This window comes from Pantoea sp. SGAir0184 (assembly GCF_043544755.1).
Window position 1 is genome coordinate 3,882,561 of the sequence record NZ_CP028050.1, and the last position, 57,671, is coordinate 3,940,231.

A 57,671-nucleotide genomic window follows, 5' to 3' on the forward strand; every position below is an offset into this window, starting at 1 on the left:
GATTATGCTTCTGGTTATAACTCACCACGTCACGCAGCGTGAAGCCGTCGTGCGCGGTGATCAGATTAATGCTGGCGTGCGGCAGACGCGCCGCGCGCTGAAATACATCGCTGGAGCCGGCAAAGCGGCGGGCAAAATCACCGTTACTCAACTCACCGTGCAGCCAGTAGCGGCGCGCCGTATCGCGAAAGTGGTCGTTCCATTCGGCGAAGCCGGGCGGAAAGTTGCCCACCTGATAGCCGCCGGGCCCGATATCCCAGGGTTCAGCGATCAGCTTCACCTGCGACAGCACCGGACAGGCCTGCATGGCCACAAACAGCGGTGCATCCTGGCGATAATCCGGCGTGCGCCCGAGCACGCTGGCCAGATCGAAACGAAAGCCGTCAACGTGGCAGGTTTGCACCCAGTAACGCAGCGCGCCCAGCGCCCAGTCAAGCACCTGCGGATCGCTGAGGTTCAGCGTATTACCGCAGCCGGTCCAGTTGTGATATTCACCGTTATCGCCCAGCCAGTAATAGCTGGCGTTGTCGACGCCGCGCAGCGACAGTGTCGGGCCAATCTCTTCCAGCTCGGCGCTGTGGTTGAACACCACGTCCAGAATCACTTCAATGCCCGCCGCGTGCAGCGCTTTTACCGCCTGCTGAAACTCCTGCAGCGGCGTCTGGCCCGCTTCACCCGCCGCGTAATGCGGATGCAGCGCCCACAGCGCAAACGGGTTATAGCCCCAGTAGTTGCTCAGGCCGAGCCGTTGCAGGCGCGGTTCGCTGGCAAACGCGGCTATCGGCAGCAACTCCAGCGCGGTGATACCCAGCCGGCGCAGATAGCTCACCATAGCAGGATGCCCCAGCGCCGCATATGTCCCGCGTAGCCTTTCCGGAATTTCCGGATGCTGCTGCGTCAGGCCGCGTACGTGTGCCTCGTAAATCACCGTCTTGCCCCACGGCGTGCGCGGCGCACAATCGTCCTGCCAGTCAAAATCGTCGGCGATCACCAGCGATTTGGGCGCAACGCCAGCGCTGTCGGCATCATCCTGCTGCCACTCTCCACCCAGTAGGCGCGCGTCGTCTGGCACCGCGCCGCATACCGCTTTGGCACAGGGATCGACCAGCAGTTTGGCCGGATTGAAACGATGACCGCGCTCTGGCTGCCACGGCCCATGCACGCGGTAGCCATAGCGCTGGCCCGGCTTTAGCGCCGGAACATAGCCATGCCAGATGTCACCGCTGCGCGCCGGCAGAGGAAAACGCTGCTCACTCCCCTGTTCATCAAACAGGCACAGCTCCACCCGCTCCGCGTGGCGCGAGAACAGCGTAAAGTTGACGCCGCGCCCGTCATAATGGGCACCCGGCGGTACCGGCTGGCCCGGCTGGAGCATCAATCGCCCTCCCGCACCAGCCACAGCGTGGCGAGCGGCGGCAGCGTCAGGCTTAGCGACTGCGCGCGCCCGTGGCTGGCGATGTCATCGGTATGCACGATACCGTGATTACGCAGATCGCTGCCGTGATAATCATGCTGATCGGTGTTCAGCACTTCGCGCCAGCCGCCACGCTGATTCACGCCGAAGCGATAGTTGTGACGCGGCACCGGCGTAAAGTTACTGGCGACAATCAGTTCGTTGCCCTCGCGGTCGCGGCGCACAAACACAAAGACCGAGTTTTCGTGATCGTCGACCACCAGCCACTCGAAGCCGCTGGCATCAAAATCGAGCTGATAGAGCGGCGAAAAGTGGCGATAGCTGTGGTTCAGGTCACGTACCAGTCGCTGCACGCCGTGGTGCCAGTTATCCAGCCCCTCCAGCAGATGCCAGTCGAGGCTGGTGTCGTGGTTCCACTCGCGTCCCTGAGCGAATTCATTGCCCATAAACTGCAGTTTTTTGCCGGGAAAGCCCCACATCCAGCCGTAATAGGCACGCAGGTTGGCGAATTTCTGCCAGGTATCACCCGGCATGCGGTCGAGTATCGACTTTTTGCCGTGGACCACTTCGTCATGCGACAGCGGCAGCACAAAGTTTTCCGTGTAGTTGTACAGCATGCCGAAGGTCATCAGCTGATGATGGTAGCGGCGATGCACCGGATCGAGCTTCATATAGTCGAGGGTGTCGTGCATCCAGCCGAGGTTCCATTTGAACCAGAAGCCCAGGCCGCCATCTTCGGATGGCCGCGTCACGCCCGGATAATCGGTAGACTCTTCCGCCACGCTGATGCTGCCGGGTGCGGCGCGGCCCAGCGTGCGGTTGGTATGGCGCAGGAAGGCGATGGCTTCAAGATTTTCACGGCCGCCAAACTGGTTAGGTACCCACTCACCCTCTTTGCGGCTGTAGTCGCGATAGATCATCGACGCCACCGCATCGACGCGCAGGCCATCAATGCCGAAGCGCTCCATCCAGTACAGCGCATTGCCGGAGAGATAGTTGCTGACCTCGCGCCGGCCAAAGTTGTAGATCAGCGTATTCCAGTCCTGATGGTAGCCTTCGCGCGGATCGCTGTGCTCGTACAGCTCGGTACCGTCGAATTTGGCGAGGCCAAAATCGTCACTGGGGAAGTGGCCCGGCACCCAGTCGAGCAGCACGTTGAGGCCCGCTTCGTGCGCGGCGGCGATGAAATGCCGAAACTCATCGCGCGTGCCGAAGCGGCGCGTAGGCGCGTACATGCCGAGTGGCTGATAGCCCCAGCTGCCGTCGAACGGATGCTCGTTGATCGGTAACAGTTCGATATGGGTAAACCCCATCTCTTTGACATAGGGCACCAGCTGTTCGGCCAGCTCTTTGTAACTCAGCCAGAAATTGTTGTCGGTGTGGCGACGCCACGAACCGAGATGCACCTCGTAAATGGAGATCGGCTGGTCAAAGCCGTTGGCGATTTTGCGCTGTGGCTGCATCTCCAGCTTCGGCGGCAGGCCGCAGATCATCGAGGCGGTCTGCGGGCGCATTTGCGCCTCGAAGGCGAACGGATCGGCTTTGATGCGCATCTGACCGTGCGCATCAATGATCTCGAATTTATACAGCTGACCGTTAACCGCGCCGGGGACAAACAGCTCCCAGATGCCGAGTTCGCGGCGGAAACGCATCGGATGGCGGCGACCATCCCAGAAGTTAAACTCGCCCACCACCGAAACGCGCTGCGCGTTCGGGGCCCAGACGGCGAAGCGCGTGCCGGCGACGCCATCAATGGTGGTGCCGTGCGCGCCGAGCGTTTCATACGGCCGCAGGTGCGTGCCTTCGGCCAGAAGCCAGGCATCCATCTCCGCCAGCAACGGGCCAAAGCGGTAGGCATCGTCGATCAGGTTTTGCTGCCCGTGCCAGTTGACTGCCAGCTGGTAGCGAAACAGGTTTTTACGGCGCGGGATCACGCCGCTGAAGAAGCCGCGCGAATCAAGACATTTAAGCTGGGCGCATTTGCGGCCGGTGTTGGTTTCAATCACCCAGACTTCGGATGCATCCGGTAACAGCGCACGCACTTCGAGACCTTGTGTGGTCTGGTGCATCCCCAGTACTGAGAAGGGGTCGGCATAATTCCCGGCGAAAAGGGCATTGATCGCATGGCGATCGGGAAGCTCTGACATGACTTTCTTCCTATGATTTTTTGCGCAGGCGACCGGAGAGACAGGATTGTCGCTATAGGTGCGCTGCTTTTCATGAGCCATACATACAGCAGCAAGGAAGGACACCCTCCGTGGGAAAGATCCTGGCCGTGTACAACAACTATTCCATTCGCAAAGTAAAAACAGTTAACAACCGGCACATCACTGTTAAATCATAGCTTGGGGTTGGCAGAAGCCAGGGTGGAACGCAAAAAATTGTTATCGGGCGAGCAAAAAGGGGAAGCTGATCACTTGTCGGGCGCAATTTGGGTTAAGTTTTGCACTCCCGTGGAAAGAAAAAAGGCCGGGAAACCCCGGCCTGTCTGGATTCGCGCTGCGCTTAGTCGATCAGCAAACGCAGCATGCGACGCAGCGGTTCGGCAGCGCCCCACAGTAACTGATCGCCGACGGTGAAGGCCGACAGATACTCCGGCCCCATGTTCAGCTTACGCAGACGGCCCACCGGCGTGGTCAGCGTACCGGTCACCGCAGCAGGCGTCAGTTCACGCATGGTGATGTCGCGATCGTTCGGCACCACTTTCACCCACTCGTTGTGCGCGGCCAGCAGCTGTTCGATTTCGTTCAGCGGCACATCTTTCTTCAGCTTCAACGTGAACGCCTGGCTGTGGCAGCGCAGCGCGCCGACGCGCACGCACAGGCCATCGACCGGAATGGTGTGACGGGTCGAGAGAATTTTGTTGGTCTCCGCCTGGCCTTTCCACTCTTCGCGGCTCTGGCCGTTGTCCAGCTGCTTGTCGATCCACGGGATCAGGCTGCCGGCCAGCGGTACGCCGAAGTTGTCGGTCGGCAGCGTGCCGGAACGGGTAAAGTCAGTCACGCTGCGCTCAATGTCGAGAATGGCGGAGGCCGGATTTTGCAGCGAAGTCGCAACGTGGTCGTGCAGCATGCCCATCTGGGTCAGCAGTTCGCGCATATGGCGCGCGCCGCCGCCGGAGGCCGCCTGATACGTCGCGACGGAGGCCCACTCGACCAGATCGTTAGCGAACAGTCCGCCCAGCGACATCAGCATCAGGCTGACGGTGCAGTTACCGCCGACAAAGGTTTTGATGCCACTGTCGAGGCCCTGACGAATCACCTGATGGTTGACCGGATCAAGAATAATGATGGCGTCATCTTTCATGCGCAGCGTGGAGGCCGCATCAATCCAGTAGCCCTGCCAGCCGCTCTCGCGCAGCTTCGGGTAGACTTCACTGGTATAATCGCCGCCCTGGCAGGTAATGATGATATCCAGCGCCTTCAGCGCCTCAATATCAAACGCATCCTGCAGCGCACCGGTCGACTTACCGCCAAACGTCGGCGCAGCCTGACCCAGTTGCGAAGTGGAGAAGAAGACCGGATTGATCACATCGAAATCGCGTTCTTCGCTCATACGTGACATCAGCACAGAGCCGACCATGCCACGCCAACCAACAAAACCTACATTCTTCATTTTCTGTCCGTCTCAGGAACTCGGGCCGGGGCCTGGGTGGTGCGAAAAAAGACCAGCGCCAGCAATGCGCCAGTCTGCGTAATAATCAGGTTTACCTATGACCCACAACTCTACAAAATGCAGCACTTCTGGCAAGTGAATTAATTCGATTGCGCTAACTTTTTCAGCAGTACAACTTATAACGGCTGTGGCCGACCTGAAGGGATGGTTTACCTCTGATGACTGAAATGATATCCGCGACCATATTGTTGCTGTTGATTATGGACCCGCTGGGCAACCTGCCGATTTTCATGTCGGTGCTGAAGCACCTGGAGCCGAAGCGCCGCCGCGTGGTGCTGATGCGCGAGATGCTGATCGCCTTGATTCTGATGCTGCTGTTCCTGTTCGCCGGTGAACGCATCCTGGCGTTTCTTAATCTGCGCACCGAAACGGTATCGATTTCCGGCGGCATCATTCTGTTTCTGATCGCCATTCGCATGATTTTCCCGTCCGGCGAGACCAGCACCAGCGGCCTGCCCGCCGGCGAAGAGCCGTTCCTGGTGCCGCTGGCGATCCCGCTGGTCGCCGGGCCCTCGCTGCTCGCCACCCTGATGCTGCTGTCACACCAGTATCCCAACCAGATGACGCACCTGGTCGGCGCCCTGCTGATTGCCTGGGGCGTCACGGTGGTGATTCTGCTGATGTCCGGCCTGTTCCTGCGCCTGCTGGGGGATAAAGGCGTCAACGCGCTGGAGCGATTAATGGGTTTAATCCTGATTATGCTGGCGACGCAGATGTTCCTGGACGGAATTCGGGTTTACCTGAAGCTATAATGTTTCGCGTTTGCGGTCGCCATGAATGGCGACCCTACAAGATTATTGCGCGTTTTTACAGAGGGCGCATTTATGGGGGAACCCTTGACCGTTGAGCGTTTACGGTCGCCATGAATGGCGCCCCTTATATCCCGATCATTCTCCTCCGGGTATGATGATCCCCGACTGATCATCGGGAAGTTGCTGGTGAGATGGGGGCGCCCCCTACAAAGTTATCGCACGTTTTGCAGAGGGCGCATTTATTGCCCCTCTGCAAGGTTATCGCGTGTTTTTTGTAGGGTGCGCATTTATGCGCACCGGCATCAACAGGACGATGGTGCGTAACCGATCGCCATTGATGACCACCGGTACGCATGCCCCGTTATTTCTGCTTCTTCTCAATCGTTTTACCCGACCAGTAACCCGCCAGCAGCGAACCGGAGAGGTTGTGCCACACCGAGAACAGTGCGCCGGGCAGTGCGGCCAGCGGTGAGAAGTACAGTTTGCCCAGCGTGGCCGCCAGTCCGGAATTCTGCATACCGACTTCCAGCGCCAGCGTGCGGCAGGTGGATTCGTCAAAGCCAAACAGCTTGCCACCCCAGTAGCCGCCGAGCAGCCCAATGGCGTTGTGCAGGATTACCGCCGCGATCACCATCAGCCCTACCGAGCCGATAAAGCCCTGGCTACCGGCGACCACCGCGCTAATGATCAGCAGAATACACACCATCGAAAACGCCGGCAGATACGGCTCAACGCGGCGCACCACGCTGTTCATGGAGTGGTGAATAATCAGGCCAAGCCCAATCGGGATCACCACGATTTTGACGATGCTGAGCAGCATGCCCACCACATCAACCTGAATGTGGGTATCTACGTAGAAGCGCGTCAGCAGCGGCGTCGCGAACACACCCACCAGCGCCGAAACCGACGAGATGGTCACCGACAGCGCCACGTCGCCCTTCGCCAGATAAATCATCACGTTCGAGGCTGTCCCGCTGGCCACGCTGCCGACCAGAATCATCCCGGCGGCCAGATCCGGTGGCATCTGGAACAGTTTCGCCAGCGCCCAGGCAGCCAGCGGCATTACCAGATAGTGCAGGAACGTGCCGGCAATCACCGGCGCCGGACGCACCAGCACGCGTTTAAAATCGTCAATGTTGAGCGTCACGCCCATGCCGAACATGATCAGCATCAGCAGGTAGGTTACCCACGGCCCGATGCCGAGGAAGGTGGACGGCGAATAATAGGCTGCAACGGACAGCAGTACGGCCCAGAGCGGAAACAGGCGGGTGAGTTTGGCGAGCATGAAGAAATGTCCTTAGCGTTTTACTTAATTGGTTTTTTGCCACAGATGAAAAGGCGCGCGGGGAACGACCGCAGCGACCTGCGCCGGATCATAACATTTCATTATCATAAGCGTGGCCGACGACAGAAAATGCCTATCGGCTGCTAAAGATCGCCGGGCAGACACGGGCATTCCGCTGGCATTTGTCCGAAATAGCGTCAGGCTGAACGGCAGAGATAAAAAAAGCCGGACATTGTCCGGCTTCGGGTGACTTACGCGTCAATTAAGATTCGAACAGATTCTTATGCAGCGCGCGCACCACCTCTTCCGCGTCCGGCGTTGGCACCAGGAAGCACAGGTTGTAGCTGCTTGCGCCGTAGCAAATCATGCGCAGGTTAAACGGCTCCAGCGCGCCGAACACCTCTTTGCCGACGCCGCAGGCTTTTGACAGGTTGTTGCCGATGATCGCCACCAGCGCCAGATTCTCTTCCACTTCTACCCGGCACAGGGAAGAGAGCTCGGTCAGCAGCGCCTGGGTCAGCAGACTGTCGGCGGTGCTGGTTGAACCGGTGGTATCCAGCGTCAGCGCCACGCTCACTTCCGAGGTGGTAACCAGATCAACCGAAATACTGTGGCGCGCCAGGATAGCAAACACTTCCGCCAAAAAGCCGTGCGCGTGCAGCATGTTCAGGCTGTGCAGCGTCAGCAGCGTCTGTTTGCGCCGCAGTGCCAGCGCGCGGAACAGCGGCGGATTTTTAGTCTCGTTGCAGACGCGCGTGCCGCCCGCCGCCGGATCTTTGCTGGAGCCGACAAACACCGGAATATCACTGCGCACCGCCGGCAGCAGCGTCGCCGGATGCAGCACTTTCGCGCCGAAGATTGCCATCTCCGCCGCTTCTTCAAAGGTGATCTCTTCGATGCGTTTCGCCTGCGGCACCACACGCGGGTCAGTGGTGTAGATGCCCGCCACGTCGGTCCAGATATCCACACGCGTCGCCTGCAGCGCTTCGCCGAGCAGCGCAGCGGTGTAATCGCTGCCGCCACGGCCCAGCGTGGTGGTGCGGCCTTTGCCTTCGCTGCCAATGAAGCCCTGCGTGATCACCAGCGCTTCTGCGGTGCGCGGCTGCAGCTGAGCCGCTGCCAGCGTTTTCAGCTCGGCCACATCCGGCTCGGCGCGGCCGAAACGGTCGCTGGTGCGCATCACTTTGCGTACGTCAAACCACTCGGCATTCACCTGGCGCTCGCGCAGAATCTCCACAAACAGCAGGCTCGACATCAGTTCGCCGTGGCTCACCAGCTCATCGGTCAGCGCGGTCGAACGGGCTAAGGCCGCCGCTTCCGCCAGCATGATGATGTTCTCCAGCATGCGATCAATCTCCTGACGGATGACGTCCGGCGACTGCAGGCGATCGATGATGGCGTATTGAATGGTGCGGATTTGATCCAGCAGATAAGCGCGCTGCTCGAGTTCCTGGCCTTCAGCCAGCGAAACCAGCAGGTTAGTCACGCCCGCCGAGGCAGAGAGCACCACCAGACGGGTATTGGCATCAGACAGCACGACGTCCGCGCTGCGGTTCATGGCATCGAAATCGGCAACGCTGGTGCCGCCAAATTTTGCCACGATCAACGATTGAGACATGTAACAAAACCTCGTGTCAGGTTATCTCCTCCCATTCGCGGAAGAGAAGATCGGGTAACAGCCTTGGCACAAGAGAAGAGCAGAATTGGACAGACAAGATCAGGAGATGAGTCACCAAAAGCACTTCACCTTGCGAAACGTCCGACTGCGGACGCTTCTGGTGACAACCCAGAGGATTCAGCCCCTGCAGCCGACAGCACAACACTCCGCGTGTTGCACCACCTCGGCGTCGCACCCCCTGATGTGTTCTCGCTGGATACGGATCCTCAAACACACTGCCTGGGCGACGCGCCTCTTCTGGCTTGCACCCGGAGGTGCAAGTCGCGCGCACAAAATACTGATTAATTGTTCCGCTGTCCAGCCTTGCGGCGCCGGGAAAATTCATTTTTACACTTATGCAGCGCATTGCTAAACAAACCCTGAAGCCGCCAGCCGCCTAAAGTAGTCAGCGGTGCGAAAAAACCGGTGTTTTGCTGATGCCGCGCAGAGTAATGCGCGGCGAACCGGCCGACAATCGCCGCCGGATTTACCTGAAACGCTGCGGCTGGCGTCACAAATTTTTTCCTTTCAGTTGCAACTGTGGTCATACTGAAACGCGTGCAAGCCGTAACAAATGCTCAGCATGCCGGGCCAGACAGGATGCGCCCGGATGGAATGACGGTTCTTATATCAACAAGAGTGTTGCCATGAAAAATATCAATCCGACACAAACCGCAGCCTGGAAAGCGCTGCAGCAGCATTTTGATCAGATGAAATCGGTAGAGATTGCCGACCTGTTTGCGCAGGATGCCGATCGTTTTGCGAAATTCTCTGCCACCTTTGATGATCAGATGCTGGTGGATTTCTCAAAAAACCGCATCACCCAGGAAACCCTCGACAAACTCCAGGCGCTGGCGAAAGAGACCGATCTGGCGGGCGCCATCAAATCCATGTTCTCCGGTGAGAAGATTAACCGCACCGAAGATCGCGCCGTGCTGCACGTGGCCCTGCGCAACCGCAGCAATACGCCGATCCTCGTGGATGGCAAAGATGTAATGCCGGAAGTGAACGCGGTGCTGGCGAAGATGAAAGCCTTCTCAGAGCGCATCATCAGCGGCGAGTGGAAAGGCTACACCGGCAAGCCGATTACTGACGTGGTGAACATCGGTATCGGCGGTTCAGACCTCGGCCCATTCATGGTGACCGAAGCGCTGCGTCCGTATAAAAACCACCTCAACATGCACTTTGTTTCCAACGTTGATGGCACGCACATTGCCGAAACGCTGAAACCGCTTAGCCCGGAAACCACGCTGTTCCTCGTGGCGTCAAAAACCTTTACCACGCAGGAAACCATGACCAACGCCCACAGCGCGCGCGACTGGTTCCTGAACACCGCCGGCGATCAGCAGCACGTGGCGAAGCACTTTGCCGCGCTCTCGACCAATGCGAAAGCGGTCGGCGAATTTGGTATCGACACCGCCAACATGTTCGAGTTCTGGGACTGGGTCGGCGGCCGCTACTCACTGTGGTCCGCAATTGGCCTGTCGATCATCCTGTCCATCGGCTTCGAAAACTTCGAACAGCTGCTGAGCGGCGCGCACGCCATGGACCAGCACTTCGCGAACACGCCAGCGGAGCAAAACCTGCCGGTGCTGCTGGCGCTGATCGGTATCTGGTACAACAACTTCTTCGGTGCCGAAACCGAAGCGATTCTGCCGTACGACCAGTACATGCACCGTTTTGCCGCTTACTTCCAGCAGGGCAACATGGAGTCCAACGGTAAGTACGTCGACCGCGACGGCAACCCGGTGGATTACCAGACCGGTCCGATCATCTGGGGTGAACCCGGCACCAACGGGCAGCACGCGTTTTATCAGCTGATCCATCAGGGCACCAAGCTGATTCCATGCGACTTCATTGCGCCGGCGCAGACCCACAACGCGCTGGCCGATCACCACCAGAAGCTGCTGTCCAACTTCTTTGCTCAGACCGAAGCGCTGGCGTTTGGTAAAGCCCGCGAGGTGGTAGAGAAAGAGTTTACCGATGCCGGTAAATCGGCGGAGTCCGTCGCGCATATCGTGCCGTTCAAGGTGTTTGAAGGTAACCGCCCGACCAACTCGATTCTGCTGCGTGAAATTACTCCGTTCAGCCTCGGCGCGCTGATTGCGCTGTACGAGCACAAGATCTTCACTCAGGGCGCGATTCTCAACATCTTTACCTTCGATCAGTGGGGCGTTGAGCTGGGCAAACAGCTGGCTAACCGCATTTTGCCGGAGCTGGAAAACGATGCGCAGATTAACAGCCACGATAGCTCCACCAATGGCTTAATTAATCGCTATAAATCCTGGCGTTAATTTCACCCCCAGGCTCATCAGGCGGCAGCACATGCCGCCTTTTTTTGTTCCGATCAACTGCCCCGCAGCAAATAAGCGGATTTTGCTGCCACGCTGCGGTTAGATAATTCTTAAAATGCCCTAAGGAAAATCGGAAGATGCCATCATACGTGGTGGGCTTATCTGGTAAAAAATGGATCTGATTTGTCCACCTCACCCACCTAAGCAACTGATTAAATTTACCTTTCTATTTTAACCCTTTCAGGAAAATCTGATTATTCCTATTCCGTGCCATTTTTTAATGCAAAAGTGAAAAATGCTGCTGTGCTATAACGTCCTGCGCAAATATTCCAGCCAGCGAAAAAAGCGCAATTAAAAAAAGCAGCTAACGCCAATTCGCCTTATTTATCACCAGAAATGTCCTGCTTAATCCCCCTCTTTTTCTGGCGCTGAACTCTGGTAATTTGTTGCCCTATACTGAACGCGCCTTCAAGGCTGCCCTGAATACTTCCCCGCTGTCGCCCGGCGGCCCGGGAAACATTATTGCGCGCTGACCACGGTTAGCCAGCTGCATGCGGCCCAGCGGCCATCGGACGGCAGCGTACGGTATGACGGGTAATATCCTTCATTCACGTTTTATCAAGATGCAGGAAACGTTGTTATGAAAAAACTGATGGTTGCCGGTGCAGCCTTACTTTACGTTGCCGTTTCTTCCGCTGCGATTGCCGCACCGGAAGAAGCCGGTGCTGCAGCAGGCGCGCAGGCGGGAGCAATCTCGACCGGTGCGACCACCGCTGTGGGTATCGGCGCACTCGGTGCGTTAGTGGGTCTCGGCGTTGCCGCTGCTGGCGGTGGCGACGGTGCAAATACCGGTACAACAACCACTACCACAACGAGCACCACTCGTTGATGTAGCACCTTTAAACATAACCACACAGTCGTGTGGTTATTTTTTGTTTTTTTGCCTCTATTGAGACAGGGATACACAGTGCGCCGACTCTCTTTGCTGCTTCTTTGCCTGTTGCTGCAGGCTTGCACACAAACGCAAAAAGGCCTCGAACAGACCGTAATGCTCGCCATCAGCGGTCCGGACGATATCACCGTCAGCGATGAACAAATCGCTACTCTGCCCTATGCCAGCCTGTATGCGCGCGTCGACAACGGTCCGCGCATCTTTGTGGTGCTGGGCTACCTGGAAAACGGCCAGCAGAAATGGGTAACCCAGGATAAAGCCATGCTGGTGATGCAGCATGGCCGCCTGGTGAAAACCCTCGGTCTGCGCGACAACCTGCAGGCCGTCAGCAACCTGGCGCAGGATCCGCTGGCCGATGCGCTGCGGCTGCAAAATGGCGCGCAGTGGACGCGCGTCGTGCAGTGGCGCGAGCAGGGCAACGTGCGCGCCGCCACCGCCCACTCCACCTTTCAGCGCGGCGACGATGAAGTGCTGAACCTCGCCGGCGAGCGGGTGCCCTGCCGCGTCTGGCATGAAACGGTAGAGATGGAAAGCCCCGGCGTCAGCTGGCAGAACACCTTCTGGATCGATAACCGCGACGGTACGGTGCTGCAGGCGCAGCAGATGCTGGCAGCTGACCAGTTCCCGATTGCAACCACTCTTCTGAAGCCGGCGAAATCATGAAAAAAATCAATTCTTTGCTGGCGGCATTCGCCCTCACGGCGGCCAGCCACGCGCTGGCGGATAGCCAGGTGACGGTACACCCTGCGCACGATCAGCGCAGTTTCCAGATCGATCATGCCAGCACGCTGAGCGAACTGGTAACGAACCCGGCGCTGCACAGCTGGTGGCCGGGCACGGTGATTGCCGAACGCGGTGCGACCACCATGGCGCAGCAGCAGCACGCTCAGCTACTGGCGGATCTGCGCGCCTGGCAGGCCGACAGCGGTACTTCACTGGCCGCAACCATCGGCAGCGTAATCCAGCAGCTCAGCGCACTGCAGGTTACCGGGCGCCAGTTTACTTCGCTCGATCCCGACTGGGTGCGGCTGCGTCCGGAAGCCAACCGTAAACTGCAGGGCAGCTACGACCTGTACATCGTGGCAGCGCCGACGCAGGTACGGGTGATGGGCGCACTCAGCCATCCCGGCAGTGAGAGCTGGCAACCAGGACGCACGGTGCGTGACTACCTCGCGCCGCATGCGCGTTTATCGGGTGCCGAACGCAGCGTGGCCACGGTGATTGCGCCGTCAGGTGAGACGCAACAGGTGCCGATCGCTTACTGGAATCAGCGGCATGTTGAAGTTGAGCCTGGCAGCACCATCTGGCTGGGCTTTTCCACATGGAGCCTGCCCTGGGGCCAGCCTGATTTGAATGCGCGCATGCTTTCCGTTCTGACTCACCGGATGCCAGACTGATGAAAAAACAATTACTCCTCAGCCTGTTGGCTGCTTCTGTCGCCGCCGCATGCCAGGTGCAGGCGGAAACCTGGCCGGAACCGGTCGGTCCTTCACAATCTGATTTTGGCGGCGTGGGCCTGATGCAAACGCCGACCGCGCGCATGGCAAAAGAGGGCGAATTTAGCCTGAACTTCCGCGATAACGATCAATATCGTTACTATTCTGCGTCATTGCAGCTGTTCCCGTGGCTGGAAACCACGGTGCGCTATACCGACGTACGCACCCGCCGCTACAGTGCGGTGGAAGGCTTCAGCGGCAACCAGAGCTATAAAGACAAAGCCTTCGACCTGAAGCTGCGCCTGTGGCAGGAGAGCTTCTGGCTGCCGGAAGTGGCGGTCGGTTCGCGCGATTTGGGCGGTACCGGCCTGTTCGACAGTGAATATCTGGTGGCGAGTAAAGCCTGGGGACCGTTTGATTTCAGTCTCGGGCTGGGCTGGGGCTATCTCGGCAACAGCGGCACCATCAAAAACCCGTTCTGCTCCTACAGCGATAGCTTCTGCAGCCGCACCGGCGGCGGTTCGGCGGGTTCCATTAACGGCTCGCAGATGTTCCACGGTCCGGCGGCACTGTTTGGTGGCATCGAATACCAGACGCCGTGGCAGCCGCTGCGTCTCAAGCTGGAGTATGAAGGCAACGATTATCAGGACGATTTTGCCGGCAGGCTGGAGCAGCGCAGTAAGGTCAACGTTGGCGCAATCTATCGCCTTACCGACTGGGCGGATATCAACGCCAGCTACGAGCGCGGCAATACCTTTATGTTTGGCGTGACCGTGCGCACCAACTTTAATTCGTTACACCAGTCGCACCTTGATAGCGCAAAACCGGCTTATCAGCCACAGCCGCAGGGCGATCTGCTGCAGCCGACGGTGGTCGCTAATCAGCTTACCGATCTGAAATACAATGCCGGACTGGATGGTCCGCGCATCCAGACCAAAGGCCGCACGCTATACGTTTCCGGTGAGCAGACCAAATATCGCGACACGCGCGAAGGCGTTGACCGCGCTAACCGCATCATCATGAACAATCTGCCGGCTGGCATTGATACGATTGAAGTCACCGAGTCGCGCTTTAACATGCCGCAGGTCACCACCCGCACCGATGTGGCCAGCCTGAATAACGAACTGCGCGGCTATCCGCTCGGCCACGAGCAGCCGCTGCAGCAGACGCGTGAAGAACCGATCAATCCGGGCACCACCGAACAGGGCTATTTCATCCGTAAGGATCGCCTCAACTACAGCCTGTCGCCGGTGCTGAACCAGTCGGTCGGCGGCCCGGAAAGCTTCTACATGTATCAGCTCGGCGTAATGGGCAATGTCGATTACTGGCTGACCGATCACTGGCTGATTGGCGGCAGCCTGTTTGGCAACATCGCCAACAACTATGACAAGTTCAACTACAACGGCGCGCCAGCCGACTCGACGCTGCCGCGCGTGCGCACCCACATTCGCGACTACGTGGAGAACAACGTTTACGTGAATGATCTGCAGGCCAACTACATGCGCTATCTCGGCAATGGCTTTTACGGCCAGGTGTACGGTGGCTATCTGGAAACCATGTACGGCGGCGTGGGCGGCGAGCTGTTGTATCGCCCGGTGGACAGCAACTGGGCTTTCGGTCTCGATGCGAACTACGTGAAGCAGCGTGACTGGGACAACATGATGCAGTTCACCGATTACAAGGCGCCGACCGGGCACCTTACCGCTTACTGGCGTCCGTGGTTCATGCAGGATGTGCTGGTGAAAGCCAGCGTCGGTGAATATCTGGCGAAGGACAAAGGGGTCACGCTGGATGTGTCGAAGCGCTTTGACAGCGGCGTGATGGTCGGCTTCTACGCCACCAAAACCAACGTGTCAGCCGAAGCGTATGGCGAAGGGGATTTCACCAAAGGTTTCTATATTTCGATTCCGATGGATCTGTTTACCGTCACGCCAACCCGTGGCCGTGCGCAGGTGAACTGGGTGCCGCTGACGCGTGACGGCGGTCAGATGCTGGGCCGCAAATACCAGCTGTACGATCTGACCGCCGATCGCGATGCGCGTTTTAATTAAATTGCAGCGCGGGGTTAAACCCGCGCCATTTAACGGTGCGCATTAATGCGCACCCTACGTGAACCATGTAGGGTCGCCATTGATGGCGACCGCCTGCCAGCATTTCATTGCGCGCGCTCTGCGCCGGCAATTCATCAATCCGCGTCGTAGCCTAAATTCGGTGCCAGCCAGCGTTCTACATCGCTGACGCTCATGCCTTTACGCGCCGCGTAATCTTCCACCTGGTCGCGCTGAATCTGCGCCACGGCGAAATATTTACTCTCCGGATGACTAAAATACCAGCCGGACACCGCGGCACCGGGCCACATGGCAAAGGATTCGGTCAGCTTCATGCCGGTGTGATGTTCCACATCCAGCAGCTGCCAGATTTGTGCCTTCTCGGTGTGTTCCGGACAGGCCGGATAGCCCGGCGCCGGACGAATGCCCTGGTAATTTTCGCGAATCAGCTCGTCGTTGCTGAGATTTTCATGGGCGGCATAGCCCCAGATCACCTTACGCACGCGCTCATGCAGGTATTCGGCAAACGCCTCCGCCAGGCGATCCGCCACCGCTTTCACCATGATTTTGTTGTAATCATCGTGCTGCTGGTCGAACGCCGCCGCCAGCGCATCCTCCTCCAGCCCGCCGGTGACGGCAAACGCGCCGAGATAATCCGCTTTACCACTGGATTTCGGTGCCACGAAGTCCGCCAGACAGTAGTTGGCGAAGTCGGTTTTTTCCGTTTGCTGACGTAAATGATGGCTGACGCACAGCACCTCGCGCCGGGTCTCGTCACGGTAGATTTCAATGTCGTCGCCAACCCGGTTCGCCGGGAAAATACCGACCACGCCGCGCGGCCTGAGCGTACCCTGCGCGCTGAGGTTATCCAGCATCGCATTGGCATCGGCAAACAGCCGCGTGGCTTCTTCGCCCACCACCTCATCTTCCAGGATGCGCGGATATTTGCCGGCCAGCGACCAGGTCATAAAAAACGGCGTCCAGTCAATGTAGTTGCGCAGCGTATCGATACTGGCCTCCACTACGCTGACGCCGGTACGATGCGCCACCGGTGGCGTGTAACGTTGCCAGTCAATGACGTAATGATTATCGCGCGCGGCCTGCAGCGTGACCGGCGGCGTGCGCGGCTTTTTACGCGCGTGCTGAATCCGCACGGTTTCGTACTCCTTACGCGTGCGCGCCACAAACGCCTCTTTCAGCGTGGGCGACAGCAGCGAAGAGACCACGCCGACGGTGCGCGAGGCGTTCTGCACATAGACCGTCGGGCCGCTGTAATTCTGCTCAATCTTCACCGCCGTGTGCGCTTTCGAGGTGGTGGCCCCGCCAATCAGCAGCGGCAGCGTAAAGCCCTGGCGCTCCATCTCTTTCGCCACGTTCACCATCTCGTCGAGCGACGGGGTAATCAGGCCGGAAAGTCCGATGATGTCGGCGTTTTCCTCACGCGCGGTTTTCAGGATTTTGTCGCCCGGCACCATCACGCCCAGGTCGATGATTTCGTAGTTGTTACACTGCAGCACCACGCCAACAATGTTTTTGCCGATGTCGTGCACGTCGCCTTTTACCGTCGCCAGCACGATTTTACCGTTGCTGCGGCCCGCCTCTTTGCTCGCCTGGATAAAGGGTTCGAGGTAGGCCACCGCCTGCTTCATCACGCGCGCCGATTTCACCACCTGCGGCAGGAACATTTTGCCCTCGCCAAACAGATCGCCGACCACATTCATGCCGGACATCAGCGGCCCTTCAATGACCTCAATCGGCCGTGCCGCCGCCTGGCGCGCCTCTTCGGTATCCTGCTCGATAAACTCCGTGATGCCTTTCACCAGCGAATATTCCAGCCGCTTCACCACGTCCCAGCTGCGCCATTCGGCCTGCTGCTTGTCCTGCTCGCCGTCACCCTTGCTGCCGCGATATTTTTCCGCCAGCGCCAGGAGCCGCTCGGTACCATCGTCGCGCCGGTTGAGGATCACGTCCTCAACCGCATCGCGCAACTCCGCCGGCAGATCGTCATAAATCGCCAGCTGACCGGCGTTGACGATGCCCATGTCCATGCCGTTGCGGATGGCGTAGTAGAGGAACACCGCGTGAATCGCCTCACGCACCGGTTCGTTACCGCGGAACGAGAACGACACGTTGGAGACGCCGCCGGAGATCATCGCATGCGGCAGTTCGCGTTTGATGTCTTCACAGGCACCGATAAAATCCATCGCGTAGTTGTTGTGCTCTTCGATGCCGGTAGCCACGGCAAAGATATTGGGGTCGAAAATAATGTCTTCCGGCGGGAAACCAACCTCTTCAGTGAGGATGTGGTAGGCGCGGCGGCAGATCTCAATTTTGCGCGCGCGGGTGTCCGCCTGGCCCACTTCGTCGAACGCCATCACCACCACGGCCGCACCGTAGCGCCGCACTTTGCGCGCGTGCGCAATAAACGGCCCGACGCCCTCTTTCATCGAGATGGAGTTGACGATGCCTTTGCCCTGAATACACTGCAGGCCTTTTTCGATCACCTCCCATTTCGAGGAGTCGATCATGATCGGCACACGCGCAATATCCGGCTCACCGGCAATCAGGTTGAGAAAGCGCACCATGGCCGCTTCCGCGTCCAGCATGCCTTCATCCATATTGATATCAATAATCTGCGCGCCGTTTTCCACCTGCTGGCGCGCCACGTCCAGCGCTTCGTTGTACTTCTCTTCTTTAATCAGGCGTTTAAATTTGGCCGAGCCGGTCACGTTAGTGCGCTCACCCACGTTGACGAACAGTGAATCGGCCTGAATATTGAGCGGTTCGAGGCCAGACAAACGGCAGGCGACGGCTATTTCCGGTAGCGGCCGCGGTGGCACGCCCTCGACCGCTGCCGCCATCGCCGCAATGTGCTGCGGCGTGGTGCCACAGCAGCCACCGATAATGTTGAGGAAACCGGCGCGCGCCCACTCGCCAATCTGCGCCGCCATCGTCGCCGCATCAAGGTCATATTCGCCGAAGGCATTTGGCAGACCGGCGTTGGGGTGGGCGCTGACATAGCCTTCGGCAATGCGCGACAGCTCCTGCACATACTGGCGCAGTTCGTCCGGACCAAGCGCGCAGTTGAGGCCGAACGACAGCGGCTCCGCGTGGCGCAGTGAGTTGTAGAATCCTTCCGTGGTCTGGCCGGAGAGCGTGCGGCCTGACGCATCAGTAATGGTGCCGGAGATCATCAGCGGCAGCGTCACGCCCATCGCTTCCATCTCGCTCTGTACCGCATAGATCGCCGCTTTGGCATTCAGAGTATCGAACACCGTTTCGATCATGATGATGTCAGCACCGCCGCTAATCAGCGCATGGGTCGATTCGCGGTAGGCGTCCACCAGCTGATTGAAGGTGATGTTACGAAACGCGGGATCGTTGACGTCAGGCGAGATCGAGCAGGTGCGGTTGGTCGGGCCGAGCACGCCAGCAACGTAGCGCGGGCGGTCGGGCGTTTTTGCCGTCCACGCGTCGGCGCAGGCGCGCGCCAGTTTCGCCGCTTCGAAGTTGATCTCCGCCGACAGCGCGGCCATTTCATAGTCGGCCATGGCAATCGGGGTGGCGTTGAAGGTGTTGGTTTCGAGAATATCCGCGCCAGCCGCCAGGTAAGCATCGTGGATTTCGCGAATGACGTCCGGCTTACTCAGCACCAGCAGGTCATTATTGCCTTTCACATCGCACGACCAGTCAGCGAAGCGGCTGCCGCGAAAATCCTGCTCATCCAGTTTGTAACTCTGGATCATGGTGCCCATGCCACCGTCCAGAATCATGATGCGTTGTGCCAGCTGCTGCTGTAGCGTTGCGGTTTTATTGCTCACTCTTGCCCCATCCACGTCATTACGCTGGCTAAATGCCAGCCAGTCATACTGGCACAACTTTCAAATGAGCAAAAGTCACCCGTTTGCGGCCACCGGCGGCAAAATGACCAGCAGATCCGACCAGTCAGCCAGCGTTTGCATTCATACCATTAAAAACGAAAATGGTTTCCATACCTGCAATGACTGTGGAGATGTTATGGCAACCCCTGCGCCCGCGAAACGCGGCAAAAAACCCCGTACGGCTCCGGCGGCCAGTGCCCCTGCCGGCGGCCAGGTACAATCTCTGACGCGCGGGCTGCGTTTGCTGGAGCTGATTGCCGAATCACACGGTAGCGTGGCGCTGACCGAGCTGGCGCAACAGGCCGGGCTTCCCAACTCCACCACTCATCGCCTGCTGACCACCATGCAGCAGCAGGGATTTGTGCATCAGGTGGGCGACCTCGGTTTATGGACCATTGGCGCTCATGCCTTTGTGGTCGGCAGCAGTTTTCTGCAGAGCCGCAATCTGCTGGCGATTGTGCACCCGATTCTGCGCCGGCTGATGGAAGAAGCCGGCGAAACCGTGAATCTGGCGGTACTGGATCTCAGTGATTATCAGGCGGTGATTATTGACCAGGTACAGTGCACCCAGCTGATGCGCATGTCAGCGCCGATTGGCGGCAAGTTGCCGATGCATGCGTCCGGTGCCGGCAAAGCGTTTCTCGCTCACCTCAGCGATGATCAGGTCACCGCCCTGCTGCATCAGAAGGGATTACATCACTACACGCCGAAAACCCTGATGTCGCCGCATAGCCTGAAGGAGAATCTGGCGCTGATCCGTAAGATGGGTTTTTCGCACGACGACGAGGAGCACGCGCTCGGCCTGCGCTGTGTGGCGGCACCGATTTATGATGAACACGGCGAACCGTTTGCCGCCATCTCCATCTCCGGCCCGCTGGCGCGTATGACCGACGACCGCATTACTGAACTCGGGGCGCTGGTGATCCGCGCGGCGAAGCAGGTAACGCTGAGCTATGCCGGCCTCTAGGCGGCCACTGACGCGTAGCGCGCGCTGAAACGCTGTCCGGCGCGCCACGCCATCACCTCTTCAATATGCCCGGCACGGATCCGCGCCTGCAGTGCGCGCCACCAGCCGGGATCGAACAACTGCGGATGCAGCGCCTGCAGCAGTTTTCCGGTCGCCGGCTCACTGCACAGCGCGTAGCGGAAGGTTTCCGGAAACACATCATCCGGCCCGACGCTGTACCACGGCTCGGCCTGCAGCTCATCCTCTTCGTAACGCGCCGCCGGAACATCGCGGAACACCAGCTCGGTCATCGGACGGATTTCATCATAGTCGTAAAACACCACGCGGCCATGGCGCGTCATGCCGAAGTTTTTAAACAGCATATCGCCGGGGAAGATATTGGCCGCCGCCAGCTGACAAATCGCATCGCCGTACTCCTCAATGGCGTGCTGGCGCTGTTCCGGGGTCGCCTGCATCAGCCACAGGTTAAGCGGCTGCATGCGACGCTCCAGCCATAAGTGGCGGATGATCACTACGTCATCGCGCAGCTCGATTTTTTCCGGAATCTCGCGCTCAAACTCCGCCATCAGCGCCGCCGGAATGCGCGCGCGCGGGATGGCGAAATGCTCAAACTCCTGGGTGTCAGCCATGCGCCCGACGCGGTCATGCTCTTTGACCAGCCGGTAACAGGCGCGCACCTGCGCATCCGTCACCTCTTTTTGCGGCGCGAAGCGATCTTTAATCACCTTAAATACCCGATCAAAACCGGGCAGCGTAAATACCAGCATCACCATACCGCGCACGCCGGGTGCGATGGTGAATGCTTCCTGACTGTGCGCCAGGTAATCTAAATATTCGCGATAGCATTCGGTTTTACCGTGTTTCTGGCAACCAATCGCCATGTAACGCTCGGCAAGGGTTTTGCCCGGCAAAATTGGCTGCAGCCAGGCCACCAGCGCAGCGGGCACCGGTGCGTACACCATAAAGTAGGCGCGAGCGAAGCCAAACACGATGCTGGCGTCATTGCTGTCGGTGAGACAGGTATCAATCCACAACCGGCCGGCGTCATCGCGCTGGATCGGCAGCAGAAACGGTACGATCTCGCCCGCGCTCAGCTGCAGCCGCGCCACAATCCAGGCGGTTTTGTTGCGATAAAACAGCTCGCTGGCGACGTCCAGCGTGGCATGGGCCAGCTGTGCCGTGCTGAACTGCTCGTGCAGATGACGCACAATCCAGCCGATGTCGCGCGTCTGATCCTGCCACGTCAGCCGCAACGGAATGTCATTCAATACCTGACGCAGCGTCTCATGCCAGCTGTGCTGCGGCCGGTACAGGCGTGACAGCGGTCGCTGCGCCGGCGGCGCGGGCGCGTACGGCTGTGACGGCAGGATAAACAGCCGCTCAGGCAGTAAGTGGCTGTGCCCCAATAAACGACAATAGACAGAATTAAAAAAGCTTTCGGCAATTTCATGACGCGGATAGCCCGGCAGCAGCGTGGCATAATGGCTTTTCACCCGCAGCCAGAAAGCGTCATCCCAGTCGGCCATCTCATTGAGGATACGCAGCTGATTGGCGACCAGCCCGACGTGATGATCGTACAAATGGATACGCGCTTTCATCGCCTGCTGCACCGCCTGCCAGTCCGCCTGTTCAAAGCGCTGCTGCGCGCCTGCGGTAATGTCGAGAAAGCGACCGTACTGCGCATCAAAACCCTGCAGAATCGTGTGGGCGATAAGGGATTCTCTCGGTGACATCGGCAATCTCCGGCAAGCGTGAGCCAGTGAAACGGTGCGCCATGCTGCGCACCGCGAGTACGCTGATCAGAACTGTGCGGCTTCGGTGGAGCCGGTCAGCGCGGTGACCGACGAGCTGCCGCCCTGAATCACCGTGGTGATGCGGTCAAAATAACCGGTACCCACTTCCTGCTGATGCGCAGAGAAGGTGTAGCCGCGTTCGCGTGCGGCAAATTCCGGCTGCTGCACCTTTTCCACGTAGTGGCGCATGCCTTCGCCCTGCGCATAAGCGTGCGCGAGGTCGAACATGTTGAACCACATGCTGTGGATACCCGCCAGGGTGATGAACTGAAAGCGGTAGCCCATTTCGCTCAGCGCCTGCTGGAAGCGGGCAATGGTGCGATCGTCGAGATTCTTCTTCCAGTTAAACGAAGGCGAGCAGTTGTAAGCCAGCAGCTTGCCGGGATACTGCGCGTGAATCGCCTCGGCGAAGCGCTGCGCCAGCGCCAGATCCGGCGTGGAAGTTTCGCACCACAGCACATCGGCATATGGCGCATACGCCAGGCCACGGGCTATCGCCTGTTCGATACCGGCATGGGTGCGGAAGAAGCCTTCAGCGGTCCGTTCCCCGGTAATAAACGGCGCATCGCGCTCGTCGCAATCGGAGGTAATCAGATCGGCAGCGTCGGCATCGGTGCGCGCAATCAGCACCGTGGGCACATCCATCACATCGGCCGCCAGCCGCGCCGCCACCAGTTTCTGAATCGCTTCCTGCGTCGGCACCAGAACTTTGCCGCCCATGTGCCCGCACTTCTTCACTGCCGCCAGCTGATCTTCAAAGTGCACCGCGCCGGCACCGGCCTGAATCATCGCTTTCATCAGCTCAAAAGCATTGAGCACCCCACCAAACCCGGCTTCCGCATCGGCGACAATCGGCAGGTAGTAATCGATAAAGCCGTCATCTTCAGGCGACAGTCCGCTCGCCCACTGGATTTGATCGGCGCGCTGAAAACTTTGGTTGATACGTTCCACCACGTTCGGCACCGAATTGACCGGATACAGCGACTGGTCCGGATACATCTGCCCGGCCAGGTTTGCATCGGCCGCCACCTGCCAGCCGGAGAGATAAATCGCCTCAATGCCGGCTTTCGCCTGCTGCACCGCCTGTCCGCCGGTCAGGGCACCGAGGCTATTGATATAGCCTTTGCGCGCATCACCGTTGAGCAGTGCCCACAGCTTTCTCGCGCCGCGATCCGCCAGCGTGCAGGCGGGATTGACGGAGCCGCGCAGGTTAATGACCTCTTCGGCACTGTAAGGACGGGTAATGCCCTGCCAGCGTGATGTCAGCCAGCTGTTTTCCAGATGAGCGATCTGTTGGGTACGATTTGACATAGCAGTATCTCCAGAGTCAGGGCAGCAGGCGGTAGCCCGGCAGGGTGAGGAAAGGAACCAGTTGTTCGTCGGTGGTGATTTGCGCCATCAGCGCAGCCGCATCTTTATAGCGACCGGCGTCAAAGCGCGTGTCACCCTGGCTGTGGCGCAGGGCCGCCAGCTCTTCATCAAGAAACTGTTCGAACAGCGCGGCGGTCACCAGCTGACCATCGCTGAGGATTTGCTTGTGGTGAATCCACTGCCAGATGGAGGTGCGGGCAATCTCCGCGGTAGCGGCATCCTCCATCAGCCCATCAATAGGCACGCAGCCATTGCCGCTGATCCACGCTTCCAGATACTGCAGCGCAACGCGGATGTTGGCGCGCATCCCGGCTTCGGTGCGCTGACCGCGGCACGGGCGCAGCAGGCGCTCGGCGGTGATCGGCGTATCCTGTTCACGACTGACGTGCAGCTGATTGGGGCGATCGCCCAGCTGGCGGTCAAACTCCGCCATGGCGATGTCTGCCAGGCCAGGATGCGCGACCCAGGTACCGTCATGGCCGTTGCCCGCTTCACGCGCCTTATCCTCCTGCACTTTCTGCATCACCCAGGCGTTGCGTTCAGCGTCTTTGGCCGGGATGAGCGCCGACATGCCGCCCATCGCCAGCGCACCGCGCCGGTGGCAGGTTTTGATCAGCAGGCGCGAATAAGCCTCGAGGAACGGCTGGTCCATGCTGATCTGCTGACGATCCGGCAGAATGCGGTCACCATGCTGGCCCAGCGTTTTGATATAGCTGAAGATGTAATCCCAGCGACCACAGTTGAGGCCAACTACGTGATCGCGCAGTTCCCACAGGATCTCATCCATCTGGAATACCGCGGGTAGCGTCTCGATCAGTACCGTGGCTTTGATGGTGCCGCGCGGCAGATCGAAACGATCTTCACTGAAACGGAAGATTTCCCGCCACCATGCCACTTCCGCCGCATGCTCGGTTTTCGGCAGATAGAACCACGGACCGTGGCCCTTCTCCAGCAGCGCGGTGACGTTGTGAAACAGATAGAGCGCAAAGTCGAATAACCCGCCGGGAATGGCCCGATCGCGCCACTCAACATGCTTCTCATCCAGATGTAAGCCGCGAACCCGGCACATCAGCAGCGCCGGATCGGATCGTAACTGGTAGATCTTGCCGTTTTCGCTGGTGAAGCTCAGCGTGCCGTTAACCGCATCGCGCAGCGCCAGCTGGCCATCAAGCAGTTTTTGCCAGGTCGGTGCCAGCGAATCCTCAAAATCGGCCATGAACACTTTGACGTTAGCGTTCAGCGCGTTGATCACCATTTTGCGATCTGGCGGACCGGTAATTTCGACGCGGCGATCGCGCAGTAGCTGAGGAATGGGCCTCACCTGCCAGTCACTTTGCCGAATGGAAGCGGTTTCCGAATCGAAGTCTGGCAACGCCCCCTGATCGTAGCGCTGCTGGCCCTGCTGACGCGCTTTCAGCAGACGCTCGCGCTCGGGTGCAAAGCGCACTACCAACGAGTGCAGGAAATCAATGGCTTCGGGCGTCAGCAGTTGCTTCTCCGCGTGGGTAAAGGGCTGGCTAAAGGTCAGTGTCGGGCTGATAACCGTGTCTGTCATGCGGGCTGCCTCCTGGTTTGATCCTTTTTCTAACAACAGGATCGGGCTGTAGGGTGTTTTTTAACCGGCAAGATCAGAGCATAATCATTTTTATTTTAATTTCAAAAACTATTTCCATTTTAGTGTTTATTTGATTTTATTTATCTGATTTAACTGTAATTTAATCTCACGAAATAAAGGCAATACGTTCCATCATAGGAAAAAGGCAAAAAAAAGCCGCGACAACACGCGGCTGTCACGGCAGGTTTAAACGCGTTGTTAGCAGGCGTTTTACTCGAGCGTTGGATTCATGTGGCGCAGATCGAATGGCGTAATCTGGTAGACGTAGTAGTTGAGCCAGTTGGAGAACAGCAGATTGCCGTGGCTACGCCAGGTGGCGCGCGGCGGCAATTCCGGGTTGTCCTGCGGGAAGTAATTGAACGGTACCTCAGGGTGCAGGCCGGCCTCGTAGTCCCGATGGTACTCACCCGACAGCGTGAGAGCGTCATATTCCGGATGGCCAGTGACAAACGCCAGGCGTTTGTCTTTACTCGCCATCAGATAGGCACCGGTGCTTTCCGATTCGGCAAACAGCTCGAGATCGGTGTAGTCGCGGATCAGCTGGCTGGGGAAATCAGCATAACGTGAATGCGGCGCCAGGAAGTTGTCATCAAAACCGCGCGTCAGCAGCGCGTGTGGATGAAGGATCTGATGCTCATAGACGCCAGAAAGCTTGTTCTGTCGCGTCTGTTTAGGAATGCCATACAGGATGTTAAGCGCCGCCTGCACCGCCCAGCAAACAAACAGGGTAGAAGTGACGTGCTCTTTCGCCCAGTGCAGCACGCGCTGAATCTGTGGCCAGTAGGCAACATCATTGAAATCAACCAGCCCCAGCGGCGCGCCGGTGACAATCAGGCCGTCAAAGTTATCGTTAGCGATATCGTCGAAGTTGCAGTAGAAGTTGTTCAGATGCTCGCTTGGTGTGTTGCGCGACTCGCGACTGTCGATGCGTAACAGCTGGACATCGATCTGCAGCGGCGAGTTAGAGAGCAGGCGCAGAAACTGGTTTTCCGTTTCAATTTTTTTAGGCATCAGGTTAAGGATCAACACTTTAAGCGGACGAATCTCCTGAACACTGGCGCGCGATGAGGTCATGACAAAGACATTCTCATTACGCAAAAAATTCACTGCCGGTAATTCGTCGGGGATCCTGATTGGCATAACCTGCTGACCTCTTGCTGATAACCATATAAACGTTTAGACATCCAGATGCCCGAGATTAGCCTGGCTGCCGCTGGATGTCGAGTCTTCATGCGGTTTATGAAAATGTTTCAGCATTGAACGGCAATAGCCGCGAGCGCCGCGCGGTGAGCAGCAGCAATAAGGTCGGGAAAAGAGCGCGTTAGAATTTTTTCAGGGTTAAATAAGTCGTTATGGAGGGGTTTTTTGGCAGGAAATTTGCCGGGTACGGACGTAAAAAAGCCCCGGACTTTCGTCCGGGGCTTCTTCACTGGTTTGATGCCTGGCAGTTCCCTACTCTCGCATGGGGAGGCCCCACACTACCATCGGCGCTACGGCGTTTCACTTCTGAGTTCGGCATGGGGTCAGGTGGGACCACCGCGCTGTTGCCGCCAGGCAAATTCTTTGTGCCCTGTCCCGCGTCTTTCGCACTGATGCCGCGTTGGCTGCGCTCGCAAAGTCAGTCACATACTCGTGTATGCTCCTTCCTTTCCTTCGCTTGCCGCCTCGCCTCAGCGCAAAATCCTCCGGACTCGCGTCCGCAGAACAAAGCTGATTCTTTATCCGTCACAAGCTGAAAATTCTCCGGTCTCTCGGACCAAAACGCCTCTGGCGTTGTAAGGTTAAGCCTCACGGGTCATTAGTACCGGTTAGCTCAACGCATCGCTGCGCTTACACACCCGGCCTATCAACGTCGTCGTCTTCAACGTCCCTTCAGGACCCTTAAAGGGTCAGGGAGAACTCATCTCGGGGCAAGTTTCGTGCTTAGATGCTTTCAGCACTTATCTCTTCCGCACTTAGCTACCGGGCAGTGCCATTGGCATGACAACCCGAACACCAGCGGTGCGTTCACTCCGGTCCTCTCGTACTAGGAGCAACCCCCCTCAATTCTCCAGCGCCCACGGCAGATAGGGACCGAACTGTCTCACGACGTTCTAAACCCAGCTCGCGTACCACTTTAAACGGCGAACAGCCGTACCCTTGGGACCTACTTCAGCCCCAGGATGTGATGAGCCGACATCGAGGTGCCAAACACCGCCGTCGATATGAACTCTTGGGCGGTATCAGCCTGTTATCCCCGGAGTACCTTTTATCCGTTGAGCGATGGCCCTTCCATTCAGAACCACCGGATCACTATGACCTGCTTTCGCACCTGCTCGAGCCGTCACTCTCGCAGTCAAGCTGGCTTATGCCATTGCACTAACCTCCTGATGTCCGACCAGGATTAGCCAACCTTCGTGCTCCTCCGTTACGCTTTGGGAGGAGACCGCCCCAGTCAAACTACCCACCAGACACTGTCCGCAGCCCGGATTACGGGCCTACGTTAGAACATCAAACATTAAAGGGTGGTATTTCAAGGTTGGCTCCACGCAGACTGGCGTCCGCGCTTCAAAGCCTCCCACCTATCCTACACATCAAGGCTCAATGTTCAGTGTCAAGCTATAGTAAAGGTTCACGGGGTCTTTCCGTCTTGCCGCGGGTACACTGCATCTTCACAGCGATTTCAATTTCACTGAGTCTCGGGTGGAGACAGCCTGGCCATCATTACGCCATTCGTGCAGGTCGGAACTTACCCGACAAGGAATTTCGCTACCTTAGGACCGTTATAGTTACGGCCGCCGTTTACCGGGGCTTCGATCAAGAGCTTCTCCTTGCGGATAACCCCATCAATTAACCTTCCGGCACCGGGCAGGCGTCACACCGTATACGTCCACTTTCGTGTTTGCACAGTGCTGTGTTTTTAATAAACAGTTGCAGCCAGCTGGTATCTTCGACTGGCCTCGGCTCCGGGAGCAAGTCCCCTCACCTACGCGCCAGCGTGCCTTCTCCCGAAGTTACGGCACCATTTTGCCTAGTTCCTTCACCCGAGTTCTCTCAAGCGCCTTGGTATTCTCTACCTGACCACCTGTGTCGGTTTGGGGTACGATTTCGTGTTACCTGGAGCTTAGAGGCTTTTCCTGGAAGCAGGGCATCAGTTACTTCACCGCCGTGGCGGCTCGTCGTCACGCCTCAGTGTTAAAGAAGACCGGATTTGCCTGGTCTTCACACCTGCACGCTTAAACCGGGACAACCGTCGCCCGGATAACCTAGCCTTCTCCGTCCCCCCTTCGCAGTAACACCAAGTACAGGAATATTAACCTGTTTCCCATCGACTACGCTTTTCAGCCTCGCCTTAGGGGTCGACTCACCCTGCCCCGATTAACGTTGGACAGGAACCCTTGGTCTTCCGGCGAGCGGGCTTTTCACCCGCTTTATCGTTACTTATGTCAGCATTCGCACTTCTGATACCTCCAGCATGCCTCACAGCACACCTTCAGCGGCTTACAGAACGCTCCCCTACCCAACAACACATAGTGTCGCTGCCGCAGCTTCGGTGCATGGTTTAGCCCCGTTACATCTTCCGCGCAGGCCGACTCGACCAGTGAGCTATTACGCTTTCTTTAAATGATGGCTGCTTCTAAGCCAACATCCTGGCTGTCTGTGCCTTCCCACATCGTTTCCCACTTAACCATGACTTTGGGACCTTAGCTGGCGGTCTGGGTTGTTTCCCTCTTCACGACGGACGTTAGCACCCGCCGTGTGTCTCCCGTGATAACATTCTCCGGTATTCGCAGTTTGCATCGGGTTGGTAAGCCGGGATGGCCCCCTAGCCGAAACAGTGCTCTACCCCGGAGATGAGTTCACGAGGCGCTACCTAAATAGCTTTCGGGGAGAACCAGCTATCTCCCGGTTTGATTGGCCTTTCACCCCCAGCCACAAGTCATCCGCTAATTTTTCAACATTAGTCGGTTCGGTCCTCCAGTTAGTGTTACCCAACCTTCAACCTGCCCATGGCTAGATCACCGGGTTTCGGGTCTATACCCTGCAACTTAACGCCCGGTTAAGACTCGGTTTCCCTTCGGCTCCCCTATGCGGTTAACCTTGCTACAGAATATAAGTCGCTGACCCATTATACAAAAGGTACGCAGTCACCTAACAAGTAGGCTCCCACTGCTTGTACGTACACGGTTTCAGGTTCTGTTTCACTCCCCTCGCCGGGGTTCTTTTCGCCTTTCCCTCACGGTACTGGTTCACTATCGGTCAGTCAGGAGTATTTAGCCTTGGAGGATGGTCCCCCCATGTTCAGACAGGATACCACGTGTCCCGCCCTACTCGTCGGACTCACAGCTCATGCATCTTCGTGTACGGGGCTGTCACCCGGTATCGCGCGACTTTCCAGACGCTTCCACTGATGCACAAGCTGATTCAGGTCCTGGGCTGCTCCCCGTTCGCTCGCCGCTACTGGGGGAATCTCGGTTGATTTCTTTTCCTCGGGGTACTTAGATGTTTCAGTTCCCCCGGTTCGCCTCGTTAACCTATGTATTCAGTTAACGATAGTGTGTCGAAACACACTGGGTTTCCCCATTCGGACATCGACGGCTGTAGCGGTTCATATCACCTTACCGTCGCTTTTCGCAGATTAGCACGTCCTTCATCGCCTCTGACTGCCAGGGCATCCACCGTGTACGCTTAGTCGCTTAACCTCACAACCCACAGACGTTTTGCAACGCTGCAGACTGCAAGCATTTGAGAGACCCGAACGCATCGTCAATTTCATTCTTATTACGGAGAATGAACGCGACGCGTCGTTTCAAATTTTCAGCTTGTTCCGGATTGTTAAAGAGCAAATACTTCGCAGCATGCTTAATCAGCACACTCTGAAGTATTATCGGTAACGCCTTTCACTCATTACCAGCAAGTGGCGTCCCCTAGGGGATTCGAACCCCTGTTACCGCCGTGAAAGGGCGGTGTCCTAGGCCTCTAGACGAAGGGGACACTGAAGTCTCTTTCGTAAGACGCTTTGCTCATTACTTTTTCATCAGACAATCTGTGTGAGCACTTCGCGGGAAAGTATCTTCAGGTAAGGAGGTGATCCAACCGCAGGTTCCCCTACGGTTACCTTGTTACGACTTCACCCCAGTCATGAATCACAAAGTGGTAAGCGCCCTCCCGAAGGTTAAGCTACCTACTTCTTTTGCAACCCACTCCCATGGTGTGACGGGCGGTGTGTACAAGGCCCGGGAACGTATTCACCGTAGCATTCTGATCTACGATTACTAGCGATTCCGACTTCATGGAGTCGAGTTGCAGACTCCAATCCGGACTACGACGCACTTTATGAGGTCCGCTTGCTCTCGCGAGGTCGCTTCTCTTTGTATGCGCCATTGTAGCACGTGTGTAGCCCTGGCCGTAAGGGCCATGATGACTTGACGTCATCCCCACCTTCCTCCGGTTTATCACCGGCAGTCTCCTTTGAGTTCCCGGCCGAACCGCTGGCAACAAAGGATAAGGGTTGCGCTCGTTGCGGGACTTAACCCAACATTTCACAACACGAGCTGACGACAGCCATGCAGCACCTGTCTCAGAGTTCCCGAAGGCACCAAAGCATCTCTGCTAAGTTCTCTGGATGTCAAGGCCAGGTAAGGTTCTTCGCGTTGCATCGAATTAAACCACATGCTCCACCGCTTGTGCGGGCCCCCGTCAATTCATTTGAGTTTTAACCTTGCGGCCGTACTCCCCAGGCGGTCGACTTAACGCGTTAGCTCCGGAAGCCACGCCTCAAGGGCACAACCTCCAAGTCGACATCGTTTACGGCGTGGACTACCAGGGTATCTAATCCTGTTTGCTCCCCACGCTTTCGCACCTGAGCGTCAGTCTTCGTCCAGGGGGCCGCCTTCGCCACCGGTATTCCTCCAGATCTCTACGCATTTCACCGCTACACCTGGAATTCTACCCCCCTCTACGAGACTCAAGCCTGCCAGTTTCAAATGCAGTTCCCAGGTTAAGCCCGGGGATTTCACATCTGACTTAACAGACCGCCTGCGTGCGCTTTACGCCCAGTAATTCCGATTAACGCTTGCACCCTCCGTATTACCGCGGCTGCTGGCACGGAGTTAGCCGGTGCTTCTTCTGCGGGTAACGTCAATCGGCGAGGTTATTAACCTCACCGCCTTCCTCCCCGCTGAAAGTACTTTACAACCCGAAGGCCTTCTTCATACACGCGGCATGGCTGCATCAGGCTTGCGCCCATTGTGCAATATTCCCCACTGCTGCCTCCCGTAGGAGTCTGGACCGTGTCTCAGTTCCAGTGTGGCTGGTCATCCTCTCAGACCAGCTAGGGATCGTCGCCTAGGTGAGCCATTACCCCACCTACTAGCTAATCCCATCTGGGCACATCCGATGGTGTGAGGCCCGAAGGTCCCCCACTTTGGTCTTGCGACGTTATGCGGTATTAGCTACCGTTTCCAGTAGTTATCCCCCTCCATCGGGCAGTTTCCCAGACATTACTCACCCGTCCGCCACTCGCCACCCAAAGAGCAAGCTCTTCTGTGCTGCCGTTCGACTTGCATGTGTTAGGCCTGCCGCCAGCGTTCAATCTGAGCCATGATCAAACTCTTCAATTTAAAGTTTGATTTGCTGCAACGAGTGCAGCGATGCTCTGTGAATTAAACTTCGTAATGAATTACGTGTTCACTCAGCAAAGACTTGATATTTTTTAAAGCCCGTAGGCTTGTGATATCAATCCTGCGAGTGCCCACACAGATTGTCTGATAAATTGTTAAAGAGCGGTGCGACGCGGCGTTCGGCCTGCTGTCGCGAGGTGGCGTATATTACGCTTTCCTCCTTCAGAGTCAAACACTTTTTTCAGCGTTTTTCTCCGGCGGAAGTTCTTAACGAAGCTTCCTGTCTACACCGCATTCCGTAAGTCGTTGTGCCGTGTCGATGGAGGCGCATTATAGGGAGTTGTTCGGCACGCGCAACCGCTAAATTCAATAAAAACAATCGTTCGCTGCATTCCACAGCAAAACCCCGCCTTATACCCGGTTACACACAAAGTTATCCACATCTGCAACCGGTAATAAATTTAGGCGAGCATCGCGCAAACGTTTTCGCTACAATGCCCCGCGACGTCAAGGATGCCCCTTTTGGGGCGTTACCTGAGGTAAATGTTCTCTTCTATATAGAGAGAGAAAGTTAAGCCTGATGTAACGCTCTTATTTACGCGAAACAAAGCCAAGGGATAAAACCACCATGCAACAACGTCGTCCTGTACGCCGCGCTCTGCTCAGTGTCTCTGACAAAGCCGGTATCCTCGAATTTGCTCAGGCCCTCTCCCATCGTGGTGTTGAGCTGCTCTCCACAGGTGGCACCGCGCGCCTGCTGGCAGATGCCGGCCTGCCCGTCACGGAAGTTTCTGACTACACCGGTTTCCCGGAAATGATGGATGGACGCGTCAAAACGCTGCACCCAAAAGTGCACGGTGGCATTCTGGGCCGTCGCGGTACCGATGATGCCATCATGGCCGAGCACGCCATCAATCCTATCGACATGGTGGTGGTGAACCTCTATCCCTTTGCCCAGACCGTGGCGAAAGCCGACTGCAGCCTGGAAGATGCCGTTGAGAACATTGATATCGGCGGCCCCACCATGGTGCGCTCGGCAGCCAAGAACCACAAAGACGTGGCGATCGTGGTAAAGAGCCGTGACTACGACGCGATCATCGCGGAGCTCGATGCCAACGAAAACTCCCTGACGCTGGAAACCCGTTTCGATCTGGCCATCAAAGCCTTCGAACACACCGCCGCTTACGACAGCATGATTGCCAACTACTTTGGCAGCCTGGTACCGGCCTATCACGGCGAAAGCACCGCGCCGGCCGGCCGCTTCCCGCGCACCCTGAACCTCAACTTTATTAAAAAGCAGGATATGCGTTACGGCGAGAACAGCCATCAGGACGCTGCTTTCTATATTGAAGAGCAAGTCAGCGAAGCGTCAGTCGCCACCGCACAGCAGCTGCAGGGCAAAGCGCTGTCCTACAACAATATTGCCGATACCGATGCGGCACTGGAGTGCGTCAAGGAGTTCAGCGAGCCAGCCTGCGTTATCGTCAAGCACGCTAACCCATGCGGCGTCGCCGCAGGCGATTCAATTCTTGCCGCCTACGAGCGCGCTTATAAAACCGATCCGACCTCGGCGTTCGGCGGCATCATCGCCTTTAACCGTGAGCTGGATGAAGCGACCGCCCAGGCGATCATCAGCCGTCAGTTCGTGGAAGTCATTATTGCGCCATCGGCCAGTGAAGCGGCACTGCGCGTGACCGCAGCCAAACAGAACGTCCGCGTTCTGGTGTGCGGTCAGTGGCAGAGCCGCGTGGCCGGTCTCGACTTCAAACGCGTCAACGGTGGCCTGCTGGTTCAGGATCGCGATCTCGGTATGGTCGATGCCAGCCAGCTGCGCGTTGTCAGCCAACGTCAGCCGACCGAACAGGAACTGCGTGACGCGCTGTTCTGCTGGAAAGTGGCGAAGTTCGTTAAATCCAACGCCATTGTGTATGCACGCGACAACATGACGATCGGTATTGGCGCGGGCCAGATGAGCCGCGTTTACTCTGCCAAAATTGCCGGCATCAAAGCCGCTGACGAAGGACTGGAGGTGAAGGGTTCCGCCATGGCTTCCGACGCCTTCTTCCCGTTCCGCGATGGCATTGATGCTGCGGCGGCAGTGGGCATCACCTGTGTGATCCAGCCGGGCGGTTCCATCCGCGATGATGAAGTGATTGCTGCCGCCGACGAGCATGGCATCGCGATGATCTTCACTGACATGCGTCATTTCCGCCATTAATAGCCTGGAGCCGTAACGATGAAAATTTTAGTGATTGGTAATGGTGGACGTGAACACGCGCTGGCGTGGAAAGCAGCACAGTCGCCGCTGGCAGAAACCGTATTTGTTGCGCCAGGCAACGCCGGTACCGCGCTGGAGCCGGCCCTGCAGAACGTGGCCATCAGCGCCACCGATATTCCGGCACTGCTGGCGTTTGCGCAGCAGGAAAACATCGACCTGACCATCGTCGGACCGGAAGCGCCGCTGGTGATTGGCGTAGTCGATGCGTTTCGCGCTGCCGGCCTGAAAATCTTTGGCCCGACGCAGGCGGCCGCGCAGCTGGAGGGCTCAAAAGCCTTCACCAAAGATTTCCTTGCCCGCCAGCAGATCCCGACGGCGGAATACCAGAACTTCACCGAGGTGGAACCCGCGCTGGCTTACCTGCGTGAGAAAGGCGCGCCGATCGTCATCAAAGCGGACGGTCTGGCCGCGGGTAAAGGCGTCATCGTCGCCATGACGCTGGCCGAAGCGGAAGCGGCGGTGCAGGACATGCTGGCCGGCAATGCGTTCGGCGACGCAGGTCACCGCATCGTCATCGAAGAGTTTCTTGATGGTGAAGAAGCCAGCTTCATCGTGATGGTGGACGGCGATAACGTCCTGCCGATGGCCACCAGCCAGGATCACAAACGTGTTGGCGACGGCGACACCGGCCCGAACACCGGTGGCATGGGCGCTTACTCACCGGCACCGGTAGTGACCGATGAGATCCACCAGCGCGTGATGGATCAGATCATCTGGCCAACCGTCAACGGCATGAAAGCGGAAGGTAACACCTACACCGGTTTCCTGTATGCCGGTCTGATGATCGACAAAGCCGGTCAGCCAAAGGTGATCGAATTCAACTGCCGCTTCGGCGATCCGGAAACGCAGCCGATCATGCTGCGCCTGCAGTCGGATCTGGTCGCGCTGTGCCTCGCCGCTGTCGACGGCAAGCTCGATCAGCAGCAGTCACAATGGGATCCGCGCCCGTCACTCGGCGTGGTGCTGGCCGCTGGCGGTTATCCGGGCGACTATAACACGGGCGATCAGATCCACGGTCTGCCGCTGGAAGACGTACCGGACGGGAAGGTATTCCATGCCGGCACCACCCTGAAAGATGATCTGGTGGTGACCAGCGGCGGTCGCGTACTGTGCGTGACTGCGCTGGGTGAAGATGTGGCGGCAGCGCAGAAGAATGCCTACGCGCTGGCGCAGCACATCTCATGGAACGGCAGCTTCTGCCGTAATGATATTGGTTACCGCGCGATTAACCGCAAGTAAGCCCCCGGCGGCGGCCAGCCGGTCGCCGCTAAAAATCAGCCTCTTTCGGCTGCCAGCGGCACTCATCTTCCGGCGTGGCACGCAGCAGCTGAATCCCCTCTGGCGCTTCCAGCCACGACAGGGTAATCGGCTGTTGCTGCCCCTGCTGCTGTCGATACAGCGTTGCCAGCGTGTCGCGATCGAACGCCACATTCACCTGCTGCCCCTCACAGTCACGAACCTGCGTACCGCCCTGCCAGTGCCCCTGCCGCAACAGTACCCGACCACTCAGCAGTGCATTGCTCTGCGCCAGCATGCGCTGCGCGTCAAACCGGTACAGCTCGACGCTGTCGGCGCTGACGGCTTCACGCCGGCCAGCCAGCTGTCGCTGCATAAAATTGAGGTTGCCCTGATGGTCGAAACGCAGGGTTACGTCGTCCGGCTGCTGGCCAGTGACGTGCCGTTCCACACTCAGCAGTTTATCCGCCTGCCAGATATAGTCGGTAGTTTCCCGGCTATCGCCATTGAAAGGGGTATAGACAGTACGCAGATGGACGGCTTCGTGGTCGCCGTTTTTACGCCAGATTCGCACCGTGCCACGGTCAGACAGATAGCCGCTGGCGGTGAAGGCCGGAAGATCGGGAGTGGCACTGCAGCCGGTGAGTAATATCCCGAGGAGGATGGCGCAGAGGCGCTGAGGAGAAATGTTCAGCATAGCAGGCCCCGGTAACAAAAAGGGGCGAAATCGCCCCTCTTTTAAAGCTAAACCGCGATGCGGAAAACTTACTTAACAGCGTCTTTCAGTGCTTTACCAGAGACGAACGCTGGCACGTTAGCTGCAGCGATTTTGATCTCTTTGCCAGTCTGCGGGTTGCGACCGGTACGCTCAGCGCGGTGGTTCACTTTAAAAGTACCAAAACCAACCAGTTGTACAGCATCACCTTCTTTCAGAGACTCAGTGATCGCAGCCAGGGTAGATTCCAGCGCAGCTTTAGCCTGGGTTTTAGACAGGTCCGCTTTCTCTGCGATCACATCAATCAGTTGAGTCTTGTTCATAAGTTATCCTTAAAGTGTATTTATCGCTTGCTAAGCAACGAGTGCGAGGGAAAAGCCATATTCTGGCACTCTTCAGCCTGCACGCACCGATAGCCACAATTTTCAGCCCCCCAAATGTAGACCAGACAGGGGGCTGATGTGAAGCCTCCAGGCGCGGTAATTCGGGCCTGAAGTCACGTTTTCTCGCCTTATTGCTGAAAATTTATACCGATGTTACTGATTCCGGCTTCACGCAGGTCTGCACGTAGTCCTTTGATTAGCTCCAGGTCCCGTTCTTCGCACTCTGCCAGCAGGCGAAAAATCTCCCACTGCAGGTCCCATTCGTCAATTACCGCCTGGTTGTCACGCAGCTCTTCGTCGCTCATTTCGCGACCAGCCTGGGTCATTTCGAGGATGGCCACGGTGGTGATCGACGTGCGGCTGACTTCGATGGCGTGCTCCAGCGTTTCACCGCTCAGCTGCGCGTGCAGGAGTTCACTCAGCGCCACGCAGGCGTCAATCGCCGGGTGCACGCCGTAAACGTCAAAGTCGTCACCGTTTGGGATCGCCGCTTCCAGTTTCTCCAGCTGGCTGTCGAAATTGATTTTGGCATCCTTCACCGTCAGGCTTTCCCACACCAGGTCGAGAATGCGGCGATAGAGCTGCGGATCGGCAAACTCGGTCTGCTGACAGAAGGCCCAGTAATTGGGGAACATCCGCTCGCACAGACAGGCCATAAAGGTCATGTGCTGCCAGCTTTCCAGCTTCGCCAGACGCAAATGGACGGGGTTCTGTAACATCAAACTTACTCTCGGTAGATTAGCTGGCGGCAGTGTACCGCAAAAGCCGCGCACAAACAGCGTTAGCGCGCATTTTGCCACTTCACAAAAGCGGGACGGCCAGATGCCACGGCATCGGCCCAGCGCGTTGGCTCCGGCAAGCGGTAGCCAGCCATGCAGGCCTCAACCCAGTGCAGTGCGCTATCGAGGCTGACGCGGTGGCCGGTTGAGACAAACAGCGGATTGCAGCGCGTCTTGCTGCGCCACACCCAGGCAATCTGCTCGCCTTTATCCATCAGCGGCTGACGACTGCCCGGTGCCGCATCCGGCTCAGCGAAACGGCCGCACAGGCGCTTTTTCGCTACGCCGATGGTTGGCACATCCAGCAGCGAGCCGAAATGCGCGGCAACGCCCAGCCGGCGCGGATGAGAGATGCCATGGCCGTCGACGAACAGCAGATCGGGCCGCTGCGACAATTGCTGCCACGCCGCCTGCAGCGCTGGAATTTCGCGAAACGAGAGAAAACCGGGAATGTAAGGCATGGTGGTCGCGACACGCGCGATGCGATGCTCCACCAGCGTTAATGAAGGGTATTCGAGGATCACCAGGGCGGCGCGCGTTACCTCGCCGCCCTGTTCAAAACCAACATCGGCGCCGCCAATAAAGCGCGGCGGCAGTACGTCAAAATCATCCTGCCGCACCACGCTGGCGGCGAGCTGTACCTGTTGCTGTCGTAGTGCGGCTAAATCCATGCTTATCCCTGATGATATGGTCGTGATAGCCGATGCACCGCCTCCACAAACGCGCCAGCGTGCTCTGGCGGAACATCCTGATGAATCCCGTGACCGAGGTTGAAGACGTGGCCTTCGCCTGCGCCAAAGCCTTCCAGAATCCCCGCCACTTCCTGCTCAATTCGTGCAGGGGGTGCATACAGCATAGACGGATCCATGTTGCCCTGCAGCGCGACTTTATCGCCCACGCGGCGCCGCGCTTCGCCAATATCGGTGGTCCAGTCAAGACCCAGCGCATCACAGCCGGTGGCCGCCATCTCTTCCAGCCACTGGCCGCCGCCCTTGGTAAACAGGGTGATGGGCACGCGTCGTCCTTCGTTCTCATGCAGCACGCTGTCGACGATTTTGTGCATGTAATAGAGCGAGAATTCGCGATAGTCGCGCCCGGTCAGCACGCCGCCCCAGGTATCAAACACCATCACCGACTGCGCACCCGCTTTAATCTGCGCGTTGAGGTAAAGGATCACGCTCTCTGCCAGCTTATCCAGCAGCGCGTGCAGCGTCTGCGGCTCGGCGTACATCATCTTCTTGATTTTGGTGAAAGCCTTGCTGCTGCCGCCTTCTACCATGTAGGTTGCCAGCGTCCACGGGCTGCCGGAGAAACCGATCAGCGGCACTTCGCCCTTGAGGTTATGACGGATGGTGCGCACCGCATTCATCACGTAACCCAGCTCCTGCTCCGGATCCGGCACCGGTAGTTTATCCACATCGGCACGGCAGGCGATGGGGTGAGAGAAACGCGGGCCTTCGCCGGTCTCAAAGTAGAGCCCCAGGCCCATCGCATCCGGAATGGTCAGGATATCGCTGAAGAGGATCGCGGCATCCAGCGCATAGCGGCGCAGCGGCTGCAGGGTGACTTCGCACGCCAGCTCCGCGTTCTTACACAGCGACATAAAATCACCGGCCTCAGCGCGCGTGGCTTTGTATTCCGGCAGGTAACGCCCGGCTTGTCGCATCATCCATACCGGGGTGATATCCACCGGCTGGCGTAACAGGGCGCGCAGATAACGATCGTTCTTCAGTTCACTCATAATGGGCTCTCTCATGCTAAGGCCGGCAGTGTAGCATTTTCACGCCGCGCTGGCGCGACACAGCGCAACCGTATCTTCAATCAGCCGGCGCGCCACGGTGCCCGGCGGCGGCAACAGGGGCAGATCGTCGTAGCGATACCAGCCAGCATCCAGCAGCTCTTTACCATCGTGCTGCAGCTCGCCGCCATCGTACTCCGCCATGAACGCCATCATCAGCGAGTGCGGGAACGGCCACGGCTGCGAAGTTACGTAACGCACATTTTTTACCCGCACGTTGCTCTCTTCCATCACCTCACGGGCCACCGCCTGCTCCAGCGTTTCGCCGACTTCAACAAAACCGGCCAGCACGGTGTAGATGCTGTTGCGATGGCGCGCATGGTTTGCCAGCAGGATCTCCTCACCGCGACGAATCGCCACAATGATGCAGGGGGCGATTTGCGGGTAGTAGCGCTCGCGGCAGTGGCTGCACAGGCAGGCAAATTCGCGCTTGCTGTGCTGCATCTCATGACCGCAATAGCCGCACCAGCGATGCGAACGGTAGAACTCTGCCAGCTGCACGCCGCGCCCGGCGAGCTGAAACAGACCGACATCTTCGTCAATCAGCTGGCGCACCGAGGCCATATTGTCCGGACGCGCTTCGCATACCAGCCAGACGTTTTCGCCCTGCCACTCGCCAATCACTCTGCCGCTGCTGCCGGTCAGGCCAAACTCGCCGGATAAGCCATGCGGCAACTCGCCTTGCGGCAACCAAAGTTTCTGCGCAGAGCTGACAATCCACCAGCCAGCGTCTACGCTTGAGATCTCACGTTGCATCTTAATCGTTGTCCTTAGCGTCAAATGGCACGCTGAAATCCTGATGTTAAGTGTGTAATAAACAACTATAACTCACCTGGAGCCCCGTATGCTTACCCAGTTAGATAACCTGACCGAGCGTGTAGGTGGCGGTAATGAATTAGTCGACTCATGGTTGCGCGCCCGTCGACAGCTGCTCGTCACCTATTACGAGTTAATTGGCATGAAGCCGAACAAAGAAGCGCTGACCGCGCTGGATGAACAGGCGCTGGATGCGTTTTGCCATCGTCTGGTGGACTATCTCTCTACCGGCCACTTCAGCGTTTACGAGCGCATCATCAGCGAGATGTCCGGCGACAGCCCGATGATTGCGGCGGCGCAGATCTATCCGGCGCTGGAAGGCAATACTGAACGTCTGATGCAACTGTATGACAGCCATCTGCAACAGGCCATTAATGACGACAACTGCGTGGATTTCCAGCAGGCGCTGTCAGAAGTGGGCGAAGCGCTGGAGTCACGCTTTACGCTGGAAGACAAACTGATTCAGCTCGCCTGGGATAACCAGCTGGCGCGCCCGCCGGTGGCCAATGACAGCACCATTGCTCGTCCGGCCTGAACCGCTGCAGTTGTAAAAGACTTGTTATTCAGGAAAAGCCCTTTTATGCTGAATGGGCTTTTTTATTGTCTTTTTTAACGACAATACACAATCAAACTTTGCGATATAAGCGCAGCGTGCAACAGTCAGTAAAGTCGCTTATCGCGTAAAACGTAAACTTGTCGGAGTGCCCTTAGGGGCTGAGACCGTTAATTCGGGATCCGCGGAACCTGATCAGGTTAGTACCTGCGAAGGGAACAAGAGTAGATGTGATCAGCACGGTGCAGTCAGGCGCCCGCACCGTTTCTGTTACTCCTTCCGGACTCCGGACAAGCAGCTTCCCCTTGTTTTCAGGAAACTTGCTATGTCTGATGCTAAAACCTCACGTCGTGAACAACGCGCGCAGGCGCAAAAATTTATCGATTCGCTCCAGGGAACCGCCTTCCCTAACTCCAAACGTATCTGGATCAGCGGCAGCCGCGCGGATATCCGCGTCCCGATGCGCGAAATTCAGCTCAGCCCGACGCACACCGGCGGCAGCAAAGATCATCCGCAATACGCAGAAAATGAACCGATACCGGTGTATGACACTGCCGGTGCCTATGGCGATCCCCACGCGACCATTAATGTGCATCAGGGTCTGGCAAAATTACGCGCCGGCTGGATTGCCGAACGCAACGACAGCGAAACCATCAGCGCACTCAGCTCAAGCTACAGTCAGCAGCGGCTGGCAGATGACGGGCTGGATCATCTGCGTTTTGAACACCTGCCGCTGCCGCGCCGTGCCAAAGCGGGTCGCCGCGTCACGCAGCTGCATTATGCGCGTCAGGGCATCATCACGCCGGAGATGGAGTTTATCGCGCTGCGCGAAAACATGGGACGTGAGCGTATCCGCAGTGCAACGCTGTTGCAGCAGCACGCCGGCCACGGCTTTGGTGCGCAGCTGCCAGAGAATATCAGCGCCGAATTCGTACGCGCCGAAGTGGCCAGCGGCCGCGCCATCATTCCTGCCAACATCAATCACCCCGAATCGGAGCCGATGATCATCGGCCGCAATTTTCTGGTGAAGGTCAACGCCAACATCGGCAACTCGGCGGTAAGTTCGTCGATTGAAGAGGAAGTGGAAAAACTGGTGTGGGCCACGCGCTGGGGGGCAGATACCGTGATGGATCTGTCGACCGGCCGCTATATCCATGAAACGCGCGAGTGGATTTTGCGCAACAGTCCGGTGCCGATCGGCACGGTGCCAATCTATCAGGCGCTGGAAAAGGTCAACGGTATTGCAGAAGATCTTAACTGGGACATTTTCCGCGATACCCTGCTGGAACAGGCTGAGCAGGGCGTTGATTACTTCACCATTCACGCGGGCGTGCTGCTGCGCTATGTGCCGATGACCGCACAACGGCTGACCGGCATCGTGTCGCGCGGCGGCTCCATCATGGCGAAGTGGTGCCTGTCACATCATCAGGAAAACTTCCTCTACCAGCATTTCCGCGAAATCTGTGAAATCTGCGCCGCCTATGATGTCGCGCTGTCGCTCGGTGATGGTTTACGTCCCGGCTCGATTCAGGACGCCAACGACGAAGCCCAGTTTGCCGAACTGCGTACCTTAGGCGAGCTGACGCAAATCGCCTGGCAATATGATGTGCAGGTCATGATTGAAGGCCCCGGTCACGTGCCGATGCAGATGATCCGCCGCAATATGACCGAGCAGCTGGAACACTGCCATGAAGCGCCGTTTTATACGCTGGGCCCGCTGACGACCGATATCGCGCCGGGCTACGATCATTTCACCTCCGGGATTGGCGCCGCCATGATCGGCTGGTTTGGCTGCGCGATGCTGTGCTACGTCACGCCGAAAGAGCACCTTGGCCTGCCGAATAAAGAGGATGTTAAGCAGGGGCTGATTACCTACAAGATCGCCGCGCACGCTGCCGATCTGGCTAAAGGCCATCCCGGCGCGCAGATCCGCGACAACGCCATGTCGAAAGCTCGCTTTGAGTTCCGCTGGGAAGATCAGTTTAATCTGGCGCTCGACCCGCATACCGCGCGGGCCTATCACGACGAAACTCTGCCGCAGGAATCCGGCAAAGTGGCCCACTTCTGTTCCATGTGCGGCCCCAAATTCTGTTCAATGAAAATCACCCAGGAAGTGCGCGAATTTGCCGCCCGCCAGCAGGCGGAAGCCCAGCCGATAGCGCTGGGCATGGCGCAAATGTCCGATGCCTTCCGTAGCCGTGGCGGCGAGCTGTATCACGCCGCCGATGCCCTGAAAGAGGAAAAATGATGACTGAAGCCTTCCCTGCCACCGCGCCAAAACTGGGGCTCTATCCGGTTGTCGACAGCGTGTTGTGGATTGAACGCCTGCTGGCAGCCGGCGTGCGCACCCTCCAGCTGCGCATCAAAGATGGCGATGATCGCCAGATTGAAGCCGCAGTTCGCGATGCCATCGCCCTGGGCAAACAGTACGGCGCGCGGCTGTTTATCAACGATTACTGGCGCTTAGCGATTAAGTACAACGCCTATGGTGTGCATCTTGGTCAGGAGGACCTGGATGTGGCCGACCTGGATGCTATCCGCCACGCCGGCTTACGCCTGGGTCTGTCGACACACGATGACGCCGAGCTGGATCGCGCGCTGGCGCTGCGTCCGTCCTATATTGCGCTCGGGCACATCTTTCCGACACAAACCAAAGAGATGCCCTCTGCGCCACAGGGCATTGCCGAGCTGAAGCGCCATCTGGCGCGGCTGCAGCACATTCCCACCGTAGCGATTGGCGGCATTTCGCTGGCACGCGTGCCGGAGGTGCTGGCGACTGGCGTCGGCAGCATTGCCGTGGTCAGCGCGATTACCCAGGCGGAAGACTGGCAGGCGGCCACCCACCAGCTGCTGGCGCTGGTGGAATCCCCAGAGCATGTCGCAAAAGGGTTGTAACTGACTGCAACGGCGCTAAAAATCCGCGAATACGGTGCGCAAACGGCAGCAGTCAGGGCTGGCGCGACCGGGGACAAGCGCTAAAGTGAGCCTGCCCGCTGTCGCTTGCAGCGGGCCAGGGCTGGCTTCCCCGACTCTCTGTCCGGCCCTGCCTTTCCACCGTTATTCTGTCAGGGAGGTGATATGGCGCGTTTCCGCACTGCAGGCCTGCATGGCACGCTCCACGGCTGCGCCGAGGCTGGCAATCGCCTGCTCGGTTTGCTCATTCATTGGCAGACCATAATTGAGGCGCAGGCAGTTGCGATATTTACCCGCCGCCGAAAACAGCGAACCGACCGCCACCTGGATTTTCAGCTCCCGCAGCTCCGCATTCAGCCGCACCGCATCGAAGGCTTCCGGCAGCTCAATCCACATCAGGAAACTGCCCTGCGGCCGCGAGACGCAAATGCCGCAGGGAAAATAGTGGCGCACCCAGCAGCTGAACGTCTCATAGTTACGCTGATACACCTGACGCATGCGGCGCAAATGCGGCAGGTAATGGCCCTGACGAATAAACTCCGCGACCGCATACTGCGGCTGCGTTGCCGTCGAACCGGTGCCAATATATTTCATGTGCAGTACGCGATCGCGATAGCGTCCCGGCGCGACCCAGCCCACGCGCAAGCCGGGCGCCAGGGTTTTGGAAAACGAACTGCACAGCAGCACGCGGCCATCCATATCCAGCGATTTGATGGTGATCGGACGCGGATACTCCCACGCCAGCTCGCCGTAAACATCATCTTCAATGATCGCCGCGTCAAAGCGCTGCGCCAGCGTCAGCAGCGCGCGCTTACGCGTTTCCGGCATGATAAATCCGAGCGGATTATTGCAGTTGGGTACCACCACTACCGCTTTGATTGGCCACTGCTCAAACGCCAGCTCCAGCGCCTCAAGACTGATCCCGCTGACCGCATCGGTAGGGATTTCAATGGCGCGAATGCCCAGACCGCGCAGTGTCTGCATGGTGCCGTGAAACGCCGGCGACTCGACGGCAATGATATCGCCTGGCTCGCACACGGCGCGAATCGACACCGACAGTGCTTCATGGCAACCGGTGGTGATGACAATTTCTTCCGCCGTCAGCTGACAGCCGCTGTCAATTGTCAGCCGCGCAATCTGCTCGCGCAGCGCTGCCACGCCGAGCAGGCTGTCATAGTTGAGCTGATCAATGTCCTGCTTCTGCGCCATGCGGCCCATGATTTTCCACAGCGGCTTGAGCGTCGGCTGGGTCAGGTCCGGCATGCCGCTGCCCAGCTGCAGCACGTCGCCATTAATGCGGCTGCTCAGCAACTCCAGCACCGATTCCCACTGGGTGATCTCAACCGGACGCTGTACGGGTCGGGTCATTGCGGGAACCGGCGGCGTGGCTTTACGGGTAGCGACAAAATAGCCGGAACGCGGCTGCGGCACGATAAGCTGCTTCTCTTCCAGCAGATGATAAGCCTGCTACACGGTGCTGATGCTGACGCCGTGCTCGATGCTGAGCGTACGCACCGAGGGCAAGCGTTCGCCGCTGCGATACAGCCCCTGCTCGATACGGTCTGAAAGCAGACAGGCCAGATGTTGATAGCGCGTCATTGTGTGCCTCGCTGCGTTAACGGTGATCAAAAATCAGTACAGATGACGCCTATTTCTACCATTCAGATCTGTACGGGCGCAATCTGTATGTTAAAGATAAGTGATTTTTGAATCTGTATTGAATTCGCCATCAGAGGGAAAATGTCGTTCAGACATCATACTGAGGGCTGGGATTATGGAATTCGATCAGAACCGGGCGGCAAAACCGTTCAGCGTGACCTTACTCGATATCTTCCGTGGCGGCGTGCGCGCAATCAAACGCTGGCAGGCCAGACGGGAAACGCGGGAGATTCTTTCGCACCTGAGTGATGCGCAGCTGCGTGACATCGGGCTGACGCGTCAGGATATCAATCAGAAATAACGCGGATTTGAGACGAAAAAAAACCCTGCCGAGGCAGGGTTTTTTCATGGTCAGCAGAGCAGACGATTATTCGTCGTCGCTACCGCCCAGACCGGCGTTCAGCAGCTCAGCGAGGCTGGCAGAGGCTTCATCCGCAGTCACCTGCGGTGCAACCGGTGCTTCACCCGCCTGACGGCGACGCATACGATCCTGGTGGTAAGCATAACCGGTACCGGCCGGGATCAGACGACCCACGATAACGTTCTCTTTCAGGCCGCGCAGTTCGTCGCGCTTGCCTGCTACCGCTGCTTCGGTCAGGACACGGGTGGTCTCCTGGAACGATGCCGCAGAGATGAACGATTCGGTTGCCAGCGAGGCTTTGGTGATACCCAGCAGGTCACGCATGTACGTCGCGCCGATTTTGCCGTTCGCTTCCAGATCGCGGTTGGAGATCTTGATACGAGAGACTTCCGCCTGCTCGCCTTCCAGGAACTCCGAGCTACCCGCGTTCATGATGGTTGCTTTACGCAGCATCTGACGCACGATGACTTCGATGTGCTTATCGTTAATCTTAACGCCCTGCAGGCGGTAAACTTCCTGCACTTCGTTGGTGATGTAACGGGTCACAGCATGGACGCCACGCAGACGCAGGATGTCGTGCGGAGACTCTGGGCCGTCGGAAACGACGTCACCACGTTCTACACGTTCACCTTCGAATACGTTGAGCTGACGCCATTTCGGAATCATCTCTTCATACGGATCGCTACCGTCAACCGGCGTGATCACCAGACGACGCTTGCCTTTGGTCTCTTTACCGAAGGAGATGATACCGCTGATCTCCGCCAGGATAGCTGGCTCTTTCGGACGACGCGCTTCGAACAGGTCGGCAACGCGTGGCAGACCACCGGTGATGTCCTTGGTACCGCCAGATTCCTGCGGAACACGCGCCAGGGTATCACCCGAGCTGATCTTCACGCCATCTTCCAGCTGCACAATCGCTTTACCTGGCAGGAAGTACTGTGCCGGCATGTCGGTGCCCGGGATCAGTACGTCGTTGCCGTTGGCATCAACGATTTTCAGTGCCGGACGCAGGTCTTTACCACCCGCAGTTCGCTCTGCAGAATCCAGTACCACCAGCGATGACAGACCGGTGAGGTCGTCAGTCTGACGGGTAATGGTCTGACCGTCGATCATGTCGGTGAAGCGGATGAAACCGCCCACTTCGGTGATAACCGGCATGGTGTGTGGATCCCAGTTTGCAACGGTTTCGCCCGCGGCAACCTGCTCGCCATCACCTTTCGCCATGACCGCACCGTAAGGCACTTTATAGCTCTCTTTGGTACGACCGAACTCGTCGATCATCTTCAGCTCAACGTTACGCGAGACGATAACCAGTTTCCCGGAGGAGTTGGTTACTGACTTGGCGTTGGTCAGCTTGATAGTACCTTTGTTCTTCACCTGAATGCTGGATTCAGCTGCCGCACGCGATGCCGCACCACCGATGTGGAAGGTACGCATGGTCAGCTGGGTACCCGGCTCACCGATGGACTGTGCTGCGATAACGCCGATGGCCTCACCTTTGTTGATGATATGACCACGTGCCAGATCGCGACCGTAGCAGTGTGCACACACACCGAAGTCGGTTTCACAGCTCACCACGGAACGCACTTTAATCGCGTCCACGGAGTTCAGTTCAACCACGTCACACCAGTGCTCATCGATCAGGGTGTTACGCGGGATCAGGATGTCCGCAGTGCCCGGCTTCAGCACGTCTTCTGCCGTCACACGACCCAGTACACGCTCACGCAGCGGCTCTTTAACGTCGCCACCTTCAATGACCGGGGTCATCATGATGCCTTCGAATGTGCCACAGTCGTCTTCGGTGACCACCAGGTCCTGCGCCACGTCAACCAGACGACGGGTCAGGTAACCGGAGTTCGCCGTTTTCAGTGCGGTATCGGCCAGACCTTTACGCGCACCGTGGGTCGAGATGAAGTACTGGAGTACGTTCAGACCTTCACGGAAGTTCGCGGTGATCGGCGTCTCGATGATGGAGCCATCTGGCTTCGCCATCAGACCACGCATACCTGCCAGCTGACGAATCTGTGCCGCAGAACCACGCGCACCGGAGTCGGCCATCATGTAGATGCTGTTGAACGAAACCTGCTGCTCTTCTTCGCCGTGACGGTTGATCACGGTTTCGGTCTGCAGGTTATCCATCATCGCTTTGGATACGCGTTCGTTAGCCGCAGCCCAGATATCGATGACTTTGTTGTAACGTTCGCCCGCGGTAACCAGACCAGACTGGAACTGCTCCTGGATCTCGGCCACTTCCGCTTCGGCTTCTGCAATGATTTCTGCTTTCTTGGCAGGAATCACCATGTCGTCGATACCGACTGAGGCACCTGAACGGGCTGCATAGGCAAAGCCGGTGTACATGGTCTGGTCAGCAAAGATAACGGTCGGCTTCAGGCCCAGGATGCGGTAACAGGTGTTCAGCATCTTAGAAATCGCTTTCTTACCCAGCGCCTGGTTGACGATGGAGTAAGGCAGACCTTTCGGTACGATCATCCACAGGATCGCACGACCAATGGTGGTGTCGATCAGGCTGGTTTTCGCAACGAGCTCTTCCTGCTCATTTTTGCTGTATTCAGTGATACGCACTTTAACGCGTGCATGCAGCTCGGCCTGGCCAGCGCGGTAAACACGCTCAGCTTCTTTCGGGCCGGTCAGTACCATGCCTTCGCCTTTGGCGTTCACTTTGTCACGGGTCATGTAGTACAGACCCAGAACAACGTCCTGTGAAGGAACGATGATTGGCTCGCCGTTCGCTGGAGACAGAATGTTGTTGGTAGACATCATCAGCGCACGCGCTTCCAGCTGGGCTTCCAGCGTCAGCGGTACGTGAACAGCCATCTGGTCACCATCGAAGTCGGCGTTATACGCCGCACACACCAGCGGGTGCAGCTGGATCGCTTTACCTTCGATCAGAACCGGTTCAAACGCCTGGATACCCAGACGGTGCAGGGTTGGTGCACGGTTCAGCAGTACCGGGTGTTCGCGAATCACTTCATCCAGGATATCCCAGACCACCGCTTCTTCGCGCTCAACCATTTTCTTGGCCGCTTTAATGGTGGTCGCGAGGCCACGCAGTTCCAGCTTGCCGTAGATGAACGGTTTGAACAGTTCCAGTGCCATTTTCTTCGGCAGACCGCACTGATGCAGACGCAGGTATGGACCGACGGTGATAACCGAACGACCGGAGTAGTCAACACGTTTACCCAGCAGGTTCTGACGGAAACGACCCTGCTTACCTTTGATCATGTCGGCCAAAGATTTCAGAGGACGTTTGTTAGAGCCGGTGATGGCACGACCGCGACGGCCGTTATCCAGCAGGGCATCTACCGCTTCCTGCAGCATACGTTTTTCGTTACGTACGATGATATCTGGCGCAGCCAGATCCAGCAGACGCTTCAGACGGTTGTTACGGTTGATCACGCGACGATACAGATCGTTCAGATCCGACGTAGCGAAACGACCGCCGTCCAGCGGTACCAGCGGACGCAGATCTGGCGGCAGCACCGGCAGAACGGTCAGGATCATCCACTCTGGCTTGTTGCCAGACTGCACGAACGCTTCCAGCAGCTTGATACGCTTGGTCAGCTTTTTACGTTTGGTCTCAGAGTTGGTTTCGTTCAGCTCTTCACGCAGCTGCTCGCACTCCTGCTCCAGATCCATATTTTTCAGCAGCGCCTGGATAGCTTCCGCACCCATCTTCGCGTCGAATTCGTCACCGAACTCTTCCAGCGCGTCAAGGTACTGCTCTTCAGTCAGAATCTGACGTTTTTCCAGGTTGGTCATGCCGCCTTCGACCACAACATAAGATTCGAAGTACAGCACGCGCTCGATATCACGCAGCGGCATATCCAGCAGCAAACCGATGCGGGATGGCAGTGATTTCAGGAACCAGATGTGCGCGGTCGGCGAAGCCAGCTCGATGTGGCCCATACGCTCACGACGCACTTTGGTCTGCGTGACTTCAACGCCACACTTCTCACAGATCACGCCACGGTGTTTCAGACGCTTGTACTTACCGCACAGGCATTCGTAATCTTTTACCGGTCCGAAAATACGGGCACAGAAAAGACCGTCACGCTCCGGCTTGAAGGTACGGTAGTTAATGGTTTCCGGCTTTTTAACTTCACCGAAAGACCAGGAACGGATCATGTCTGGCGAGGCCAGCGCAATTTTGATCGCATCAAACTCTTCGGTTTTAGTTTGCGCTTTCAGAAACTTAAGTAAGTCTTTCACGGATTAGCTCCCGTCGGAGTGGAACTCTCAGGGACGCGCCAGGCGCGTCCCATAACCAGTACTTGCGAGTGCTTACTCGTCTTCCAGCTCGATGTTGATACCCAGCGAGCGAATCTCTTTCAACAGTACGTTGAAGGATTCCGGCATGCCCGGTTCCATCTGATGGTTGCCGTCAACGATGTTTTTATACATCTTGGTACGGCCGTTGACGTCATCAGACTTAACGGTAAGCATTTCCTGCAGGGTATACGCGGCACCGTATGCTTCCAGTGCCCACACTTCCATCTCACCGAAGCGCTGACCACCGAACTGCGCCTTACCACCCAGCGGCTGCTGCGTAACCAGGCTGTAAGAGCCGGTAGAACGGGCGTGCATCTTGTCGTCGACCAGGTGGTTCAGTTTCAGCATATACATGTAACCTACGGTTACCTGACGCTCAAACTGCTCACCGGTACGGCCGTCGAACAGGGTGATCTGACCGGAAGAAGGCAGACCGCCGAGCTGCAGCAGCTCTTTGATTTCGCTCTCTTTCGCACCGTCGAACACTGGCGTCGCGATTGGCATACCTTTTTTCAGGTTCTCTGCCAGACGCAGCACTTCGTCGTCCGAGAAGGTGTTCAGGTCAACTTTCTGACGCACATCGGTGCCCAGATCGTAAGCACGCTGGATAAACTCACGCAGTTTGGCGACTTCTTCCTGCTTCTTCAGCATCGCATTGATCTTCTCACCAATGCCTTTCGCCGCCATACCCAGGTGGGTTTCCAGAATCTGACCGATGTTCATACGCGATGGTACGCCCAGCGGGTTCAGTACGATGTCGACCGGCGTACCGTTCTCATCGTATGGCATGTCTTCGATTGGGTTGATCTTGGAGATAACACCTTTGTTACCGTGACGACCCGCCATTTTGTCACCAGGCTGAATCTGACGCTTAACGGCCAGATACACCTTGACGATTTTCAGCACGCCCGGTGCCAGATCGTCGCCCTGGGTGATCTTGCGACGCTTCGCTTCGAGTTTCTTCTCAAACTCGTGCTTCAGCTCGTCGTACTGCTCAGCCAGCTGCTCCAGCGCGTTCTGCTTCTCTTCGTCGGTCAGACCGAGTTCCAGCCAGCGCTCACGTGGCAGCTTGTCCAGTTTCTCCGCTTCCACGCCACCTGAAATCAGGACGGCCTGGATACGGCTGAACAGGCCCGCTTCGAGGATCTGCAGTTCTTCAGACAGGTCTTTTTTCGCCTGCTTCAGCTGCATCTCTTCGATTTCCAGCGCGCGCTTGTCTTTTTCCACGCCATCGCGGGTGAAGACCTGTACGTCGATAACCGTACCGGAAACGCCGTTCGGCACGCGCAGTGACGAGTCTTTCACGTCAGAGGCTTTTTCACCGAAGATCGCACGCAGCAGTTTCTCTTCTGGCGTCAGCTGGGTTTCACCTTTCGGCGTGACCTTGCCTACCAGAATGTCGCCACCGGTCACTTCCGCACCGATATACACGATGCCGGATTCATCCAGTTTGGAGAGCGCAGCTTCACCCACGTTCGGGATGTCAGCGGTGATCTCTTCCGGCCCCAGTTTGGTGTCACGTGACACGCAAGCCAGTTCCTGAATGTGGATAGTGGTGAAACGGTCTTCCTGTACTACACGCTCAGAAACGAGGATGGAGTCTTCGAAGTTGTAACCGTTCCATGGCATGAACGCCACGCGCATGTTCTGACCCAGCGCCAGCTCACCGAGGTCGGTAGACGGGCCGTCAGCCAGCACGTCGCCACGCTCGATAGGTTCACCCAGAGAAACACACGGCATCTGGTTGATGCAGGTGTTCTGGTTAGAACGGGTGTACTTGGTCAGGTTGTAGATGTCGATACCTGCTTCGCCCGGATACATCTCGTCTTCGTTAACTTTGATAACGATACGTGACGCATCGACGTACTGCACGGTACCACCACGTTTCGCGACAGCAGTTACACCGGAGTCGACTGCAACAGCACGTTCCATACCGGTACCAACCAGCGGCTTGTCAGCACGCAGGGTAGGTACAGCCTGACGTTGCATGTTCGCACCCATCAGGGCGCGGTTAGCATCATCGTGCTCCAGGAACGGGATCAGTGACGCACCGACAGAAACCACCTGTTGGGTGGAAACGTCCATGTAGTCAACCTGATCGCGGCTGAACAGGCTCGATTCACCTTTGCTACGGCACGTGACGAGATCGTCAACAAAGCTGCCGTCATCGGCGAGGTTGGTGTTCGCCTGAGCGATAACGTAGTTACCCTCTTCGATAGCAGAGAGGTAATGAATTTCATCACTCACTTTACCGTCAACCACGCGGCGGTACGGCGTTTCGAGGAAGCCGTATTCGTTAGTCTGCGCGTAAACAGAGAGTGAGTTGATCAGACCGATGTTCGGACCTTCCGGGGTTTCGATTGGACATACGCGACCGTAGTGAGTCGGGTGTACGTCACGCACTTCGAAGCCGGCGCGTTCACGGGTCAGACCGCCTGGGCCCAGAGCAGAGATACGACGTTTGTGCGTAATCTCAGACAGCGGGTTGTTCTGGTCCATAAACTGGGACAGCTGGCTGGAACCAAAGAACTCTTTCACCGCGGCCGAAATTGGCTTGGCGTTGATCATGTCCTGTGGCATCAGCGTGTCGAGGTCGCCCAGAGACAGACGCTCTTTCACAGCGCGCTCTACGCGCACCAGGCCAACGCGGAACTGGTTTTCCGCCATTTCGCCGACAGAACGGATACGACGGTTGCCGAGGTGGTCGATATCATCCACTTCGCCAATACCGTTACGGATACCGATGAGCTTCTTCATCACTTCGATGATGTCGTCTTTGCTCAGGATACCGGAACCTTCGATCTCGTCACGCAGCAGAGAACGGTTGAACTTCATGCGGCCAACGGCCGACAGATCGTAACGATCTTCAGAGAAGAACAGGTTCTCGAACAGGTTTTCTGCGGCTTCACGCGTTGGCGGCTCGCCAGGACGCATCATGCGGTAGATCTCAACCAGCGCGCTCAGGCGATCGTTGGTTGGGTCAACGCGCAGCGTCTCAGAAATGTACGGGCCGTGATCCAGGTCGTTGGTGAACAGGGTTTCGATGCGCTTGTGACCGGACTGGCTCAGTTTCGCCAGCAGATCCAGTGACAGCTCCATGTTCGCCGGCACGATCAGCTCACCGGTGTTCAGATCGATGTAATCTTTTGCGACCACTTTGCCCGCGATGTACTCGACCGGCACTTCGATGTGCTGAATGTTGTCTTTTTCCAGCTGACGGATGTGGCGCGCAGTAATGCGACGACCTTTCTCAACGTAGACCGTGCCGTTGGCTTCGATATCGAAGGAGGCGGTTTCACCACGCAGGCGCTCAGGCACCAGTTCCATCTGCAGCTTGTTGTCGCGGATTTCAAACACCACTTTTTCGAAGAACAGATCGAGAATCTGCTCAGTGGTGTAATCCAGCGCGCGCAGGATGATACTGGCCGGCAGCTTACGACGACGGTCAATACGGACGAACAGGTTGTCTTTCGGGTCAAACTCGAAGTCGAGCCATGAACCGCGGTAAGGGATGATACGTGCGTTATACAGCACTTTACCGGAAGAGTGCGTTTTACCCTTATCGCTGTCAAAGAATACGCCAGGACTACGATGCAGCTGAGAAACGATAACACGCTCAGTACCGTTGATAACAAAGGTACCGTTGTCGGTCATGAGCGGAATTTCGCCCATGTACACTTCTTGTTCTTTGATGTCTTTTACGGTGCCTTCCGGCGCTTCGCGCTCGTAGATCACCAGACGCAGTTTAACGCGCAGCGGTGCGGAGTACGTCACGCCACGGATCTGACATTCTGTCACGTCAAACACCGGCTCACCCAGACGGTAGCTGACATACTGCAACTCAGAGTTGCCGCTGTAGCTCGCGATTGGGAACACGGAACGGAAGGCTGCTTCCAGACCGTACTGGCCTTCTGGATCTTGCTCGATAAACTTCTGGAACGAGTCAAGCTGGATAGAAAGGAGATAAGGCACATCCAGTACTTGTGGACGTTTACCAAAATCCTTACGAATACGTTTTTTCTCGGTATAGGAGTAAACCATAGGGTTCCTCAGCTAGCTGACAAGTCGACCCACGCTGTCCGTCCTGAAGGGACAGTTCATGCAACACTATTTTGTTTTTCATGCGATGCGCGGCACCCCATGCAATACATCTTTCTATCACTCTTAAATCATTTCATCGCCGTTGCGCAGGCAGGGAACCCTCACAGGAAAGCGGTATATTAAGTCGTCGATAGAAAAAGATATTGAAGAGGAACAATGGACAAACAGTGCGAAACGCCATCGTTCCCCTGTAGCGCAAAAAGGCTGGTGACCAAAAAGTCACCAGCCATCAGTCTGTTTACGCAGACTGCAACCCGAGGGTTGTCTTACTTAACTTCAACTTCAGCGCCAGCTTCTTTCAGAGCAGCTTCAAGTGCAGCTGCGTCGTCTTTGCTGATGCCTTCTTTGATTGCAGCTGGAGCAGCTTCAACCAGGTCTTTAGCTTCTTTCAGGCCCAGACCAGTTGCGCCACGAACGGCTTTGATTACAGCAACTTTGTTCGCGCCAGCAGCTTTCAGGATAACGTCGAATTCAGTTTTCTCTTCAACAGCTTCAGCCGGGCCAGCAGCAACAGCTACAGCAGCAGCAGCAGAAACGCCGAATTTTTCTTCCATAGCAGAAACCAGCTCAACTACTTCCATTACGGACATAGCTGCAACGGCTTCCAGGATTTGATCTTTAGTGATAGACATGACAATTGTTCCTAAGAATCAGTAAAAGTTTATACGTTAGCAAGTACGAAGAAAAAGAATCTGGCCTTAAGCCGCTTCTTTCGCGTCGCGAACAGCAGCCAGAGTGCGGACCAGCTTGCCTGCAGCAGCTTCTTTCATGGTCGACATCAGACGTGCCAGTGCTTCTTCGTAAGTCGGCAGCGTTGCCAGACGGTCAATTTGTGCCGCCGGGATCAGCTCACCTTCAAAGGCTGCAGCTTTGACCTCAAAGTTTGCATTCGCTTTCGCGAACTCTTTGAACAGACGAGCAGCAGCGCCCGGGTGTTCCATAGAGTATGCAATCAGGGTCGGACCAACAAACGTGTCTTTCAGGCACTCGAATGGAGTACCTTCAACGACGCGGCGCAGCAGGGTGTTACGAACAACACGCATGTAGACGCCAGCTTCACGACCTGCTTTACGCAGTTCAGTCATTTTATCAACGGTAACGCCACGGGAATCCGCAACAACCGCTGAAAGCGCGCCTTTGGCTACTTCGCTAACTTCAGCAACAATTGCTTGTTTGCCTTGAAGATTTAATGCCATTAGCTTTGCTCCTGGATTTGACCGGGAAAATTTCCCGGAACTCACTTCACTTACACACCCGAAGGCCGTAAGCGCGTTACACGGTGAGCAGAATCCAGTGAAGAAAAAATTCTTTTTGGTTCTGTCACCGTCTACGCAGGATATTAAGCATCACTTCCGAAGAGGTTCTGCTCCTGCGGTCTTGGACGGAGGCCAGGATCAGGCCTGGCTCCAACCTTAGTCGCTGAATGACAAGGTGTTTAGACCTGTGCACTCCGCGACTATGAATTTGGGTTCTGAATTGACGGATCAACCAGAACAACGGGCGTAAGATTCTAGATGAATTTTTCGCCCGTTACAAGCAGCAATTAGTTTGCTGCTGCGTTCAGACCAGCCTGGTCAACGGCAACGCCGGCGCCCATGGTGGTAGAGATGCTGACTTTCTTGATGTACACGCCTTTCGCCTGAGCAGGTTTAGCTTTTTTCAGCGCAACCAGCAGAGATTCCAGGTTTTCTTTCAGTTTGTCAGCATCGAAGTCCACTTTACCGATGGTGGTGTGGATGATGCCGTTTTTGTCGTTACGGTAACGAACCTGACCCGCTTTAGCGTTTTTCACAGCTTCAGCAACGTTAGGAGTTACGGTACCAACTTTCGGGTTTGGCATCAGACCACGTGGGCCCAGAACCTGGCCCAGCTGGCCAACAACGCGCATTGCATCCGGAGAAGCAATAACAACGTCAAAGTTCATTTCGCCTTTCTTGATCTGATCAGCCAGGTCTTCCATACCTACCAGCTCAGCGCCAGCTGCTTTAGCAGCTTCAGCGTTTGCGCCCTGGGTAAAGACGGCAACACGTACTGAACGACCAGTACCGTGTGGCAGAACGGTCGCGCCGCGCACGTTCTGGTCAGATTTACGTGCATCGATGCCGAGGTTAACAGCAACGTCCACGCTCTCTACGAATTTAGCGGTAGCCAGTTCTTTCAGCAGAGCAACAGCTTCGTTGATGTCATACTGTTTAGTCGCATCAACTTTGTCACGGATCACGCGCATGCGCTTGGTCAGCTTAGCCATTTCTTAGTCCTCCACTACCAGGCCCATGGAACGAGCAGTACCTTCGATAGAGCGAGTCATCGCTTCTACGTCAGCACCAGTCATGTCCGCAGCTTTGGTTTCTGCGATTTCACGTACCTGAGCACGAGTTACTTTACCGACTTTATCTTTGTTCGGCTTACCAGAACCAGACTTGATGCCTGCTGCTTTTTTCAGCAGAACGGCAGCCGGAGGCGTTTTGGTAACGAAGGTGAAAGAACGGTCGCTGTATACGGTGATAACTACTGGAGTCGGCAGACCTTTTTCCAGTGATTCTGTTTTGGCGTTGAACGCTTTACAGAATTCCATGATGTTAACACCCTGCTGACCCAGAGCCGGACCAACTGGTGGGCTCGGGTTAGCCATACCAGCTGCAACCTGCAGCTTGACGTAGGCTTGTACTTTCTTGGCCATGATATTTCCTCTATTGGGTATAGCGCCTGGCGAACAGGCTCCCCGTGATAACGATTTACACGCTGTTGCCAGCGCATAAAAACAAAAGGCGCGAAATTATAGGTAAATTTCGCGCCTTCCGCAAGAGCTAAAAAGTGAACAAAAGGCTTAGCCTTTCTCCACCTGAGCAAAGTCGAGTTCTACCGGCGTTGCACGGCCGAAGATAGAAACAGAAACCTTCAGGCGGCTCTTCTCGTAATCCACTTCTTCGACCACACCATTGAAGTCGGCAAACGGGCCGTCGTTGACACGCACCATCTCGCCTGGCTCGAACAGCGTTTTCGGACGCGGCTTATCACCCACCTGCTGCAGGCGGTTCATGATCGCATCCACTTCTTTATCACTGATCGGTGCCGGACGGTCAGAGGTACCACCAATGAAGCCCATTACACGCGGTACACTGCGCACTAAGTGCCAGCTGGCGTCATTCATCACCATCTGGACCAGTACGTAACCAGGGAAGAATTTGCGTTCGCTTTTACGACGCTGGCCGCCACGGATTTCCACGACTTCTTCAGTCGGCACCATGACTTCGCCAAACAGTTCTTCCATGTTGTGCAGTTTGATATGCTCTTGCAGCGACTTGGCTACGCGGGCTTCAAAACCGGAAAACGCCTGAACGACGTACCAGCGTTTTTTTGGAGCTTCAGACATCTCAGAACCTCAGGCCAGTGATAAACGATACCAGACGGACCAGAATACCATCCAGCCCCCACAAAATCAGTGACATCACGGCAGTGACCGCGGCAACGATTAACGTGGTGTGCAATGTTTCCTGGCGAGTTGGCCAGATGACCTTACGCATTTCGGTTCTTGCTTCACGTGCAAAAGCCACGGTTGCTTTGCCTTTGGTAGTCAGCAACGCAATGCCGCCCGCCGCAGCGATCAACACCACGACAGCCAGCGCGCGTAAGGGCAGTGTCACATCGCGATACAGGTAGTTACCGACGATTGCTACCAGCAGCAATGCGATCACAACTACCCACTTTACCGCTTCCAGGCCGCGCCCGCTCCCTTGAGCTTCGGTATTCGCACTCATAAACCAACCTGCCACAATAATTCAGAAACTATTCTGCCCCGCAGAGCGAGGCATCCAAACCGAATGCGCTTTTGGGCATAACTCGGTATCCAGCGCCGTAATACAGAGCCTGTCTCAGCAATGATTATGATCGAAAATCACTGATGAGCCAGGTTCTGGTTAACAGCGTACAAAAAGGGCATCAAATGATGCCCTTTCCGTGTGCATTGCGTCAAATATTATCGCTATTACGCGATAACTTTAGCAACAACGCCCGCGCCAACGGTACGGCCGCCTTCGCGGATTGCGA

The 57,671-nt window shown here is 57.0% G+C and carries 39 protein-coding genes, 1 tRNA gene, 3 rRNA genes, 1 pseudogene and 2 riboswitches (2 of these 46 cut by a window edge); of the genes and pseudogenes, 13 read left to right on the plus strand and 31 right to left on the minus strand.

Annotated features, from left to right (window positions below; genetic code table 11):
• From glgX to asd, 3 genes are all read right to left on the minus strand, one after another.
• A protein-coding gene (gene glgX / locus C1N60_RS18405) for a glycogen debranching protein GlgX (protein WP_058780908.1) crosses the window boundary here: on the minus strand, positions 1-1,375 show its 5' portion. It extends 605 nt beyond the left edge of the window; only the first 1,375 of its 1,980 coding nucleotides appear in the window; its start codon is at positions 1,373-1,375; the stop codon falls past the left edge of the window.
• Positions 1,375-3,561, minus strand: a complete 2,187-nt coding sequence (gene glgB / locus C1N60_RS18410) for a 1,4-alpha-glucan branching enzyme (protein WP_058757592.1) — start codon at positions 3,559-3,561, stop codon at positions 1,375-1,377. Before glgB ends, glgX begins: the two co-directional genes overlap by 1 nt.
• A 358-nt stretch (positions 3,562-3,919) precedes the next feature.
• Positions 3,920-5,029, minus strand: coding sequence for an aspartate-semialdehyde dehydrogenase (gene asd / locus C1N60_RS18415; RefSeq protein WP_031279794.1), 1,110 nt, complete (start codon positions 5,027-5,029; stop codon positions 3,920-3,922).
• 218 nt (positions 5,030-5,247) lie between these two features.
• On the opposite strand from asd, the gene C1N60_RS18420 reads away from it, so the two are divergent.
• Positions 5,248-5,841, plus strand: coding sequence for a YhgN family NAAT transporter (locus C1N60_RS18420; RefSeq protein WP_031279795.1), 594 nt, complete (start codon positions 5,248-5,250; stop codon positions 5,839-5,841).
• A 361-nt stretch (positions 5,842-6,202) separates the two neighbouring features.
• Here the strand turns inward: C1N60_RS18420 and panS are convergent, their stop codons facing one another.
• From panS to C1N60_RS18435, 3 genes are all read right to left on the minus strand, one after another.
• Positions 6,203-7,126 (minus strand): ketopantoate/pantoate/pantothenate transporter PanS, encoded by a 924-nt coding sequence (panS, locus tag C1N60_RS18425; RefSeq protein ID WP_021508027.1) that lies wholly within the window; start codon positions 7,124-7,126, stop codon positions 6,203-6,205.
• A 262-nt stretch (positions 7,127-7,388) separates the two neighbouring features.
• Positions 7,389-8,744, minus strand: coding sequence for a lysine-sensitive aspartokinase 3 (lysC, locus tag C1N60_RS18430; RefSeq protein WP_021508028.1), 1,356 nt, complete (start codon positions 8,742-8,744; stop codon positions 7,389-7,391).
• A 110-nt stretch (positions 8,745-8,854) separates the two neighbouring features.
• Positions 8,855-9,049: riboswitch (Lysine riboswitch) on the minus strand.
• 36 nt (positions 9,050-9,085) lie between these two features.
• Positions 9,086-9,331 carry a hypothetical protein gene (locus C1N60_RS18435; protein WP_127833552.1) on the minus strand — a complete coding sequence of 82 codons (246 nt, stop codon included), beginning with the start codon at positions 9,329-9,331 and terminating at the stop codon, positions 9,086-9,088.
• 99 nt (positions 9,332-9,430) lie between these two features.
• Between C1N60_RS18435 and pgi the strand changes: the two genes are divergently transcribed.
• The 5 genes from pgi to C1N60_RS18460 all read left to right on the plus strand — a co-directional run bounded on the left by pgi (position 9,431) and on the right by C1N60_RS18460 (position 15,516).
• Complete coding sequence (gene pgi / locus C1N60_RS18440) at positions 9,431-11,077, plus strand: glucose-6-phosphate isomerase (protein WP_021508030.1); 1,647 nt, start codon at positions 9,431-9,433, stop codon at positions 11,075-11,077.
• Positions 11,078-11,717: 640 nt separating this feature from the next.
• Positions 11,718-11,966, plus strand: coding sequence for an exopolysaccharide production protein YjbE (yjbE, locus tag C1N60_RS18445; protein ID WP_021508031.1), 249 nt, complete (start codon positions 11,718-11,720; stop codon positions 11,964-11,966).
• Between the two features lie 78 nt (positions 11,967-12,044).
• On the plus strand, positions 12,045-12,692 hold the full coding sequence (locus C1N60_RS18450; RefSeq protein WP_394521172.1) for a YjbF family lipoprotein: 648 nt from the start codon (positions 12,045-12,047) through the stop codon (positions 12,690-12,692).
• Positions 12,689-13,426 (plus strand): capsule biosynthesis GfcC family protein, encoded by a 738-nt coding sequence (locus C1N60_RS18455; protein ID WP_394521173.1) that lies wholly within the window; start codon positions 12,689-12,691, stop codon positions 13,424-13,426. Before C1N60_RS18450 ends, C1N60_RS18455 begins: the two co-directional genes overlap by 4 nt.
• Entirely contained in the window at positions 13,426-15,516 is a 2,091-nt protein-coding gene (locus tag C1N60_RS18460; RefSeq protein WP_394521174.1) for a YjbH domain-containing protein, read from the plus strand. The genes C1N60_RS18455 and C1N60_RS18460 overlap by 1 nt, the downstream gene beginning before the upstream one ends.
• 134 nt (positions 15,517-15,650) lie before the next feature.
• Here C1N60_RS18460 and metH read toward each other — a convergent pair whose 3' ends face one another.
• Complete coding sequence (gene metH, locus C1N60_RS18465) at positions 15,651-19,286, minus strand: methionine synthase (protein WP_394521766.1); 3,636 nt, start codon at positions 19,284-19,286, stop codon at positions 15,651-15,653.
• A gap of 244 nt (positions 19,287-19,530) precedes the next feature.
• Here metH and iclR point away from each other — a divergent pair, with 244 nt between their 5' ends.
• The gene (gene iclR / locus C1N60_RS18470; protein WP_058770112.1) at positions 19,531-20,361 is read left to right on the plus strand and encodes a glyoxylate bypass operon transcriptional repressor IclR; all 831 of its coding nucleotides are present in this window, start codon (positions 19,531-19,533) and stop codon (positions 20,359-20,361) included.
• Here the strand turns inward: iclR and aceK are convergent.
• The 8 genes from aceK to C1N60_RS18510 form a co-directional block, all read right to left on the minus strand.
• On the minus strand, positions 20,358-22,094 hold the full coding sequence (gene aceK, locus C1N60_RS18475; RefSeq protein ID WP_394521175.1) for a bifunctional isocitrate dehydrogenase kinase/phosphatase: 1,737 nt from the start codon (positions 22,092-22,094) through the stop codon (positions 20,358-20,360). The genes iclR and aceK overlap by 4 nt on opposite strands.
• A gap of 66 nt (positions 22,095-22,160) precedes the next feature.
• The gene (gene aceA, locus C1N60_RS18480; protein ID WP_394521176.1) at positions 22,161-23,465 is read right to left on the minus strand and encodes an isocitrate lyase; all 1,305 of its coding nucleotides are present in this window, start codon (positions 23,463-23,465) and stop codon (positions 22,161-22,163) included.
• 16 nt (positions 23,466-23,481) lie between these two features.
• Positions 23,482-25,080, minus strand: a complete 1,599-nt coding sequence (gene aceB, locus C1N60_RS18485) for a malate synthase A (RefSeq protein WP_394521177.1) — start codon at positions 25,078-25,080, stop codon at positions 23,482-23,484.
• 270 nt (positions 25,081-25,350) lie between these two features.
• Positions 25,351-26,280 carry a homoserine O-acetyltransferase MetA gene (gene metA / locus C1N60_RS18490; RefSeq protein WP_031279798.1) on the minus strand — a complete coding sequence of 310 codons (930 nt, stop codon included), beginning with the start codon at positions 26,278-26,280 and terminating at the stop codon, positions 25,351-25,353.
• A gap of 299 nt (positions 26,281-26,579) precedes the next feature.
• Positions 26,580-26,695 (minus strand): 5S ribosomal RNA (gene rrf / locus C1N60_RS18495).
• A gap of 222 nt (positions 26,696-26,917) precedes the next feature.
• Positions 26,918-29,822, minus strand: a 23S ribosomal RNA gene (locus C1N60_RS18500).
• A gap of 216 nt (positions 29,823-30,038) precedes the next feature.
• Positions 30,039-30,114: transfer RNA gene (locus C1N60_RS18505), tRNA-Glu, on the minus strand.
• Between the two features lie 86 nt (positions 30,115-30,200).
• A 16S ribosomal RNA gene (locus tag C1N60_RS18510) occupies positions 30,201-31,742 on the minus strand.
• The 16S, 23S and 5S rRNA genes sit together here with 1 tRNA gene alongside, the layout of an rRNA operon.
• A gap of 628 nt (positions 31,743-32,370) precedes the next feature.
• Between C1N60_RS18510 and purH the strand changes: the two genes are divergently transcribed.
• Both purH and purD read left to right on the plus strand, forming a co-directional pair.
• Positions 32,371-33,960, plus strand: coding sequence for a bifunctional phosphoribosylaminoimidazolecarboxamide formyltransferase/IMP cyclohydrolase (purH, locus tag C1N60_RS18515; RefSeq protein WP_394521178.1), 1,590 nt, complete (start codon positions 32,371-32,373; stop codon positions 33,958-33,960).
• An 18-nt stretch (positions 33,961-33,978) separates the two neighbouring features.
• On the plus strand, positions 33,979-35,259 hold the full coding sequence (gene purD / locus C1N60_RS18520) for a phosphoribosylamine--glycine ligase (RefSeq protein ID WP_021508193.1): 1,281 nt from the start codon (positions 33,979-33,981) through the stop codon (positions 35,257-35,259).
• A gap of 28 nt (positions 35,260-35,287) precedes the next feature.
• Here the strand turns inward: purD and C1N60_RS18525 are convergent, their stop codons facing one another.
• The 6 genes from C1N60_RS18525 to nudC all read right to left on the minus strand — a co-directional run bounded on the left by C1N60_RS18525 (position 35,288) and on the right by nudC (position 39,687).
• Positions 35,288-35,953, minus strand: coding sequence for a DUF1481 domain-containing protein (locus C1N60_RS18525; protein WP_394521179.1), 666 nt, complete (start codon positions 35,951-35,953; stop codon positions 35,288-35,290).
• Between the two features lie 68 nt (positions 35,954-36,021).
• On the minus strand, positions 36,022-36,294 hold the full coding sequence (gene hupA, locus C1N60_RS18530) for a nucleoid-associated protein HU-alpha (protein ID WP_006121511.1): 273 nt from the start codon (positions 36,292-36,294) through the stop codon (positions 36,022-36,024).
• 188 nt (positions 36,295-36,482) lie between these two features.
• Entirely contained in the window at positions 36,483-37,073 is a 591-nt protein-coding gene (locus C1N60_RS18535; RefSeq protein WP_058758906.1) for a YjaG family protein, read from the minus strand.
• A 62-nt stretch (positions 37,074-37,135) separates the two neighbouring features.
• The gene (gene nfi / locus C1N60_RS18540) at positions 37,136-37,804 is read right to left on the minus strand and encodes a deoxyribonuclease V (protein ID WP_394521180.1); all 669 of its coding nucleotides are present in this window, start codon (positions 37,802-37,804) and stop codon (positions 37,136-37,138) included.
• Positions 37,805-37,806: 2 nt separating this feature from the next.
• The gene (gene hemE, locus C1N60_RS18545; protein WP_058769978.1) at positions 37,807-38,874 is read right to left on the minus strand and encodes a uroporphyrinogen decarboxylase; all 1,068 of its coding nucleotides are present in this window, start codon (positions 38,872-38,874) and stop codon (positions 37,807-37,809) included.
• A gap of 39 nt (positions 38,875-38,913) precedes the next feature.
• On the minus strand, positions 38,914-39,687 hold the full coding sequence (gene nudC, locus C1N60_RS18550) for an NAD(+) diphosphatase (RefSeq protein WP_021508198.1): 774 nt from the start codon (positions 39,685-39,687) through the stop codon (positions 38,914-38,916).
• An 88-nt stretch (positions 39,688-39,775) separates the two neighbouring features.
• Between nudC and C1N60_RS18555 the strand changes: the two genes are divergently transcribed.
• The 3 genes from C1N60_RS18555 (at position 39,776) to thiE (ending at position 43,195) form a co-directional block, all read left to right on the plus strand.
• Positions 39,776-40,282: an Rsd/AlgQ family anti-sigma factor gene (locus tag C1N60_RS18555; RefSeq protein ID WP_021508199.1), complete on the plus strand. Its 507-nt coding sequence runs from the start codon at positions 39,776-39,778 to the stop codon at positions 40,280-40,282.
• 152 nt (positions 40,283-40,434) lie between these two features.
• Positions 40,435-40,535, plus strand: a riboswitch (TPP riboswitch).
• Between the two features lie 90 nt (positions 40,536-40,625).
• Positions 40,626-42,548 (plus strand): phosphomethylpyrimidine synthase ThiC, encoded by a 1,923-nt coding sequence (gene thiC, locus C1N60_RS18560; RefSeq protein ID WP_262256575.1) that lies wholly within the window; start codon positions 40,626-40,628, stop codon positions 42,546-42,548.
• Entirely contained in the window at positions 42,548-43,195 is a 648-nt protein-coding gene (gene thiE / locus C1N60_RS18565; protein ID WP_211727511.1) for a thiamine phosphate synthase, read from the plus strand. Before thiC ends, thiE begins: the two co-directional genes overlap by 1 nt.
• A gap of 162 nt (positions 43,196-43,357) precedes the next feature.
• Here the strand turns inward: thiE and C1N60_RS18570 are convergent.
• A pseudogene (locus C1N60_RS18570) lies at positions 43,358-44,812 on the minus strand (PLP-dependent aminotransferase family protein).
• 175 nt (positions 44,813-44,987) lie between these two features.
• On the opposite strand from C1N60_RS18570, the gene C1N60_RS18575 reads away from it, so the two are divergent.
• Complete coding sequence (locus tag C1N60_RS18575) at positions 44,988-45,173, plus strand: DUF1127 domain-containing protein (protein WP_058769981.1); 186 nt, start codon at positions 44,988-44,990, stop codon at positions 45,171-45,173.
• Positions 45,174-45,239: 66 nt separating this feature from the next.
• On the opposite strand, the gene rpoC is transcribed toward C1N60_RS18575, so the two are convergent.
• The 9 genes from rpoC to tuf all read right to left on the minus strand — a co-directional run.
• Positions 45,240-49,463, minus strand: a complete 4,224-nt coding sequence (gene rpoC, locus C1N60_RS18580) for a DNA-directed RNA polymerase subunit beta' (RefSeq protein ID WP_021508204.1) — start codon at positions 49,461-49,463, stop codon at positions 45,240-45,242.
• 72 nt (positions 49,464-49,535) lie between these two features.
• The gene (gene rpoB, locus C1N60_RS18585) at positions 49,536-53,564 is read right to left on the minus strand and encodes a DNA-directed RNA polymerase subunit beta (protein WP_021508205.1); all 4,029 of its coding nucleotides are present in this window, start codon (positions 53,562-53,564) and stop codon (positions 49,536-49,538) included.
• A 326-nt stretch (positions 53,565-53,890) separates the two neighbouring features.
• The gene (rplL, locus tag C1N60_RS18590) at positions 53,891-54,256 is read right to left on the minus strand and encodes a 50S ribosomal protein L7/L12 (protein WP_021508206.1); all 366 of its coding nucleotides are present in this window, start codon (positions 54,254-54,256) and stop codon (positions 53,891-53,893) included.
• Between the two features lie 66 nt (positions 54,257-54,322).
• Positions 54,323-54,820, minus strand: a complete 498-nt coding sequence (rplJ, locus tag C1N60_RS18595) for a 50S ribosomal protein L10 (protein WP_021508207.1) — start codon at positions 54,818-54,820, stop codon at positions 54,323-54,325.
• Between the two features lie 347 nt (positions 54,821-55,167).
• Positions 55,168-55,872, minus strand: a complete 705-nt coding sequence (rplA, locus tag C1N60_RS18600; RefSeq protein ID WP_021508208.1) for a 50S ribosomal protein L1 — start codon at positions 55,870-55,872, stop codon at positions 55,168-55,170.
• Between the two features lie 3 nt (positions 55,873-55,875).
• The gene (gene rplK, locus C1N60_RS18605; protein ID WP_013507401.1) at positions 55,876-56,304 is read right to left on the minus strand and encodes a 50S ribosomal protein L11; all 429 of its coding nucleotides are present in this window, start codon (positions 56,302-56,304) and stop codon (positions 55,876-55,878) included.
• Between the two features lie 147 nt (positions 56,305-56,451).
• Positions 56,452-56,997, minus strand: coding sequence for a transcription termination/antitermination protein NusG (gene nusG, locus C1N60_RS18610; RefSeq protein WP_010616908.1), 546 nt, complete (start codon positions 56,995-56,997; stop codon positions 56,452-56,454).
• 1 nt (position 56,998) lies between these two features.
• Positions 56,999-57,382 carry a preprotein translocase subunit SecE gene (secE, locus tag C1N60_RS18615; protein ID WP_021508209.1) on the minus strand — a complete coding sequence of 128 codons (384 nt, stop codon included), beginning with the start codon at positions 57,380-57,382 and terminating at the stop codon, positions 56,999-57,001.
• A 227-nt stretch (positions 57,383-57,609) separates the two neighbouring features.
• A protein-coding gene (gene tuf, locus C1N60_RS18620) for an elongation factor Tu (protein ID WP_022547082.1) crosses the window boundary here: on the minus strand, positions 57,610-57,671 show its 3' portion. 1,123 nt of this gene lie beyond the right edge of the window; the window shows 62 of its 1,185 coding nt (coding positions 1,124-1,185); its start codon lies beyond the right edge, outside the window; it ends in the stop codon at positions 57,610-57,612.

What these genes read in the sequence shown, in the direction of transcription:
- C1N60_RS18575 (WP_058769981.1), top strand. Translation starts at nt 44,988, where the DNA reads ATGGAATTCGATCAGAACCGGGCGGCAAAACCGTTCAGCGTGACCTTA.
- rpoB (WP_021508205.1), bottom strand. Translation starts at nt 53,564, where the DNA reads ATGGTTTACTCCTATACCGAGAAAAAACGTATTCGTAAGGATTTTGGT.
- glgB (WP_058757592.1), bottom strand. Translation starts at nt 3,561, where the DNA reads ATGTCAGAGCTTCCCGATCGCCATGCGATCAATGCCCTTTTCGCCGGG.
- asd (WP_031279794.1), bottom strand. Translation starts at nt 5,029, where the DNA reads ATGAAGAATGTAGGTTTTGTTGGTTGGCGTGGCATGGTCGGCTCTGTG.
- panS (WP_021508027.1), bottom strand. Translation starts at nt 7,126, where the DNA reads ATGCTCGCCAAACTCACCCGCCTGTTTCCGCTCTGGGCCGTACTGCTG.
- aceK (WP_394521175.1), bottom strand. Translation starts at nt 22,094, where the DNA reads ATGTCACCGAGAGAATCCCTTATCGCCCACACGATTCTGCAGGGTTTT.
- nusG (WP_010616908.1), bottom strand. Translation starts at nt 56,997, where the DNA reads ATGTCTGAAGCTCCAAAAAAACGCTGGTACGTCGTTCAGGCGTTTTCC.
- nudC (WP_021508198.1), bottom strand. Translation starts at nt 39,687, where the DNA reads ATGCAACGTGAGATCTCAAGCGTAGACGCTGGCTGGTGGATTGTCAGC.
- lysC (WP_021508028.1), bottom strand. Translation starts at nt 8,744, where the DNA reads ATGTCTCAATCGTTGATCGTGGCAAAATTTGGCGGCACCAGCGTTGCC.
- C1N60_RS18555 (WP_021508199.1), top strand. Translation starts at nt 39,776, where the DNA reads ATGCTTACCCAGTTAGATAACCTGACCGAGCGTGTAGGTGGCGGTAAT.
- hupA (WP_006121511.1), bottom strand. Translation starts at nt 36,294, where the DNA reads ATGAACAAGACTCAACTGATTGATGTGATCGCAGAGAAAGCGGACCTG.
- thiE (WP_211727511.1), top strand. Translation starts at nt 42,548, where the DNA reads ATGACTGAAGCCTTCCCTGCCACCGCGCCAAAACTGGGGCTCTATCCG.
- purD (WP_021508193.1), top strand. Translation starts at nt 33,979, where the DNA reads ATGAAAATTTTAGTGATTGGTAATGGTGGACGTGAACACGCGCTGGCG.
- C1N60_RS18535 (WP_058758906.1), bottom strand. Translation starts at nt 37,073, where the DNA reads ATGTTACAGAACCCCGTCCATTTGCGTCTGGCGAAGCTGGAAAGCTGG.
- C1N60_RS18460 (WP_394521174.1), top strand. Translation starts at nt 13,426, where the DNA reads ATGAAAAAACAATTACTCCTCAGCCTGTTGGCTGCTTCTGTCGCCGCC.
- rplJ (WP_021508207.1), bottom strand. Translation starts at nt 54,820, where the DNA reads ATGGCATTAAATCTTCAAGGCAAACAAGCAATTGTTGCTGAAGTTAGC.
- yjbE (WP_021508031.1), top strand. Translation starts at nt 11,718, where the DNA reads ATGAAAAAACTGATGGTTGCCGGTGCAGCCTTACTTTACGTTGCCGTT.
- nfi (WP_394521180.1), bottom strand. Translation starts at nt 37,804, where the DNA reads ATGGATTTAGCCGCACTACGACAGCAACAGGTACAGCTCGCCGCCAGC.
- secE (WP_021508209.1), bottom strand. Translation starts at nt 57,382, where the DNA reads ATGAGTGCGAATACCGAAGCTCAAGGGAGCGGGCGCGGCCTGGAAGCG.
- hemE (WP_058769978.1), bottom strand. Translation starts at nt 38,874, where the DNA reads ATGAGTGAACTGAAGAACGATCGTTATCTGCGCGCCCTGTTACGCCAG.
- purH (WP_394521178.1), top strand. Translation starts at nt 32,371, where the DNA reads ATGCAACAACGTCGTCCTGTACGCCGCGCTCTGCTCAGTGTCTCTGAC.
- C1N60_RS18455 (WP_394521173.1), top strand. Translation starts at nt 12,689, where the DNA reads ATGAAAAAAATCAATTCTTTGCTGGCGGCATTCGCCCTCACGGCGGCC.
- iclR (WP_058770112.1), top strand. Translation starts at nt 19,531, where the DNA reads ATGGCAACCCCTGCGCCCGCGAAACGCGGCAAAAAACCCCGTACGGCT.
- C1N60_RS18420 (WP_031279795.1), top strand. Translation starts at nt 5,248, where the DNA reads ATGACTGAAATGATATCCGCGACCATATTGTTGCTGTTGATTATGGAC.
- metH (WP_394521766.1), bottom strand. Translation starts at nt 19,286, where the DNA reads ATGATTCTGGACGGTGGCATGGGCACCATGATCCAGAGTTACAAACTG.
- rplL (WP_021508206.1), bottom strand. Translation starts at nt 54,256, where the DNA reads ATGTCTATCACTAAAGATCAAATCCTGGAAGCCGTTGCAGCTATGTCC.
- metA (WP_031279798.1), bottom strand. Translation starts at nt 26,280, where the DNA reads ATGCCAATCAGGATCCCCGACGAATTACCGGCAGTGAATTTTTTGCGT.
- C1N60_RS18525 (WP_394521179.1), bottom strand. Translation starts at nt 35,953, where the DNA reads ATGCTGAACATTTCTCCTCAGCGCCTCTGCGCCATCCTCCTCGGGATA.
- pgi (WP_021508030.1), top strand. Translation starts at nt 9,431, where the DNA reads ATGAAAAATATCAATCCGACACAAACCGCAGCCTGGAAAGCGCTGCAG.
- C1N60_RS18435 (WP_127833552.1), bottom strand. Translation starts at nt 9,331, where the DNA reads ATGACCACAGTTGCAACTGAAAGGAAAAAATTTGTGACGCCAGCCGCA.
- rplA (WP_021508208.1), bottom strand. Translation starts at nt 55,872, where the DNA reads ATGGCTAAGCTGACCAAGCGCATGCGCGTGATCCGTGACAAAGTTGAT.
- aceA (WP_394521176.1), bottom strand. Translation starts at nt 23,465, where the DNA reads ATGTCAAATCGTACCCAACAGATCGCTCATCTGGAAAACAGCTGGCTG.
- thiC (WP_262256575.1), top strand. Translation starts at nt 40,626, where the DNA reads ATGTCTGATGCTAAAACCTCACGTCGTGAACAACGCGCGCAGGCGCAA.
- aceB (WP_394521177.1), bottom strand. Translation starts at nt 25,080, where the DNA reads ATGACAGACACGGTTATCAGCCCGACACTGACCTTTAGCCAGCCCTTT.
- rplK (WP_013507401.1), bottom strand. Translation starts at nt 56,304, where the DNA reads ATGGCCAAGAAAGTACAAGCCTACGTCAAGCTGCAGGTTGCAGCTGGT.